Source organism: Caballeronia fortuita, from assembly GCF_001544835.2.
GTDB classification, from domain to species: Bacteria; Pseudomonadota; Gammaproteobacteria; order Burkholderiales; family Burkholderiaceae; genus Caballeronia; species Caballeronia fortuita.
Window position 1 is genome coordinate 1 of the sequence record NZ_FCNX02000017.1, and the last position, 57,671, is coordinate 57,671.

41 protein-coding genes and 1 pseudogene (1 of these 42 running past the window's edge) are annotated in these 57,671 nt (G+C 63.0%); 21 read left to right on the forward strand and 21 right to left on the reverse strand.

Annotation, left to right across the window (positions count from 1 at the left end; translation table 11 throughout):
* The 3 genes and pseudogenes from sdhB to gltA all read left to right on the forward strand — a co-directional run.
* A pseudogene (gene sdhB, locus AWB77_RS36155) lies at window positions 1–77 on the forward strand (succinate dehydrogenase iron-sulfur subunit); the annotation flags it as partial.
* Window positions 78–79: 2 nt separating this feature from the next.
* Window positions 80–349 carry an FAD assembly factor SdhE gene (locus AWB77_RS27295; RefSeq protein ID WP_061137591.1) on the forward strand — a complete coding sequence of 90 codons (270 nt, stop codon included), beginning with the start codon at window positions 80–82 and terminating at the stop codon, window positions 347–349.
* Between the two features lie 137 nt (window positions 350–486).
* Window positions 487–1,788 carry a citrate synthase gene (gene gltA, locus AWB77_RS27300; protein WP_008354054.1) on the forward strand — a complete coding sequence of 434 codons (1,302 nt, stop codon included), beginning with the start codon at window positions 487–489 and terminating at the stop codon, window positions 1,786–1,788.
* Window positions 1,789–1,873: 85 nt separating this feature from the next.
* Here the strand turns inward: gltA and AWB77_RS27305 are convergent, their stop codons facing one another.
* Together AWB77_RS27305 and AWB77_RS27310 are read right to left on the reverse strand one after the other, a co-directional pair.
* The gene (locus AWB77_RS27305; RefSeq protein ID WP_061137592.1) at window positions 1,874–2,194 is read right to left on the reverse strand and encodes a type II toxin-antitoxin system PemK/MazF family toxin; all 321 of its coding nucleotides are present in this window, start codon (window positions 2,192–2,194) and stop codon (window positions 1,874–1,876) included.
* Window positions 2,188–2,436 carry an AbrB/MazE/SpoVT family DNA-binding domain-containing protein gene (locus AWB77_RS27310; protein ID WP_061137593.1) on the reverse strand — a complete coding sequence of 83 codons (249 nt, stop codon included), beginning with the start codon at window positions 2,434–2,436 and terminating at the stop codon, window positions 2,188–2,190. Before AWB77_RS27310 ends, AWB77_RS27305 begins: the two co-directional genes overlap by 7 nt.
* A 336-nt stretch (window positions 2,437–2,772) precedes the next feature.
* Between AWB77_RS27310 and leuC the strand changes: the two genes are divergently transcribed.
* From leuC to purF, 15 genes are all read left to right on the forward strand, one after another.
* Window positions 2,773–4,182: a 3-isopropylmalate dehydratase large subunit gene (gene leuC / locus AWB77_RS27315; RefSeq protein WP_061137594.1), complete on the forward strand. Its 1,410-nt coding sequence runs from the start codon at window positions 2,773–2,775 to the stop codon at window positions 4,180–4,182.
* A gap of 23 nt (window positions 4,183–4,205) precedes the next feature.
* Window positions 4,206–4,856, forward strand: a complete 651-nt coding sequence (gene leuD / locus AWB77_RS27320) for a 3-isopropylmalate dehydratase small subunit (protein WP_061137595.1) — start codon at window positions 4,206–4,208, stop codon at window positions 4,854–4,856.
* Between the two features lie 26 nt (window positions 4,857–4,882).
* Window positions 4,883–5,950 carry a 3-isopropylmalate dehydrogenase gene (gene leuB, locus AWB77_RS27325; RefSeq protein ID WP_061137596.1) on the forward strand — a complete coding sequence of 356 codons (1,068 nt, stop codon included), beginning with the start codon at window positions 4,883–4,885 and terminating at the stop codon, window positions 5,948–5,950.
* A 386-nt stretch (window positions 5,951–6,336) separates the two neighbouring features.
* Window positions 6,337–7,458, forward strand: coding sequence for an aspartate-semialdehyde dehydrogenase (gene asd / locus AWB77_RS27330; protein ID WP_061137597.1), 1,122 nt, complete (start codon window positions 6,337–6,339; stop codon window positions 7,456–7,458).
* A gap of 149 nt (window positions 7,459–7,607) precedes the next feature.
* A complete protein-coding gene (locus AWB77_RS27335; protein ID WP_061137598.1) occupies window positions 7,608–9,596 on the forward strand; it encodes a FimV/HubP family polar landmark protein in 1,989 nt (662 codons plus the stop codon).
* Complete coding sequence (truA, locus tag AWB77_RS27340) at window positions 9,596–10,399, forward strand: tRNA pseudouridine(38-40) synthase TruA (protein ID WP_061137599.1); 804 nt, start codon at window positions 9,596–9,598, stop codon at window positions 10,397–10,399. The genes AWB77_RS27335 and truA overlap by 1 nt, the downstream gene beginning before the upstream one ends.
* Entirely contained in the window at window positions 10,396–11,064 is a 669-nt protein-coding gene (locus AWB77_RS27345; protein ID WP_061137600.1) for a phosphoribosylanthranilate isomerase, read from the forward strand. Before truA ends, AWB77_RS27345 begins: the two co-directional genes overlap by 4 nt.
* 47 nt (window positions 11,065–11,111) lie before the next feature.
* Window positions 11,112–12,305 carry a tryptophan synthase subunit beta gene (gene trpB / locus AWB77_RS27350; RefSeq protein WP_061137601.1) on the forward strand — a complete coding sequence of 398 codons (1,194 nt, stop codon included), beginning with the start codon at window positions 11,112–11,114 and terminating at the stop codon, window positions 12,303–12,305.
* 9 nt (window positions 12,306–12,314) lie between these two features.
* Window positions 12,315–13,190, forward strand: coding sequence for a DNA-methyltransferase (locus AWB77_RS27355; RefSeq protein ID WP_061137602.1), 876 nt, complete (start codon window positions 12,315–12,317; stop codon window positions 13,188–13,190).
* Window positions 13,191–13,268: 78 nt separating this feature from the next.
* The gene (trpA, locus tag AWB77_RS27360) at window positions 13,269–14,072 is read left to right on the forward strand and encodes a tryptophan synthase subunit alpha (protein WP_061137603.1); all 804 of its coding nucleotides are present in this window, start codon (window positions 13,269–13,271) and stop codon (window positions 14,070–14,072) included.
* 70 nt (window positions 14,073–14,142) lie between these two features.
* Complete coding sequence (gene accD / locus AWB77_RS27365) at window positions 14,143–15,015, forward strand: acetyl-CoA carboxylase, carboxyltransferase subunit beta (RefSeq protein ID WP_061137604.1); 873 nt, start codon at window positions 14,143–14,145, stop codon at window positions 15,013–15,015.
* Window positions 15,016–15,093: 78 nt separating this feature from the next.
* Window positions 15,094–16,404 carry a bifunctional tetrahydrofolate synthase/dihydrofolate synthase gene (gene folC, locus AWB77_RS27370; protein ID WP_061137605.1) on the forward strand — a complete coding sequence of 437 codons (1,311 nt, stop codon included), beginning with the start codon at window positions 15,094–15,096 and terminating at the stop codon, window positions 16,402–16,404.
* 41 nt (window positions 16,405–16,445) lie between these two features.
* The gene (locus tag AWB77_RS27375) at window positions 16,446–17,291 is read left to right on the forward strand and encodes an SPOR domain-containing protein (RefSeq protein ID WP_061137606.1); all 846 of its coding nucleotides are present in this window, start codon (window positions 16,446–16,448) and stop codon (window positions 17,289–17,291) included.
* Window positions 17,292–17,300: 9 nt separating this feature from the next.
* The gene (locus AWB77_RS27380) at window positions 17,301–17,834 is read left to right on the forward strand and encodes a CvpA family protein (protein ID WP_061137607.1); all 534 of its coding nucleotides are present in this window, start codon (window positions 17,301–17,303) and stop codon (window positions 17,832–17,834) included.
* A 142-nt stretch (window positions 17,835–17,976) separates the two neighbouring features.
* Entirely contained in the window at window positions 17,977–19,524 is a 1,548-nt protein-coding gene (purF, locus tag AWB77_RS27385; protein WP_061137608.1) for an amidophosphoribosyltransferase, read from the forward strand.
* A gap of 76 nt (window positions 19,525–19,600) precedes the next feature.
* On the opposite strand, the gene AWB77_RS27390 is transcribed toward purF, so the two are convergent.
* The 10 genes from AWB77_RS27390 to AWB77_RS27425 form a co-directional block, all read right to left on the reverse strand.
* Window positions 19,601–20,362 (reverse strand): helix-turn-helix domain-containing protein, encoded by a 762-nt coding sequence (locus tag AWB77_RS27390; protein ID WP_061137609.1) that lies wholly within the window; start codon window positions 20,360–20,362, stop codon window positions 19,601–19,603.
* A gap of 10 nt (window positions 20,363–20,372) precedes the next feature.
* Window positions 20,373–20,714 carry an FKBP-type peptidyl-prolyl cis-trans isomerase gene (locus AWB77_RS27395; RefSeq protein WP_061137610.1) on the reverse strand — a complete coding sequence of 114 codons (342 nt, stop codon included), beginning with the start codon at window positions 20,712–20,714 and terminating at the stop codon, window positions 20,373–20,375.
* Between the two features lie 120 nt (window positions 20,715–20,834).
* Window positions 20,835–22,250, reverse strand: coding sequence for a hypothetical protein (locus tag AWB77_RS27400; protein WP_061137611.1), 1,416 nt, complete (start codon window positions 22,248–22,250; stop codon window positions 20,835–20,837).
* A gap of 49 nt (window positions 22,251–22,299) precedes the next feature.
* Window positions 22,300–22,437, reverse strand: coding sequence for a hypothetical protein (locus AWB77_RS36160; RefSeq protein WP_157694929.1), 138 nt, complete (start codon window positions 22,435–22,437; stop codon window positions 22,300–22,302).
* 213 nt (window positions 22,438–22,650) lie between these two features.
* Entirely contained in the window at window positions 22,651–25,002 is a 2,352-nt protein-coding gene (locus AWB77_RS27405) for a polysaccharide biosynthesis tyrosine autokinase (RefSeq protein WP_061137612.1), read from the reverse strand.
* Window positions 25,003–25,475: 473 nt separating this feature from the next.
* On the reverse strand, window positions 25,476–26,573 hold the full coding sequence (locus tag AWB77_RS27410) for a glycosyl hydrolase (protein ID WP_061137730.1): 1,098 nt from the start codon (window positions 26,571–26,573) through the stop codon (window positions 25,476–25,478).
* A 75-nt stretch (window positions 26,574–26,648) separates the two neighbouring features.
* Complete coding sequence (locus AWB77_RS27415) at window positions 26,649–27,728, reverse strand: glycosyltransferase family 4 protein (protein WP_061137613.1); 1,080 nt, start codon at window positions 27,726–27,728, stop codon at window positions 26,649–26,651.
* A 10-nt stretch (window positions 27,729–27,738) separates the two neighbouring features.
* Window positions 27,739–28,893: a glycosyltransferase gene (locus AWB77_RS27420; RefSeq protein WP_061137614.1), complete on the reverse strand. Its 1,155-nt coding sequence runs from the start codon at window positions 28,891–28,893 to the stop codon at window positions 27,739–27,741.
* A 564-nt stretch (window positions 28,894–29,457) separates the two neighbouring features.
* Entirely contained in the window at window positions 29,458–29,619 is a 162-nt protein-coding gene (locus tag AWB77_RS36165; RefSeq protein WP_157694930.1) for a hypothetical protein, read from the reverse strand.
* Between the two features lie 297 nt (window positions 29,620–29,916).
* Window positions 29,917–31,197 carry a flippase gene (locus AWB77_RS27425; protein ID WP_061137615.1) on the reverse strand — a complete coding sequence of 427 codons (1,281 nt, stop codon included), beginning with the start codon at window positions 31,195–31,197 and terminating at the stop codon, window positions 29,917–29,919.
* 615 nt (window positions 31,198–31,812) lie between these two features.
* Here AWB77_RS27425 and AWB77_RS27430 point away from each other — a divergent pair.
* Both AWB77_RS27430 and AWB77_RS27435 read left to right on the forward strand, forming a co-directional pair.
* Complete coding sequence (locus AWB77_RS27430; RefSeq protein WP_244158667.1) at window positions 31,813–32,937, forward strand: sensor histidine kinase; 1,125 nt, start codon at window positions 31,813–31,815, stop codon at window positions 32,935–32,937.
* Window positions 32,938–32,999: 62 nt separating this feature from the next.
* Window positions 33,000–34,364: a hemolysin family protein gene (locus AWB77_RS27435; protein ID WP_061137616.1), complete on the forward strand. Its 1,365-nt coding sequence runs from the start codon at window positions 33,000–33,002 to the stop codon at window positions 34,362–34,364.
* 627 nt (window positions 34,365–34,991) lie between these two features.
* On the opposite strand, the gene treY is transcribed toward AWB77_RS27435, so the two are convergent.
* The 9 genes from treY to AWB77_RS27480 all read right to left on the reverse strand — a co-directional run bounded on the left by treY (window position 34,992) and on the right by AWB77_RS27480 (window position 57,039).
* On the reverse strand, window positions 34,992–37,910 hold the full coding sequence (gene treY, locus AWB77_RS27440) for a malto-oligosyltrehalose synthase (RefSeq protein ID WP_061137617.1): 2,919 nt from the start codon (window positions 37,908–37,910) through the stop codon (window positions 34,992–34,994).
* Window positions 37,907–40,102: a 4-alpha-glucanotransferase gene (gene malQ, locus AWB77_RS27445; RefSeq protein WP_061137618.1), complete on the reverse strand. Its 2,196-nt coding sequence runs from the start codon at window positions 40,100–40,102 to the stop codon at window positions 37,907–37,909. The genes treY and malQ overlap by 4 nt, the downstream gene beginning before the upstream one ends.
* Complete coding sequence (treZ, locus tag AWB77_RS27450) at window positions 40,099–41,997, reverse strand: malto-oligosyltrehalose trehalohydrolase (RefSeq protein ID WP_061137619.1); 1,899 nt, start codon at window positions 41,995–41,997, stop codon at window positions 40,099–40,101. The genes malQ and treZ overlap by 4 nt, the downstream gene beginning before the upstream one ends.
* A gap of 51 nt (window positions 41,998–42,048) precedes the next feature.
* Complete coding sequence (gene glgX, locus AWB77_RS27455; RefSeq protein ID WP_061137620.1) at window positions 42,049–44,274, reverse strand: glycogen debranching protein GlgX; 2,226 nt, start codon at window positions 44,272–44,274, stop codon at window positions 42,049–42,051.
* A gap of 728 nt (window positions 44,275–45,002) precedes the next feature.
* Complete coding sequence (glgB, locus tag AWB77_RS27460) at window positions 45,003–47,228, reverse strand: 1,4-alpha-glucan branching protein GlgB (protein WP_061137732.1); 2,226 nt, start codon at window positions 47,226–47,228, stop codon at window positions 45,003–45,005.
* The gene (treS, locus tag AWB77_RS27465; protein ID WP_341845003.1) at window positions 47,215–50,613 is read right to left on the reverse strand and encodes a maltose alpha-D-glucosyltransferase; all 3,399 of its coding nucleotides are present in this window, start codon (window positions 50,611–50,613) and stop codon (window positions 47,215–47,217) included. Before treS ends, glgB begins: the two co-directional genes overlap by 14 nt.
* 65 nt (window positions 50,614–50,678) lie before the next feature.
* On the reverse strand, window positions 50,679–54,074 hold the full coding sequence (locus AWB77_RS27470; protein ID WP_063936572.1) for a maltotransferase domain-containing protein: 3,396 nt from the start codon (window positions 54,072–54,074) through the stop codon (window positions 50,679–50,681).
* A gap of 342 nt (window positions 54,075–54,416) precedes the next feature.
* Window positions 54,417–56,087: a glycogen synthase GlgA gene (gene glgA, locus AWB77_RS27475; protein WP_061137622.1), complete on the reverse strand. Its 1,671-nt coding sequence runs from the start codon at window positions 56,085–56,087 to the stop codon at window positions 54,417–54,419.
* Window positions 56,088–56,382: 295 nt separating this feature from the next.
* Complete coding sequence (locus AWB77_RS27480; protein ID WP_061137623.1) at window positions 56,383–57,039, reverse strand: DUF1345 domain-containing protein; 657 nt, start codon at window positions 57,037–57,039, stop codon at window positions 56,383–56,385.
* Between the two features lie 246 nt (window positions 57,040–57,285).
* Here AWB77_RS27480 and AWB77_RS27485 point away from each other — a divergent pair, with 246 nt between their 5' ends.
* Window positions 57,286–57,671: the 5' portion of a metallophosphoesterase gene (locus tag AWB77_RS27485; protein WP_082852766.1), read on the forward strand. The gene runs 352 nt beyond the window's last position; the window shows 386 of its 738 coding nt (coding positions 1–386); the start codon lies at window positions 57,286–57,288; its stop codon lies off the right edge, out of view.

Sequence of the window (57,671 nt, forward strand, 5' to 3'; positions counted from 1 at the left end):
ACGTGTGCCCGAAGGGGCTCAACCCGACCAAGGCGATCGGCAAGATCAAGGAATTGATGGTGCGCCGGGCGGTTTGAAAATGGACGAATCTCACCAGTCCGATCCCCTTCGCCGCGCGCGCCTGCGTTGGCGCGCAAGGCGCGGCCTGCTGGAAAACGATCTGATCTTCGACCGTTTCTTCAGCCGATATGAGCATGACCTCAGTGACGCCGACGTGGCCGCATTGACCCGCCTGCTGGAGCTGAGCGACAACGAACTGATGGATTTGCTGCTGGCGCGCACGGAGCCGGAAGGCGACCTTGCAACGCCGGACGTGATCCGATTGCTGGACATGCTGCGCACCGTGTGATCTCAGCAGGAATCCGCGGAGTTTTGCAAAATAGGCCTGTTGCAGTGCACACAAGCCGATAAAAACAGTTTTGCCGCGCAGCTTCCGTCGTGCAAATTATCGAAAACCTGTACCCATACTTCGATTGAGGATGTGCTATGACCCCGTCAGATGTTAAAGCCACGCTATCGTTCAGCGACAACTCGCCGAGCGTCGAAATGCCGATCTATAAGGGCACGATGGGCCCGGACGTGATCGACATCCGCAAGCTGTACGGTCAGACCGGCAAGTTCACGTATGACCCGGGCTTCATGTCGACGGCGGCGTGCAACTCCGCGATTACCTACATCGACGGCGACAAGGGCGAGCTGCTGTACCGCGGCTACCCGATCGAGCAGTTGGCCGTGAACGCCGACTTCCTCGAAACCTGCTACCTGCTCCTGAAGGGCGAACTGCCGAACGAAGCGCAGAACAAGGAATTCGTGGACACGGTCACGCGTCACACGATGGTGCATGAGCAGATGCACTTCTTCTTCCGCGGCTTCCGTCGCGACGCGCATCCGATGGCCGTGCTGACGGCTGCGGTCGGCGCGCTGTCAGCGTTCTATCACGACTCGCTGAACATCAACGATCCGCGTCACCGCGAAGTCTCGGCAATCCGCATGATCGCGAAGCTGCCGACGCTGGTTGCGATGGCATACAAGTTCAGCATCGGTCAGCCGTTCGTGTATCCGAAGAACGAGCTGTCGTACAGCGCGAACTTCATGCACATGATGTTCTCGAACCCGTGCGAAGAGTACAAGGTCAACGACGTGCTCGTGCGCGCGCTCGACCGCATCCTGATCCTTCACGCGGACCACGAGCAGAATGCGTCGACGTCGACGGTGCGTCTCGCGGGTTCGTCGGGTGCGAATCCGTTCGCGTGTATCGCGGCCGGTATCGCGTGTCTCTGGGGCCCGGCGCACGGCGGCGCGAACGAAGCCGCGCTGAACATGCTCGAAGAGATCGGCTCGGTCGACAACATTCCCGAATTCATCAAGCAGGTGAAGGACAAGAACTCGGGCGTGAAGCTGATGGGCTTCGGACACCGTGTGTACAAGAACTACGACCCGCGCGCGAAGCTGATGCGCGAGACGTGCCACGAAGTGCTGAACGAACTCGGCCTGCACGACGACCCGCTCTTCAAGCTCGCGATGGAACTCGAAAAGATCGCGCTGGAAGACGAATACTTCGTGTCGCGCAAGCTGTACCCGAACGTCGATTTTTACTCGGGCATCGTGCAGCGCGCGCTGGGCATCCCGACGTCGATGTTCACGTGCATCTTCGCGATGGCGCGTACGGTCGGCTGGATCGCGCAGTGGAACGAGATGATTGCGGATCCGGAGCAGAAGATTGGCCGTCCGCGTCAGTTGTTCATCGGTCAGACGCCGCGCGAAGCGAAGCCGCTGGCAAAGCGCTAAACCGCGTCGCCAATGAGTTGGTATGCGAAGCCCCGGCGGGAAACCGCCGGGGCTTTTTTCTGTGCCGACGCCAACGTGCAAGAAATCACTCGGCGAACACTTCCTGCAAGACGCCGAGCGCGCTCAGAAGCGTGTCGTCAGCGACGGCGCCTTCTTTCCTGACCAGACGCACTTTATCGATCGTGCGAATCTGGTCCAGCAGAATCAGTCCGTGCTTCCTGTTGAAGGTTATCGGGACGCGAAAGGGTGCCGACTTGCCTCTGGACGTCATCGGCGCGACGATCACCGTGCGCAGATGATCGTGCAGCTCGCCCGGCGACACCACGACACACGGCCGGGTTTTCTGAATCTCGCTGCCCAAGGTTGGGTCGAGCGCGACCAGCCAGATATCGCCGCGGGCTACCATTCAAGCTCCGAATCATCGGCGTTGCCGAACTCGCCCATGACGAGGCGATCCTCTCCGCTCTTCGCAAGCGCTCTGCCGGCTTCGGCCCACCCTTCGCGAGCCTTGTTGCGTGGACGACGCAAAACGATCGCGTCATTTTCGACTTCCATCTCAACCTCCTTGTCCAGGCCGAGTTGAGCCAGGAACGGTTTGGGAATCAGGACGCCCTGGGAGTTGCCCATCTTCCGGATTGTGGTTTTCATGGAATCGATCGTGGCCGTACATGGAAGCACGATGTTATAACTCCATAACGTTGCTGGTCAATACAATGTTGTTACATAAGCATTCGAGGCGCTCGATGCAAGACTACGGCGCGCCGCGCGCGTGGACCATTCGTCCAAACGGGTTAAGCCGGGCGCATAGTAAGCTGGTAGTGCGGATCCGGGTACTCGCACCACTACGATAACTAACTGTTTTTATTGGATTTTTCCGCTGAGCCTAGTACCCACGGCGCACGCGATGGTGGCATAATCGTCGGACCCACCACCGGTTCGCCGGTGGCAGAACATTCCCCGCAGTCACACTCGAAAGCGCTCACCATGGCACAGACTCTCTACGACAAACTGTGGAACACACACGTGATCCACACGGAAGAGGACGGCACCTCAATCCTCTATATCGACCGTCACTTGCTGCATGAAGTGACGAGCCCGCAGGCATTCGAAGGGCTTAAGCTGGCCGAGCGTCCGGTGTGGCGCATCAGCGCGAATCTGGCCGTGTCCGACCACAACGTGCCGACGACCGACCGCTCGCACGGCATCGCCGATCCGGTTTCGAAGCTGCAAGTCGATACGCTCGATGCAAACTGCGATAGCTTCGGCATCACGCAGTTCAAGATGAACGATCTGCGTCAGGGCATCGTGCACATCATCGGGCCGGAGCAGGGCGCGACGCTGCCGGGCATGACCATCGTCTGCGGCGATTCGCACACCTCCACGCACGGCGCGTTCGGCGCGCTCGCGCACGGCATCGGCACGTCGGAAGTGGAGCACGTGCTCGCCACGCAAACGCTCCTGCAGAAGAAGAGCAAGAACATGCTCGTGAAGGTCGAAGGCCAGTTGCCGCGCGGCTGCACGGCGAAGGACATCGTGCTCGCGATCATCGGCAAGATCGGCACGGCGGGCGGTACGGGTTACGCGATGGAATTCGGCGGCTCGACCATTCGCGCGCTGACGATGGAAGGCCGCATGACCGTCTGCAACATGGCGATCGAAGCGGGCGCGCGCGCCGGCATGGTCGCCGTGGACGACACGACCATCAACTATCTGAAGGATCGCCCGTACTCGCCGCAGGGCGTCGAGTGGAATCAGGCGGTCGAATATTGGCGCCAGTTCAAGTCGGATGACGGCGCGCAGTTTGATCGCGTCGTCGAATTGAACGCCGCCGAGATCGTGCCGCAAGTGACGTGGGGCACGTCGCCGGAAATGGTGACGTCGATCGATGGCCGTGTGCCCGATCCCGACAAGGAAAAGGATCCAGTCAAGCGCGACGCAATGGAACGCGCGCTCACGTACATGGCGTTGCAGCCGAACACGCCGATCGAATCGATCAAGCCGGACAAGATTTTCATCGGCTCGTGCACGAATGCGCGCATCGAAGATTTGCGCGCGGCCGCGTATGTCGTGAAGTCGCTGGGCAAGCGCGTCGCGTCGAACATCCGCCTCGCGATGGTCGTGCCGGGCTCCGGTCTCGTGAAGGCGCAGGCCGAGCGCGAAGGCCTCGACAAGATCTTCACGAACGCCGGTTTCGAGTGGCGCGAGCCGGGCTGCTCGATGTGCCTCGCGATGAACGCCGACCGGCTGGACGCGGGCGAGCGCTGCGCATCCACGTCGAATCGCAATTTCGAAGGCCGTCAGGGCGCGGGCGGACGCACGCACCTCGTGAGCCCCGCGATGGCCGCCGCCGCCGCGATCGAAGGCCATTTCGTCGACGTGCGAAAGCTCGCGTAATCACACGGACATCGGGAAAGATCATGGAAAAATTCATCGTACATAGCGGACTTGTGGCGCCGCTGGATCGCGAGAACGTCGACACGGACGCGATCATTCCGAAGCAGTTTCTCAAGTCGATCAAGCGCACGGGCTTCGGCCCGAACGCGTTCGACGAATGGCGTTATCTCGATGTCGGCGAGCCCGGCCAGGACAACAGCAAGCGTCCGTTGAACCCGGATTTCGTGCTGAACCAGCCGCGTTATCAGGGCGCGTCGATTCTGCTCACGCGCAAGAACTTCGGCTGCGGCAGCTCGCGCGAACACGCGCCGTGGGCACTGGACCAGTACGGCTTTCGCGCGATCATCGCGCCGAGCTTCGCGGACATCTTCTACAACAACTGCTTCAAGAACGGCCTGTTGCCGGTCGTGCTGACGGAGCAGCAGGTCGACAAGCTCTTCAACGAGACCTATGCGTTCGTCGGCTTCCAGTTGACGATCGATCTCGAAGCGCAAGTCGTGCGCACCGGCGATGGCACCGAATACGCGTTCGACGTGCCAGGCTTTCGCAAGTACTGCCTGCTGAACGGCTTCGACGATATCGGCCTCACGCTGCGCCATGCGGACAAGATCAAGGCGTTCGAGGCGGAGCGTTTGACGAAGCAGCCGTGGCTGAATAATCGGCTCGTCGGATGAACACGCATAAATAAGGAAAGCGACACATGAAAATTGCAGTCCTCCCCGGCGACGGCATCGGCCCGGAAATCACCGCCGAAGCAGTGAAAATCCTGAACGCACTCGGCGAAAAGTTCGAGCTGGAAGAAGCGCCGGTCGGCGGCGCGGGCTACGAAGCGCAAGGCCATCCGCTGCCCGACTCCACGCTCGCGCTCGCGAGGCAAGCCGATGCGATCCTGTTCGGCGCCGTCGGCGACTGGAAGTACGACAAGCTCGAACGCGCGCTGCGTCCCGAGCAGGCGATTCTCGGACTGCGCAAGCACTTGCAACTCTTCGCCAATTTCCGTCCGGCGATTTGTTATCCGCAACTGACGGGCGCGTCGTCGTTGAAGCCGGAGATCGTGTCGGGGCTCGATATCCTGATCGTTCGCGAACTCAACGGCGACATCTACTTCGGCGCGCCGCGCGGCCTGCGAGAAGCGCCGGACGGCCCGTTCGCGGGCGCGAAGGAAGGCTTCGACACAATGCGTTATTCGGAGCCCGAAGTGCGCCGCATCGCGCACGTCGCGTTTCAGGCGGCGCAGAAGCGCCAGAAGAAGCTAACGAGCGTCGACAAGGCCAACGTGCTCGAAACGTCGCAGTTGTGGCGCGACACGATGATCGAGGTGGCGAAGGAATATCCGGATGTCGAGCTGTCGCACATGTACGTCGACAACGCCGCGATGCAGCTCGTCAAAGCGCCGAAGGCGTTCGACGTCGTCGTGACCGGCAACATGTTCGGCGACATCCTTTCCGACGAAGCGGCGATGCTCACCGGCTCCATCGGCATGTTGCCGTCGGCGTCGCTCGACAAGGACAACAAGGGCTTGTATGAGCCGTCGCACGGTTCCGCGCCGGATATCGCGGGCAAGGGCGTGGCGAATCCGCTCGCGACCATTCTGTCGGCGGCGATGATGCTGCGCTATTCGCTCGGCAAGGCGGAGCAGGCGGATCGCATCGAAAGCGCGGTGAAAAAGGTGCTGGAGCAGGGCTACCGCACCGGCGACATCGCCACGGCGGACGGCAAGGTCGTCGGTACGAAGGAAATGGGCGACGCGGTGCTGAAGGCGCTGTAAGCGCGCGAAAGACGATCGGCGCTTGCCAGCAAAAGGGCGGCCGATCGTCTCCTTTTACCGATGTTCGCGCACGATCCGTACGATTTTCACGCTCTTGCAGCACGACGCCGGCGAAAACACCGGGTTATCGTGTATATTGCTTTGCTATGGCGAAGAACTCTCAATTCTCTCTGGATTCCATCGGACGCGGCTCGAAGCCGCTCGCGACGGAACTCGCCATCAGCACGCGCATCGTGGCCATCAAAGCCACGACGAAAACGCGCATTACGAAAGTCTCCGTCAAAGCGATCACGATTCGCTGATCGTCCCTCGTGTCCGAGCGTCTTCCCCGCGCGGCCACGCCGGGTAAAGATGCGGGGAAGCGTCCACTTCAAAGGTAGTGAGTCATGAACGTAGGTCTCGTTGGTTGGCGTGGCATGGTCGGCAGCGTCCTGATGCAGCGCATGCAGCAGGAAGGCGATTTCGACTTGATCGAACCGGTGTTTTTCAGCACCAGCAATGCGGGCGGCAACGCGCCGTCGTTCGCCAAAAACGAGACAAAGCTCAAAGATGCGACAAGCATCGACGACCTGAAGAAGTGCGACGCCATCATCACCTGCCAGGGCGGCGACTACACCAACGAGGTGTATCCGAAGCTGCGCGCGGCGGGCTGGAAGGGCTACTGGATCGACGCGGCCTCCGCGCTGCGCATGAAGGACAACGCGGTCATCATTCTCGATCCGGTCAACCTGAACGTCATCAAGGATTCGCTCGTGAAGGGCGGGCGCGATTTCATCGGCGGCAATTGCACGGTCAGCCTGATGTTGATGGCGCTCGGCGGCCTGTTCCGCGAGAACCTCGTCGAATGGACGACGGCGATGACCTATCAGGCCGCCTCGGGCGCGGGCGCGCAGAACATGCGCGAACTGCTGCAGCAGATGGGCGTGCTCTACGGTGCAGCGAAGGAAGATCTGGCCGATCCGTCGTCGGCGATTCTCGATATCGACCGCCGCGTGCTCGCCGCGATGAACGGCGAACGCATGCCCGTCGACAACTTCGGCGTGCCGCTCGCCGGCTCGCTGATTCCGTGGATCGACAAGGATCTCGGCAACGGCATGTCGAAGGAAGAGTGGAAGGGCGGCGCCGAAACCAACAAGATCCTCGGCAAGCCGGCAATGGGCACACCGGGCTCGATTCCCGTCGATGGCCTTTGCGTGCGCATCGGCGCGATGCGCTGCCACTCGCAGGCGCTCACCATCAAGCTGACGAAGGACGTGCCGCTCGACGAAGTGCACGGCATTCTCGCATCGGCGAACGACTGGGTGAAGGTCGTGCCGAACGAGCGCGAAGCGTCGATCCGCGATCTGTCGCCCGCGGTCGTCACGGGCACGCTGACGGTGCCGGTCGGCCGTCTGCGCAAGCTGGCAATGGGCGGCGAGTATCTGTCGGCTTTCACTGTCGGCGATCAACTGTTGTGGGGCGCTGCGGAGCCGCTGCGCCGCATGCTGCGCATTCTGCTCGACAAGTAAAGTAAACTACGCGCCTGGAAGCGCGTGCCAGAACCGAAAGCGTCGCGTTTCCCGCGGCGCTTTTTGTTTTTGTGCAGCTTTTCGCAAAGCCGTGGTTATAAAGCGGTATTTCGCCGTATGTTCCAATTTCAGCCGTGCCCGGAGCCTCAATGATCCAACGACCTCGCCGGTCTCTCCTTTTGTCATCGCGTGCGGCGCTTGCCGCAACAAGTCTCGCCGTATGCGCGATGTTTTGGGCGAATCCCGGCGATGCGCTCGCCCAGGCGTCGGCCGCGACCGGGCAGACTTATGCGGTCAAGCCCGGCCAGTCGCTGAGCGATATAGCCGGTGAGCTCACCGGGTCGAAGGAACGCGACGTTCGCGCGAAAGCCGCACGCGCCCTGTTCGACGCCAATCCGAACGCCTTCGGCAACCACGACATCAATAAGCTCAAGCTAGGCGCGGTGCTCAACGTGCCTCCCGATCTGAGCGGTGCCGCGCCGGCAGCGGCTTCCACGCCGGAGCCGCAACAGAGCGCGCCTGCCGAAACACCCGCGCCTGCTGGTGCATCGGCATTGGCGGGGACATCGGCAGGCACATCGGAGAGTGCGGCGACGGCACCGGCTGCCGCGCCCGCATCGGCCGTCGAGCCGCAAGCGAGCGCGACGACAGCGCCGGAGCCGACGGCATCCGAGGCGGCATCCGTCACCGCCGCGCCAGCGAGCGTGCCCGCTGCGGCGCCAGCGGGCACGGCCAGCGGCAAAGGCGCGGGAGCGGCGACGATCGGACTGTCACCTTTTGTCATCGCCATTGTCATTGCGGTGGTCGGCGCGCTGCTGCTCAGAATGCGCCGCAAGAAGAAACCGAACGCCGTAGCCAGCGACGGTATCGATCGGCAAGCTCGAACCTTTGCGAGCCTTGAAGAATCGCAGGCCGATGCCGCCGCGCGCAACGCAGCGCTACGCAAGTCGGCGGCGGAAGCCGAGGACGAGACGTCCGCGCGCGGTCAGTCTGCCGTGGCGGCCCCTGCTGTGGCTAACGAGAAACCTGAAGTAGCACGGCCGCCGGTCGTTGCCGCGAGCGACGAATCGCCGCTGTCCGAGACATTTGCCCCGGTTGCGCCTGCTGCCCGGCATCCCGATTTCGTCCCACCGGCCGTCGAAGCCAACGCGCAAGACGAGCACGATCGGCACGCCCGCGAGATTGCGGCGCGAGAAGCGGCGCGTCTCGAGGCGGAGAAGTGGGAAGTCGAAGAGCGCGAAGCTGCTGCTCGTCAGGCTGCAGTTCGCGAGGCCGAAGAGCGTGAAATTCGCGCACGCGAGGCCGCCGCGCGCGAAGCGCTCACGCGTGAACTGGCCGAGCGCGAGGCCGAGTTGCGTCAGGAAACCGCGCACGAAGCGGAGGCGCGCGAGACCGCCGCACGCGAGATCATTGCGCGCGAGGCTGAATTGCGCGAGCTTCAGGCGCGCGCCGCCGAGGAGCAAGCCGCCGAGCAACGCGCCGCCGAACAGCGCGACATCGAGGAACAGGCGGCGCGCGAGGCCGAAGTTTCGGGTCTCGCGCCGGATGACGAACCAGTGCACACGCATCGATTCCCGATGCCGAAGTTTCCCCAGGACGCGATCAGCGCGCTCGGTTCGCTCGAAATGGAACTCCCGCCGCGCATGGACTTGACGATCAAGCCGCCCGCGACGTCCGAGCCGGTCAAGGTGACGCCGCCAGTGGAAGAGGCGCGCCACGCCGATCTCGGGGTGCCACCGAGCGACGTGCAGCCTATCGAACGCGTGCCGTTCGTTCCGCGGCCGGTGGCGCACGCCGAACCGGCGCCGCACTCGCAGGCGCCATCGGTGGCGTCCCAGATCGAAGCGGGTACCGCGGGCGCCGCATCGGTCGCGGGTCTCGGCGCGACGAAATTTGGGCCGCTCAGCCTCGACTTCGACGCCGGCGCAACCGCGAGCGCGACCGAGCCGCTGCCTGCGCTGACAGCCGCCCAATTGGCGACGATCGCGCGCAATAAGCTCGAGTTGGCTGCGGAATACATCGAATTGGGCGATCTGTCTGGCGCGCGGACATTGCTGCAGGAAGTGATCGAATCTAACGATTCTGCGACGCGCCAGCAGGCCGCCACGCTGCTCTCGACGCTGGCTCCGCATTCCTGATGCGCATCGCCTTGGGTGTTCAGTACGACGGCGCGGCGTTCTGCGGCTGGCAATCCCAGCCGCACGGCAAGACGGTGCAAAACGAACTGGAGCGCGCGCTTGCGCAGTTCGCGCAGACGCCGCTGCCGACCGTCGTCGCCGGTCGCACGGATACGGGCGTGCACGGTCTCGGCCAGGTCGTGCATTTCGACACCGGCCTCGACCGCACGGAATTCTCGTGGGTGCGCGGCACGAACGCGTTCCTCCCCGATACCGTCGCTGTGCAATGGGCGAAGCCGATGCCCGACGACTTCCACGCGCGTTTCGCGGCCTTCGAGCGCACTTATTTTTACGTTCTGTACATCAATCCGGTGCGTTCACCCATGTTGGCGAAACGCGCGGGCTGGGTGCACACGCCGTTGAACGTCGGCGCGATGCGCGAATCGATCACGTGTCTCCTCGGCGAACACGACTTTTCGTCGTTCCGCGCCGCCGATTGCCAGTCGAAAACGCCCGTGAAGCATCTTTATCAAATCGACGTGCGCGAGCAGGGCGATTTCATCCATTTCCGGTTTCGCGCCAATGCATTTCTGCATCACATGGTGCGCAATCTGATGGGATGTCTCGTTGCGATCGGACGTGGCCGCCATCCGGCTTCGTGGATGGCGGATGTCCTCGCCGCCCGCGACCGCCGCGCTGCCGCGCCGACTTTCATGCCCGACGGGCTCTATCTGGCAGAGGTCGGCTATCCTGAACACTTCGCGGTGCCGCCGCCGCGTATCGCCAGCATGCCCTGGAGCGCAATCTGGGCCGAGCCGAAATGAACGATCGAAACTTGCATCGCACCCGCATCAAACTGTGCGGACTTTCGCGCGTCGAGGACGTGCAACATGCCGTCGAACTGGGCGCCGACGCCGTTGGCTTCGTGTTCTACCCGCCGAGCCCGCGGTCGGTGAGCGTCGCGCAGGCGGTCGAACTGGCGCGCCAGGTGCCACCGCTCGTGTCGGCGGTCGGACTTTTCGTCAATGCGACGCCTGAATGGATTCGGGAAGTCACGTCCAACGTGCCGCTGTCGCTCCTGCAGTTTCATGGCGACGAAACGCCCGAGCAGTGCGACGAACTCGCCGCAATTGCGGGTTTATCCTATTGGCGCGCATTGCGGATTGGGGCTGATGCGTCCACAAGCCATTTGATAGAATCGTCTCTCAAGTTCAAAGTCGCTGGCGGCCTCTTGCTCGACGCTCTCGTCGAGGGCTTTGGCGGCGGTGGAAAGGTATTCGATTGGTCACTTATCCCAACAGATCTCGGGCATCGGGCCGTTTTGAGTGGTGGGTTGAACGCGCAAAACGTCAGTGACGCCATTCGGCGTGTGCGCCCGTACGCGGTCGATGTCTCGAGCGGCATCGAAGTGCCGGGCGCCAAGGGCGTGAAGGATCCCGCCCGAATGGCGGCATTCGTGCGCGCGGTGCGCGAAGCGGATGCCGGATGAATCGAACGTGGCCGCGCTGCCGGCCGCGTAACCGAGAGAGTGACGCAATGTACAATTTGCCAGACGAAAGAGGCCATTTCGGCCAATATGGAGGCGTGTTCGTCTCCGAAACCCTCATCCACGCGCTCGACGAACTGCGCGTCGCCTATGACGCGGCGCGGCAGGACCCCGCATTTATCGCCGAGTACGAGTACGAACTCAAGCATTACGTCGGACGTCCGTCGCCCATTTATCACGCAAGACGCTGGAGCGAAATGCTCGGCGGCGCACAGCTTTATCTGAAGCGCGAAGACCTGAATCACACCGGCGCGCACAAGGTCAACAACGTCATCGGTCAGGCACTGCTCGCCCGCAAGATGGGCAAGCCGCGCGTGATCGCGGAAACCGGCGCGGGCCAGCACGGCGTGGCGACGGCGACGATCGCGGCACGCTTCGGCATGGAATGCGTGGTGTACATGGGCTCGGAGGATGTGCGTCGCCAGGCGGCGAATGTCTATCGCATGAAACTGCTCGGCGCGACCGTCGTACCGGTGGAGTCCGGCTCGAAGACGCTGAAGGACGCGCTCAACGAAGCCATGCGTGACTGGGTGACGAACGTCGAAAACACGTTCTACATCATCGGCACGGTGGCGGGTCCGCATCCTTATCCGATGATGGTCCGCGACTTCCAGCGCGTTATCGGCGATGAATGCCGCGTGCAGATGCCCGAGATGACCGGACGCCAGCCGGATGCAGTGATCGCATGCGTTGGCGGCGGATCGAATGCGATGGGCATCTTTTATCCGTACATCGAGGATAAAGCGGTGAGACTGATTGGCGTCGAAGCCGCCGGCGATGGCATCGATACGGGACGTCACGCCGCATCGCTGATGGGTGGCAGTCCGGGCGTGCTGCACGGCAATCGCACCTACCTGCTGCAGGACGAAAACGGCCAGATCATCGAGACGCATTCGGTGTCGGCAGGTCTCGATTATCCGGGCGTCGGTCCAGAGCATGCGTGGCTGAAGGACGCGGGGCGCGCGGAATACGTGGGCATCACCGACGATGAAGCGCTCAAGGCCTTCCATGATTGCTGCCGGATCGAGGGCATCATCCCGGCGCTCGAGTCGAGTCACGCGCTCGCGTATGGCGCGAAGCTCGCCAGGACGTTGCCGCGCGACAAGGTGTTGCTCGTCAATCTGTCGGGCCGGGGCGACAAGGACATGCATACGGTCGCGGAGCGATCGGGCATCCAGTTCTGAGCTTCCGAGATGCGCACCGTCATCGACGAGCCGTTGTCCGCCGGCGCACTGCAGAGCGCCGGCAGCGACATTCGCAACCGTGATTTTCTGGCCGATGCCGAGAACATTCCCGACGCGTCGATCGATCTGATCGTCGCGGACCCGCCCTATGGTCTGGGCAAGGACTACGGGAACGACTCGGACATGTTGTCCGGCGAGGCTTTTCTCGAATGGACGTATCGCTGGCTCGATCTGGCGATTCCGAAACTCAAGCCAAGCGGCTCGCTGTACATCTTCTGCACCTGGCAATATTCGCCCGAACTCTTCGTGTTCCTGAAGCGACAGCTCTTGATGATCAACGAGATCGTCTGGGACCGGCGCGTGCCGAGCATGGGCGGAACGACGCGGAAATTCACGTCAGTGCACGACAACATCGGTTATTTCGCGGTATCGAAGGATTACTACTTCGATCTCGATCCGGTGCGCATTCCTTACGACGCAGAGACGAAAAAGGCGCGCTCGCGCAAGATCTTTGAAGGCAGCAAGTGGCTGGAGCTGGGCTACAACCCGAAAGATGTCTGGTCCGTTTCGCGTCTGCACAGGCAACACGCGGAACGGGTCGATCATCCGACGCAAAAGCCGCTGGAAATCGTCGAACGCATGGTGCTTGCAAGCTGTCCGCCCGGCGGCCGCGTGCTCGATCCCTTCATGGGGAGCGGCACGACGGCGGTCGCGTGCGCGCGTCATGACCGGCAGTTCACAGGCTACGAGATCAACGCGGACTACTGCGCGATCGCGAAGAGCCGTGTCGCCAATGCCCGCGCCGAAGCATCGAAGCCAGAAGCGTCCGTTCGCGTGCGCCGCAAGACGCTCGTCGCCTCCGACGCGGCTGCGCAAGCCGAATAGCGCCATTTTCGTCGCTGATCGCGTCGGATAAGCGCAGTAGCGCGTCCGACGCCAACGAATACGACCACGAGAATTTCCATGTCCCGTATCAAGAACACATTCGCGGCACTGGCCGCGCAGGGCAAGAAAGGGCTGATCCCGTTCATTACGGCGGGCGACCCCAATCCGGAGCAGACTGTCGAGTTCATGCACGCTTTGGCCAAAGGCGGCGCGGATGTCATCGAACTGGGCGTGCCGTTCTCCGATCCGATGGCCGATGGCCCCGTCATCCAGCGTTCCTCCGAACGCGCGCTTGCGCGTGGCGTGACGCTCAAGCGGGTACTCGCCGATGTCGCGCGCTTTCGCGAAACCGACGACAAAACGCCCGTCGTGCTGATGGGCTATGCGAATCCGATCGAGCGCATGGGCGCCGACGCCTTCGCGAAAGCCGCGCAAGAAGCGGGCGTCGATGGCGTGCTGGTGGTCGATTACCCGCCCGAGGAAGCCGAGAGCTTCGGCGCGTCGATGCGCGCGGCCGGCATCGATCCGATCTTCCTGCTCGCGCCGACATCGACGGACGAGCGCGTCGCGGCAGTGGGCAAGATCGCGAGCGGCTATGTCTATTACGTATCGCTGAAAGGCGTGACCGGCGCCGCAAATCTGGACGTTTCCAGCATCGCGAGTAAAATCCCGGCCATCAAGTCGCGCGTGCCCCTGCCAGTCGGCGTCGGATTCGGCATTCGCGATGCGCAAACCGCGCGCGCCGTCGCCGATGTCGCGGACGCCGTCGTCATCGGCAGCCGCCTCGTGCAACTACTCGAAGAGGCGAAGCCGGACACCGCGGCCGCGTCGCTGACGAGCTTCATCGCCGAAATTCGTCAGGCGCTCGACGCCGCACAGTAAAATACGCGCCGCCGCGCGCCGCCCGATCCGGGCGTGCGCCGCGCGGCGACCGATCAGTCAAGGAAAAACGATGAGCTGGCTCGACAAACTGCTGCCGCCGAAGATCAAACAAACCGATCCCAAAAGCCGAAAGGGCATTCCCGAGGGCCTTTGGGTGAAGTGTCCGTCGTGCGAGGCTGTGCTGTATCGCAATGACGTCGAGGCGAACCTGCACGTTTGCCCGAAGTGCAGCCATCACATGCGCATCGGCGCGCGCGAACGGCTCGATCGCCTGCTCGATCCGGAAGGCCGTTACGAAATCGGCCAGGAAGTCGTGCCGGTCGACGCGCTGAAGTTCAAGGACAGCCGCAAGTATCCGGATCGCATCAAGGAAGCGATGGAGGATACCGACGAGACCGACGCGATGGTCGTCATGGGCGGCGCGATCCACACGATTCCCTGCGTGGTCGCATGCTTCGAATTCTCGTTCATGGGCGGCTCGATGGGCTCGGTCGTCGGCGAGCGCTTCGTGCGCGGTGCGCGCAACGCCATTGAGCAGAACGTGCCGTTCATCTGCTTCACGGCATCGGGCGGCGCGCGCATGCAGGAAAGCCTGCTTTCGCTCATGCAGATGGCCAAAACCACTGCGCTGCTGACCAAACTGGCTGACGCCAAGCTGCCGTTCATCTCCGTGCTGACCGATCCGACGATGGGCGGTGTGTCCGCATCGTTCGCGTTTCTCGGCGACGTCGTGATCGCCGAGCCGAAGGCGCTGATCGGCTTTGCCGGCCCGCGCGTGATCGAGCAGACCGTGCGTGAAAAGCTGCCGGAAGGTTTCCAGCGCGCCGAGTTCCTGTTGACGAAGGGCGCGGTCGACATGATCGTGGACCGTCGCAAGATGCGTGAAGAAATCGCCCAGTTGATGGCGCTCATGACGCGGCAACTCGCCGATTCCGTCGCCTGAGCCGACTATACGTAGCGCCGCGCCGCGCGTGAACCCCGCGAGGTTCCGCGCGGCGCTTTTGTTTCCGCGATCTCGAAAATGAACACTTTCCCCACTCTCGACGCCTGGCTCGCCCATCTGGAAGCGGCGCATCCGGTCGGCATCGACATGGGTCTGACGCGCATCGGCAAGGTCCGGGATGCGCTTGGACTGAGCTTCGAATGCCCGGTTATCACCGTCGGCGGCACGAACGGCAAGGGCTCGACGTGCGCGATCATCGAAACGATTCTGCTGCGCGCGGGCTATCGCGTCGGCTGCCATACGTCGCCGCATCTGCTTTCGTTCAACGAGCGTGCGCGCATCGACGGCGCTGACGCCAGCGACGCCGAACTGCTCGAGCACTTCGCCGCCGTCGAAAAGGCGCGCGCGAGCCTCTCCGAACCGGTTTCGCTGACTTACTTCGAGTTCACGACGCTCGCGATCCTGCATCTGTTCGCGTCGCGCAAGCTCGATGCGGTGATTCTGGAAGTCGGGCTGGGCGGGCGTCTGGACGCGGTGAACATCGTCGATACGGATTGCGCGGTGATTACGAGCATCGACATCGACCATACGGATTTTCTCGGCGATACGCGCGAGAAGATAGGCTTCGAGAAAGCGGGCATTTTCCGCACGGGCAAGCCGGCGGTATGCGGCGATCCTTCGCCGCCGCAGACGCTGATCGATCATGCGGAGAAGATCGGCGCGGATCTGTGGCTTGTCGGGCGCGACTTCCGTTATGAAGCGCAGCCGGGCAACGAGCGCCAGCAGTGGAGTTACATCGGCCGCGAGCTACGGCGCTCGGCGCTGGCGTATCCGGCGCTGCGCGGCGCGAATCAGCTCATCAACACGTCGGCGGCGCTGGCCGCGCTCGAATCGCTGCGCGATCGGCTGCCGGTATCGGCGCAGGATATCCGGCTCGGGCTTGCCAATGTCGAGTTGCCGGGACGCTTCCAGGTGCTGCCGGGCAAGCCGCAGATCATTCTCGACGTCGCCCACAATCCGCACGCGGCCGCCGTGTTGTCGCAAAATCTCGGCAACATGGGGTACTTTCCGTACACCTACGCGGTGTTCGGCGCGATGGCCGACAAGGACATCGAGGGCGTCGTCATGCAGTTGAAGGGCGAGATCGATCACTGGAACGTCACCGCGCTGCCGACGCCGCGCGCCGCATCCACGGAGCAACTCGAGAAGAGTTTGCGCGATGCCGGTGTCAACGACAGCGCCGACAGCAGCGTTTCCCGATTCGAAACACCCGCCGCAGCTTTTCAAGATGCGTTAAGCCGGGCCTCCGAAAATGATAGAATTTTGGTTTTCGGCAGTTTCTACACGGTAGCCGGCGTCATGGCCTACCGTCGAATGCAGCATAACTAGCAGCATCATTCAGACGGACGGCCGTCGGCACCAAGCGATACATGGGACTCTTTTCGTTCGGCAAGAAAGACGACTCCGGTCGCGACGCATATTCCGAATCCTCGCGCGGCTCGCGTCACACCGTCCGCACGGAACGCCGCACGCGCAGGTCCGAGCGCACCGACGCCGACGCGATGATGCTCGATCCCACCTTGCCCGAGAAGCAGCGCGCGCGCCGCAGGCTCGTCGGCGCGATCGCGCTGGTTCTGGCCGCTGTCATCGTCCTGCCGATGGTGCTCGATTCGCGTCCGAAGCCCGTCACCAACGACATTTCCATCGATATCCCGAATCGTCCGGCGCCCGCCGCGAAACAGTCGCGCGAAGCGAACGACGCGGACACGCAAGCCGGCGTCGCGCATGAAGCACCGGCGGGCGCGTCGGGCAGCGTTTCGACCGGCGTGACGCAGCCGCCGGCCGCGACGGCGCAGGCGAAGCCGGAAGCGAAACTCGAACCGAAGGCGGAAGCCAAACCTGAAGCGAAGCCGTCGAAACCCGCCGCCGTGGCGAGCCAGAACGCGAAGCCGCCAGCCACCGAGCCGTCCGAGCAAGCCAATGCAAACGCCGCGGCGAACGCTGCAGCGGGCGCGGCCAACACGCCGTCGTCGCCGGCCGGAAGCCGCTTCGTGCTGCAAATCGGCCAATTCGACGATGAAACCGCCGCGCAGAATTGGGTCAACAAGTTGAAGTCCGCGGGTGTGCCCGCATATCTCGAACATCGCAAGCAGTCCGATGGCGCGACCAAGTCGCTGTTGCGCGCAGGTCCGTTCCCGGATCGCGCGTCGGCGCAGGCGGCGCTCGTGAAGGTGCGCCAGGCCGGTCTCGGCGGCGGCACCCGGGCATCGAACTAAGCAGGCTCGATGTTCACCGCTTTCGACTACGCCGTGATGGCCGTGATCGGTCTGTCCGCGTTGCGCGGCATGTGGCGTGGCCTATTGGCCGAGGCGTTCGGTCTGGTCGGCTGGGTCGCCGCCATTTTGATCGGCGGACGCTTCGTCGGGCTCGTCGTGCCCTATATTCCGTCGACGTGGCCGGGCGGCGCGCTCACGCAATGGCTCGTGGCATTCGTGGCGGTCGTCGCGTCGGTGCTGCTGATATCGAGCGTGTTGTCGGCGCTTCTCACGCGCATCACGGAAGTGACCGGCCTGCGCGGCGTCGACCGCTCGTTGGGCTTGCTGTTCGGCCTCGTGAGAGGGGCTATATTGGTGGTTATTCTGGTCGCGCTGGCTGGCCTGACCGAACTGCCGGAAAAGGATTTTTGGCGCAATGCGCTGCTGCGGCCGATGGCCGAGCAAGGCGTGCGCGAACTGAAACCGCTGCTCCCCGATACGCTCGCCGCGTATGTGCACGTCGCTCCTGAACCGAGCGGCCTGGCGCCAAACGCCGCACAATAGACGACCGGCCCGCTACACGAGGACCCGCGACGGCTCGAAGACGCTTCGACGCGGCCTCGTTACGGCCGAATTTCGAGAGAGGCGTCGAAGAGATCCGGGCAACGCCTTGTCTACCCGTTTCGACTCTTTGAAGGACCATGCCATGTGCGGCATCGTAGGTGTAGTTTCCCAAAGTCCCGTCAATCAGCTGATCTATGACAGCCTGCTTCTGCTCCAGCATCGCGGACAGGATGCGGCGGGCATCGCCACGGCGAACGGCAATAACTTCCACTTGCACAAAGCCAACGGCATGGTGCGCGACGTCTTTCGCACGCGCAACATGCGCAGCCTGCCGGGCAATGTCGGCATCGGGCAAGTGCGCTATCCGACCGCCGGTTCCGCGTCCAGCGAGGAAGAAGCGCAGCCGTTCTACGTGAACGCGCCGTTCGGCATCATCCTCGCCCACAACGGCAACCTCACGAACTGGATGCAGTTGAAGGACGAGATGTTCCGCATCGACCGCCGGCACATCAACACCGCATCCGATACCGAAGTGCTCCTCAACGTGTTCGCGCACGAACTGCAACTCGCGAGCTCGGGCCTGCAACTCGACGCCACCGCGCTGTTCAAGGCCGTGGCGGGTGTGCATCGCCGTGTGAAAGGCTCGTATGCGATCGTTTCGCTGATCGCGGGCTACGGCCTCGTCGCGTTTCGCGATCCGTTCGGCATTCGACCGCTCGTGCTCGGCAAGCTGGAAACGTCGACGGGCGTCGAATGGATGGTAGCGTCGGAGTCGGTGGCAATCGAAGGCATCGGCTTCGAATTCGTGCGCGATGTCGAACCGGGCGAAGCGATTTTCATCGACGCCGAAGGGAATCTGCATAGTCACCAATGCGCGGAAAAGCCGGAACTGAACCCGTGCATTTTCGAGCTTGTCTATCTTGCGCGTCCGGACTCGTGTCTCGACGGCGTGCCGGTGTACAACGCGCGCCTGCGCATGGGCGATTACCTCGCCGAGAAGATCAAGCGCGTGCTGCCCGACGTGCCGATCGACGTCGTGATGCCGATTCCCGATTCGTCGCGCCCCGCCGCGATGCAGGTCGCCGCGAAGCTCGGCGTCGAATATCGCGAAGGCTTTTTCAAGAACCGCTACGTGGGCCGCACCTTCATCATGCCTGGCCAGGCGGTGCGCAAGAAGTCGGTACGCCAGAAGCTCAACGCGATGGGCATCGAGTTCAAGGGCAAGAACGTGTTGATCGTCGACGATTCCATCGTGCGCGGCACGACCTCGCATGAAATCGTGCAGATGGCCCGCGATGCCGGCGCGAACAAGGTGATCTTCGCGTCCGCAGCGCCGCCGGTGAAGTTCCCGAACGTGTACGGCATCGACATGCCGACGCGCGGCGAACTGGTCGCGCATGGCCGCAGCGATGACGAAGTCGCGCGCATGATCGGCGCGGATTATCTCGTCTATCAGGACGTCGAAGATCTGAAGAACGCGATCCGCGACATCAACCCGGCGCTGAAGGAATTCGAGGCATCGTGCTTCGACGGCAACTACATTACCGGCGACGTGACCACCGATTATCTCGATCGCATCGAGTCCGCGCGCCTCGCGCCGCAGTCGCAATCGGATCGCGATGCGGCAAGCGACGCGCAAGAGGGCGGCATGACGCGCTCGCAGTTGCATCTGCAGCTATCGGTCGAGTAACGAGTAAACGCAAAACGAGCAGATACTCGCCGCTCGATCGAGGCCCGCTTCGTCTGCGCAGACCAAGCGGGTTTTTTTATGCAGCGCCGTTGCGCCATTGCCCCGGCGAAATGCCGAAGCGTTTTGAAAACGCATGCGTGAAGGCGCTCTGATCCGCAAAGCCGACATCGAGCGCGATAGCGGTGAGCGAGGCGCGAGGATCGGCGAGCAGCGTGAGCGCGGCATCGAGTCTCAGGCGATGCAGATAGCGGTGCGGCGTCTCGCCGAACGCTTCGTTGAAGAGCTGATGAAAGCGCCGCATGCCGAAGCCGCAATGGGCGGCGAGATCGGCGATACGCAACGGCTCGGCCAGATGCAGACGCATCCACCGGTCGATGCGCGCGAAGTCGAGGCCGCGCATGGCGTCGACAGAATCGTCCGTGTCGTGCATCAGCGCGCCGCACAGATGCGCCGCCGCTTGCCATGCGAAGCGGTCCGCCGCGCGAGGCGGGCCGATGAGCATCGCGCGACGGGCGACATCCGCGACGGCTTGCGTGACGCGTGGATCGATGACGATCGCGCGCGCCCGCTCGAAGTAACGTTCGGGCACGGCGACGGATGCAGCCGGCAGATCGATCACGAGCTGGCGGTTATCGCCCTCGGCCCAGTAATCGTGGCGCGCGCCCGCCGGGATGATCCACGCGCCGCTGCAATCGATGCGCGCGCCGTTACCGTCGACGGCCATTTCCATGGACCCGTCGAGACCGAGCACGATCTGATGGAAGTCGTGCACGTCCGATGCCTGGCGCCCGTCATAACGACGCAGCGACACGGCGGGACGCGAGAGCGGCGCGCTCATGCGGTGAAGCTCAAACGTCCAGCAGTTCCACTTCGAACACGAGCGTTGCGTTCGGCGGAATCACGCCGCCCGCGCCACGCGCGCCGTAGCCGAGTTGCGGCGGAATCGTGAGACGGCGCACGCCGCCCACTTTCATGCCCTGCACGCCTTCGTCCCAGCCCTTGATGACCATGCCGCCGCCCAGCACGAAGGCGAACGGGTCGTTGCGGTCCTTGCTCGAATCGAACTTCTGGCCGTCCGTGAGCCAGCCCGTATAGTGCACGCTGACGGTCTTGCCCGCGACGGCTTCAGCGCCTTCGCCAACGTTGACGTCTTCGTATTTGAGACCGGAATCGGTCGTGACAATCGACATGGTTGCTCCCTGGTTGCCCGGCCATCGACGATGGATGAGCCGGTGGTCGAAACCGCCATTGTAGAACGTCACAGGGAAGCGGGCCGGCGCGTGATTCGCGCCGGCATCATGCCGCACAGATCAGAGATGACGGCCGCGCGGGCCGAAGCGCGAGCCGATGCGCGTGCCGATTTCCGGCCGCACGTGCCTGCCGATCGTGGTGCCGATCGATGCGCCGTCTTGCGACTGCTGCATCGCGGCCGCGGCGGCGCTGTCGCCGACATGCTGCTTCGCGAGCTTCAACGCGCGCACGCGAACATAGGCCATCGCGACGAGCGTCCACGGCGCGAGATAGGCGAACTCGGGAACGGAAACCATCATCATCGTCCAGGTCGCGGCGCAGCACTGGCGCAGCGCCATGCCGCGCGGGTCCCAGTCGAGCTTGAACGCGGGGTAGAGCATCAGCGCGCTGATGAACACGGTGCCGACGATGCCGGTATTCACGAGCAGTGTCGAGAAAAGATCGGTCGATCGTATGTAGCCGAAGCCGATGCCGAAAAGCTGGTTGAGCGGCGCGGACGCGAGCCACAACTGCATCGACTGAAGGAAGAGCACGCTGCGATCGGAGCCTGACTCGGTTTTCGCTTCGAGCTTGTCGGTGACCATCTGCTTGAAGAGATCGGCGATGTAATCCTGCAGCAGATACGCGATCACGCAGAGTACGAAAAGCCCGATCAGCGCCTTTACCGGGTTGATGCCGAGCTTGCGCACGCGGATCAGCGAATACACCGCGTAGCCGATCAGTACCGTCGACGAGGTGGTCATCAAGAGCGACAGCCCGATGACCCACACCGGCCAGCGCACGCGCGAGGTTGCGTTGAAGTAGACCCACATCGGGAAGATGGACATCGCGTACATCGACGGCTCGCCGGTCAGCGCCTTCAGACGCTGGATCGGAATGCCCTTGATGTCGATCTGCTGGAACGAGCTGCCGTTCACCGTGCCGTCCGAGCGCACGATGCCCTTGCCGAACTGATCGCCGAAAGCGCGGTTCGAGATGAAATCGCCCGGTTGTCCCGTCACGATGTAGTAGGCCACTTCGAAGATGCCGTAGATCGCGAGCAGCGTGACGGCCGCAAGAATCCACTGGTCCCAGGTCGGCTTGTAGTAGTGATACACGTAGGCCGCATAGAGCATGACCGCCGCCACGTAGATGGACTGCGTGAACATGCTCTTGCGCATGATGAACGTGAAGGGATCGGTGTCGTCGACGAGAGCGATCTTGCTGAAGTCGGGATCGAAGGGCGCCATGACGTCGGCGAGTTGCGACGTGCACACCATCAGCAGCCACACGGCGAGGCCCGCGATCACGAAGTGCATCCAGCTTTTGCGCGCGCGTCCGCCGAACAGCAGCACGAGCGGCACGGAGAGAAAGCACATCAGATAGCCGATGGTCGTGCCTTGAATCGATGGCATGACGAGAAACGACGTCACCGGCATCGCGAAGGCCCAGATTCGGTAGTAGAGGTCGGTCAGCGCCGCTTTTTCTTTCATCATCTGAATTGGATGCGCCCGCTAGCCACGGGCTTTTGAATAGGGCGAAAGCTCAGCCGCGAGGCCGGAACGACGCCAGCAAGGCCACGACGATCACGAGCGCCGGGCGCAGCCAGAAGCGCGGTTCGTGCGACGTGCGCCTGACCGGCTGCGGCATGCGCTGAAAATCGCAATGCGGACACATGCTCATATAAGCGCCCACTTGCCTGCGGCAGCGAGGACAGTGTACGAGCCGATGCCTGAATGAAAAACGTCCGCTCATATACGTCTCTCTCGTCGACCCGGTTGGCGACGCGAGGGCGTCGCGAGCTTCGTGCAGACACCAGCATTACAACGTGAAGCGCCGCGTGACGGGCACGCGGCGCATTGCTTTCAACCGCTGCGCTTCATTATGCGCGCGCGGTCAACTCATCGACTTGAACGTGCTCGTATAAGCGGCCGCATAACCATAACTGCGGCGGTTGCTCGGACGGCGCGGGATTGCGTTAAACACAGAGCCGACGAGCCTGCCGCCCGAACGCTGCACCTTCTTCACGGTTTCCTCGATCTCTTCCTCGCTCTGGATGCCCGAACGCAGCACGAGCACGGTCGATCCCGCATCGCTCGCGACGATCGCCGCATCGGTCACGACGAGGAACGGCGGCGTATCGACGATCACGAGATCGAACTGCTCGCTCATATTCGCGAGCATGTTGCGGAAGCCCGGCATCATCAACAGTTCGGACGGATTCTCCGGATAGCCGCCGCACGACATGAACGACAGTCCCGGCACCCCGACATAACGGATCGCATCGCTGAGCGCGAGTTCGCCCTTCAGCACATCCGACAGACCGCCCGGATTCGACTGCTTGAAGAAAGACGCAATGTGGCCACGGCGCATGTCGCCGTCGATCAGCAGAACGCGCAGGCCGATTTCCGCAAGCAGCACGGAGAGATTCGCCGCGACGAAGCTCTTGCCCGCCGACGGAATCGGGCCCGTCAGCATGACGATATTGTTCGGCGCATTCGCGAGATCGCGATACAGCTCGGTACGCACCGCGCGCAGCGCTTCGACCGCCGGATCGTGCGGATAGCGCGTGGCGAGCACGCGGGCGTCGCGATCGGTGTCGGCGACGTGCGGCATCGCAAAAGCATCGTGCTCCGGCAGATGGATATGCGGCAGCGCCTTCGGCGCTCCGCCGGTCTGCGCGCCGGAGTAGGTGAGCGGCGCATGCTCCACCGGCGAGACCGCGATCTCGTGATCGAGCATCGCCTGTTGACGGCTGTACAGCACTTCGCCCAGCACGGGCACCGAGAGACGGCGCTCGACGAACATCGGATCGGTCACGCCGATCATCGCGTGGCGGCGCAGGAAGATGAAGAACGTGCCGATGAAGAAGCCGAGGCCCGTGCCCGCGGCGATCACGAGCGTCTTGTTCGGCTTCACCGGACGATACGGACGCAGCGCGTTATCGACGATATGCGCGCCGCCGCTCGTGCTCGCGCGCCGCACGGAAAGCTCTTGCGCCTTGTTCACCATGCCCATGTAGATGGTTTCGGCCACGCGCGCATCACGCGTGAGCGTTGCGTTCTGGCGTTCGGAAGAGGGCATGCTGTCGAAGCGCTGCTGAATCTGCTTGTTCGATGCTTCGAGTTCCGCGATCTGCTGATCGAGATTGACGACCTGCGGGCTGGTCGGCTGGAAGCGTTGCAGCAACTGCGTGCGTTGCAGCTTGAGCGTCGCGAGCTGCTGCATCGACGTGATGCTGCCTTGCAGATACGCCTGCGCTTCGTTGAGCGGCGTCACCGACTGCGACTTCGAGCGGAACGCGCTCAGGTTGCTTTCCGCGCGACGCAGATCGCTTTCGAGGCGCGGCAATTCTCCGCGAATGAATTCGAGCGTCTTGGTGTCGTTCGCCTGACGCGCCTGCACAGCGGCGTTCAGATACGCCTGGCCGAGCGCGTTGGCGACATCGGCAGTGAGCGCGGGATCGTCGGCGTTGAAGGTAATCTGCACGACGCCCGTGTCCTTCGCGGACTCGGCGACCTTCATCGACTTCTTCATCAGCGCGATGGCGTCGAGCGTGTTGAGACGCGTCACGTCGAAGTGCACGCCGGGATGGCCGAGCGCGCTGTTGACGAGAATCGACACACCATTAGCCGATGCCGGACGACCGATCGTGCCGCGCAGGAGCATCTCGCCGTCGGGGTCGCGCAACTCGTACTGATTGTTCTCGAGCAGCACGAGATCGAGCTTCTGGTCTTCGAGCGCCGGCGGCACGTCGAGACGGCCGATCTGCAGCGACTCGCCGCCCCACGCATACGAATGCATGCCGAACCACGCGGGCGCGAGATGTCCCTTCTTCGCAAAGACTTCCGCGATCTGGCCGAGCACGGGGAACGTATCCGGCTTGACCTTGATGTCGAAGTGGAACTGGTTCACGACGGGCTCGAGCACCGAGCGGCTCTGCATCACCGAAATTTCGGCGGGCGCGAGCTGCGTGGCCGTCGGCTGCGACTGCTGCATCTGCGCCGCGTTCTGCGGCGCGATGCCGAGCGCGTTTGGATCCGGCGGATCGACGCGCACGACGACATCCGACGAATAGATCGGCTTGGCTAGAAAGGCATAGGCGGTCGCAAGCGCCGCAGTGATCCCGATGAACAGGAAGAGCATGCCAAGGTGATCGCGCAGGAGCCTGAGCATGTCGCCCGCGGTAAATTCACCGTCGTCCTTGCCAGGGCGCGAGGATCCGGAATTGACATAGAGGGTGTTCAAAGGCGCGTCCTCAGTTCGATAAGTTGAGCGTTGTTTCCCGGGCCGAGAAAAAAACAGAAAGCCCGCGCGACAAGTCCGCGGTACGTCCTACGTGATGTGATCCGGCGCGTGGCCGTCGGAACTTCCAGACTAAAGACGCGAGAGGGCTCGCATGACGAAGCACAGCGGCTTGTCGGCGTGCAATCGCATTGAGAAGCACGTTTAGAAGCACGCTTCGTGCCTCGAAGCCGCGCCTCGTGATTCGGCGGATGAAGCTCGCGAATCCCTGCATGAATCGCTTGCGGTCAAACGATACGTCGAGTCCGGAAAAGATGGCGTCGAGCCTATCTTCCGGATGCAAACTGCACGCGTCTGTTAAGTACCGAACGTAACGCGCGCGGTAGGGTTGGGCATGCCACTTGCGCGAAAGCATTTTCACGCGATAATCGCCGGTTGCGCGCATGGTTCATTCGTAACATGAAAAGATGGAATTCTCATGGCATCGGGTTGGCCTTGATGAAGTCACGTACGGTATCGAAGCGTGATTTGCGCGTTTTACCGTCGTCGTGGATCACGCCGTAGTTGCCATCGCCGCCGAAGCGCTGATCGTCGTATAGCTCGTACAAGGTCACGTTCTGAATGTTGTAAGTCTTCGCGAGCGACACGAATCCCTTCAACGCATCCTTGCCGACGAGATAGCCGCCGGGGTCCGCGTGCGTCGGCCGGACGCCGTATTCGGTAATCCAGATCGGCTTGCCGTAACTGTCGCGCAGGCGCTCCAGCACGTTGACCTTCTTGTCGCCGGCCGCCGTGATCGAGCCCATGTTCGAGTACCAGTGCCACGCGGTGATGTCCCATTGGGGAATCGGATGGCCGCGCGTGCCGTCCGGCTGGGTGCCTGCATACAGCATGTCGGTGAAGCCGTAATGCAGCCAGCTGAACGACGTGAGCAGGATTTTCGCGTCAGGATTCGTCTCGCGGATGCCTTTGATGAGACCGAGGATCGACCCGCGCGCCTTCGTGAACATCGCGTTGTCATAGTCCTTTGGATGCTCGCCGCTGCGGTCCGATCCGAGGATGGTCCAGTTATCGTATTCGTTGCCGACCTGATAGTACGTAACGAGGCCTTTCAGAACACGCCCGGCGGTCTTGCCGAGCGCATAGCCGCGCTCGAAGGTTTCCTGTTCGTTTGCGCGCTTCTCCGGCTCGAAAGGTGTGACGAGCGCGAGCACGCCGATGCATTGCTTCGCCGCGGCGCGAGCGAAATCGGCGACCATGTGTGCGCTCGTTTCGCTCGATACATCTTGCGCGTACATCGTGACACCGAGATCGCGGAGTTGTGAAATCTGCAAGTCGTAGTCACTCGTGCCGTAAGCACCGTGGTGTTCCAGATGTCCGGCGATGCCGTAGAACACGCCTTTCGACTCGTTGCCGCACGCGATCTTCGGCGCGGCCGTGCTCACCGCATGTCCCTTACCGCTCGCCGACGGACTGCTGTGATAGGCATCGGACGAGCCGCTGCGCGCATAGATCAGCACCGACGCGCAGCATAGCGCACCAAAGAGGGTTACCGCGGCCAACAAAGTTCGCATCGACGTTCGGGCCTCATGAAAGTGCGCGCCGCACTTCGGCGCGCACATCGTAACGATTTGACGCCGCCGCTTGTCTCACGGCTTGTCGATGAACTGCTTCAGCAGTCGCGCGCTTTCGGTCCAGCGAAACCGTTCCGCATGCGCGAGACCGCGACGCTTGAGGTCTTCGCTCAGTTCAGGCGAATCGAGCAGCTCGCGCAGCTTGCCGGAGATATCTTCGACCGAGTACGGGTCGCAATAGATCGATGCATCGCCGCACGTTTCGGGCAATGCGGCAGCACGGCCGACGAGCGTCGGGCAGCCGTTGCGCATGGCTTCGAGCGGCGGAATGCCGAAGCCTTCGTAAATTGAAGGATAGAGGAAGCACGCCGCATTCTGGTAGAGCGCGCGCAGCTTTTCATCGCTCACGTAGCCCGCCTGCTTGATGTTCGGCGCGCTCGACAGATCATGCGCCTTGCCAAAGATCGCGGCATTCTTCATACCGACGATCACGAGATCGATTGACGGATCGTTCAGACGCATGAAGGCTTCGACGAGGCGCTTGAAGTTCTTCGTCGGATTCATGCTGCTTACCGCGAGCACGTAACGCCGGTTCGTCAGATCCAGTTCATCGATGACGGACACATCGGGCGTGATGTGATCGAGGTGATCCGCTGCGAGCGGCACCACGCCGATACGCTCGGCAGGCACGCCGACATGATGCGCGAGCCGGTCGCGCGAAAACTTCGAATTGGTCAGCACGCAGCTCGACGTGCGCGCGAGAATCCAGAACATCACGTGATACCAGGTGCGGAACTTCCACGAGAAGTGCGCGGGCGTATCGAACACGGCGGCATCGTGCATGTAGATGATCTGGTTCGCGCGAAAGATCGAACCAGAGTTCGAAAGATTCACGATGCGCGATCGTCCCGCAAAGAGCGGCAACACGATCTGCTCCCAGAAGACGCCCTTGCCGAAGCCGAGCTTGACGTTCTCGACGCCCTGCACGGGATCGAGCCCGGTTTGCGGCGGCACCGCGAGCGTCACATGCGCGCCTTGCGGCAACTGGCCGAGCGCGGCGACGAGTTCGCGCGCGACGCGCTGCACGCCGGTGGTCTTCTGGCTCGTAAAGCGGCCGTTATATACGAGCTTGGTCGTGGCGATTGATGTGTCCATGTGCGGGGCGTCAGAACTGGGAATCGGAGCTGGTTTCATACGAGGCGGCCTCTTTTGCACGGAGCGGTTCCCGCGTGTGCCTGTCGGAACCGAACTCGTACATCGAGAGCCATTGACGGAAGATCGCGTCCATCGAGAATCGCTTGCTTGCTGATGCCCGCGCCGCGGCGCCCATGCGTGCGCGCAGCGCCGGATCGTCGCGCAGGATCGCGATGTACTTCGCCATCTCTTCAACGCTCGATGCGACGAAGCCCGTCCCGCCGTGCTGCACGACATCGCGATTGCCGACGACATCGGTCACGACGGCCGGAATGCCCGCGACCTGCGCTTCGATCAACGCGATCGGCATGCCTTCCCATCGCGATGTCTGCACGTAAATATCGAGTCCCGATGTGAGTTCGAGCGCACGATCGCGCGTGACCCAGCCGCTGCACGATACCGCGCCGTTCGGCGTGCCCGCCGGCAACTCGCTCTCGTTGCCGCCGATCCAGAGGAAACGCACGGACGGATCGCGCAGGTCGGTCGCGAGCTTCACGAACGCTTCGTGATTCTTCTGGAACATCGCGCGGCCGCTCATGCCGATGAGCAAGCCATTGACGTCGGTATCGATGCGCGGCGGAATCTCCGTCACGTTGACGCCGTTCTCGATCATGCGAGCACGCCGCGCACGCATCTTCGTTTCGATCTCCGACAGCTCGCTTTTCGAGCACGCGACGATGGTGCCGCCCATCTTCGCGGCGATGCGCTCGAAGCTCAGATAAGCGAACTGCTTGGCGGACGATACGTCGCGCCGCAGGAACGCAAGGCCGTGCGGCGAATAGAACACGCGTGCACGCGGCGCGGCGATGCGCGCGGCCGCGCGGCCGAGCACGCCCGCCTTCGACGAATGCAGATGAATCACCGACGGATCGCACTCCTTCAACTTGCGCGCGAGGCTCCACAAACTCGTCAGGTCGTTCTTCACGCTCACTTCGCGGAACATGCTGACGTAGGTGAGCTTTACCGCCGGATGAAAGAGCTTTGCGAAGTTGTCGGGCGTTTCCTGCCGGATGGAATGAAGGATCGTTACGCCGACGCCTGCAGCCGCCGCCCGATTCGATAGCTGCGTCAGCATGGATAGCACACCGCCGCCGAAGGCTTCGGTGATATGGACGATCTCTTTCATGTTCAGCTCTTCAATTGGCGTCCCGCCGAGCACCCGCGGCGCAACGCAATGAGAAGGAATGGTCTGGTCGTATGAATTTGACGTGACACGTTCGCGCAAGGCAAACGCATCCGCGGCGGCATGCGTGGCCACCTTCAGGAACGCGTCAAAAACCGGGATTTGCGTGCTGCGGTACTAAACGCGCGGTCAAACGAGCGCGAGAAATACACACGAGATCCGGCGTAGCATTACTCGTTCCTTGAGAACAGGGATGCAAGCGATCCCTCGCAGGCTCGAACACGAACCTTGATTTATCTGCCGCGAGTTCCCGGACCAGGTCAACCTGGCCGGACGGGCGCCCCGATGTCGGTCTTTGCGAAGGTCATTCCGCGTCACGCCTCGGTATGCAGATCAGCCCGTAAAGCAGCATTTTCCGCAGCGGACGTAAAGCCGATAGGTCGTAGATCAAAGATCAGCGCTTCTCAAGGCCGGAAGTGCAGAGCGGCTTGAGCACGCCTCCCGGTCCTTACCGTAGACGTCATCGACGTCAGCCATGTTGCGCTGACCAATAAGGACGGGTGAAGATTATTTCGTAGCGGCGGCATTCTGCTGAGCAATCGCCCATTCACAGATCTGCAGGAGAATTTGCAGATCCTTGAGCGGTACCGCAACCGACTGCATGCGCAGGCTCGCGGCCTGATCGGCCAGCTTTTGCACATGCTCGATCGACATTTCTTCTGTTTCCATTCGGCAGGCTCTCTAAATTGAACACTGTTCGTACCAATAAGATATCGGTTCGAACTGCGGAGGTCGGTTCGTTGACTCACATACTTAAATGCAACTTTAGGGTATTGCGCCAGTCGAACGCGCCCATTGCGCATTTTAAAGGCAGACAAAAAGTTTGCTTGAAGAAAGTAAATCGATAACTGCGTTACCAAATAGAATCACTTGTTACTTTTTATAACACGCCAATTTCACATTAATGTGTAAGCGCGCATAAGTGATGCTCGAAACCTCATAAGCCAAAGCGTATTTCGCATAAGGTCAGGTGGTTTCCGATCCCGCACTGCCGGTGATCGGACGCGCACGCCTGAGCAACGGCACGCCTTGCAGATGCAACGTGAACGCCATCGCCGCGGCCACGAGCGTCTCGACGACCAGCACCGTGGCGGCTGCGCCTTGTTCGCCGAACAGCTTCGCCAGCACGGCAAGCAGGCTGAAGTTCAGCACCGCGGACGCCATCAGCACACGGCTGAACTGCGCCTTCATGCCGAGCGGAAGCATGGTCTGAACCCCGAAGAGATCCGTGAGTCCGACCATCAACGGCACGAACGCCATCCAGCGCAACACCTCTACGGTAGGCAAGAACTTCGGTCCATACAAGAGTTTTACCGCAAGAGGCGCGCCGAAAAAAATACAAACCGAGATCAGCGATACGATCAGACCTTGCACGACGAACATCTTGCGTAGAAAAGCGAAGGCATCGTCCTTGGCATGATGCATGAGAAAGCTCACGCGCGGATACGCTGCGGTCTTTAGTGGCTGAAGCATGTTCAAGGCCGCGCGGATGAGCTTGTCGCCCGCGGCGAAATAGCCTGCCGCCACATTGCCCGAGATGAACGTCAGCAGCACGATGTTGCTCGATGCATAGATATCGACGATCGACGTCGCGATGAACACGCTCCATCCATCCTTCAGACGCGCGCCGATGGTCTTCAGCGACACGCGCACGAAGTCGATCTCGCGCCGGAAATAAAGGTACGTGCAAATAGCGATGCCGGAGACGAGCGGCACGAGCGCATTGACGGCCATGGCGATATAGACATCGTCATGCTCGCGCACGAAGAGATACATCGCGGGAATGCTGAGCGCACGTCCGATGAATACGAACAGGCTCAACATGCCGAGATCTTCGATGCCCTGAAAGTACCACGTCGGAATGAGCATCGCACCGACGGCCTGACCATAGCCGATGATGAGCAGTTCGCGATTCTCTTCAAGATAAGGTATGAAGGACGTCAGCACGATCACGACAAAAAACCCTGCTACAGCGAGAGCGGCTTGCGTGAGGATGGTTTCCCAGAAGATCTTCGAGCGCATCTCGCGGCTCTCGCGGTTGATCGAGATCTTCGGTGTTGCGGTCAGCGAGAAGCTGTAATTCGTGATCGAAATGAAATAAGCGATGAAAGCCAGACCGAATGACAGGCGTCCATATCCGCTCGGACCGAGGACGCGCGCGAGCCACGGCAGCGTCAGAAGCGGCGCGAGATACGTGGACATCTGCAACGTCATCAGGATCGTGAAGTTCTTTCGAAATGAAGCCATTGAACGGTTTTTCCCCGGCTGGAGCGCAGCGTGATTTTATGACTATGACGCAACGGATACGAACCCTGCAGGCTCGCTCGCTACGAGTGAGCCATTGCGTGACAACGCCGTGTGCGAATAGTTTCGCTCGTGCGTCTTGCCGTCGAAGCGGCGCGGGCCAAAGAGGTGCGCGCGCTCGAGTCCTGGCCTGACATCGACGCGCGGATAATGAAGGCAACGCGCCGGTTCCGGACCGTGAAGAGATCCGGAGAAAGCGCAAAGTGTATGCCAAAAAATATTTAACGATGTAAACCCGAATTCGTCAGTGGGATGGCACACGCAAATTCGCTGTGAACACGCGATCGTTCGGTTGAAATTTGCGGCGGGTGCTGGTAGACGCACATACGCGCGCGGCACATACGCGCGCGATGATGCCCCCGCGTTCCGCCGTGCACGTGGATTGCTGGAAGCGGCGCAGCGAGGCGCAGATAAAAGCGAAGTGCGCCGCTACCGTATGCGTCTTAGGCGCTCACATATAATGATCTGCACGGCTTTGCCCGCGCATCCGTTTGGTTTGCGCGCACCGGGCTCCCGCGACCTCCACCTCAACACCGACACACGCAAGGATCCATAACCGTGACAACGTCTTTTTCCAGTGCGGTCGAACCTGAAGGCGACGAGTCCTTCGATGCGGCCGTCGCGGGAAACGACGGCGTGCTGGTGCTCGACGCCGCCCAGCGATGCCTTTCCGCAGACGCCGTCCTCGCTCATCTCTTCGATCTCGATCCCGCCGCGCTCAGCGGCCGCGCACTCGCCGATACGTCCTTGCCCCGTCCGCTGGTCGCCGTGCTCGCCGAAGCGGCCGATGCCGCGCTGGCCGGCAACGGGACGCGCCGCGCGCACGTAACGTTGAGCGAGGCCGACGCGCCGCGCGCCTTCTCGATCATCGCGCTGCCGGGCCCCGATTGCGTGACGCTGATCGTGTCCCCGGCAGCGGGCGCGTCGGATGCGGGGCAGGGCGTTGCGGACCGCATCGCCCATCTGCGTGCCGAAGCTGCGCTCTTCATGCGCGACCATGTGCTCTCGGTCGTGTCGCACGATCTGCGCGGGCCGCTCAACGCGATTCATAGCTGGGGTTACGTGCTCGAACGCAAGGTAGACGCCAACGATCCCGCCGCGCAGCGCGCGCTCGCGGGCATTCGCTCGGGCGTCGAACAGCAGGTGAAGCTGATCGAACAATCGGTCGATACGACGCGCGCGGAAACCAAGGCGCTGCAGGTCGCGCTCGCGCCCGTCGCGGTGCGTCCGCTTCTGGAGAAGAGCGCGTCGCTCGCGCGTGCCGGCGTCGCGCGCGCGCGAAACGTGACCATCGAAATCGAATCGCCGCTCGCGGAAGAGCAACTCGAAGGCGATGCCGAGCGCCTCTTGCAGACACTCTGGCTCATGCTCGCGTTCGCATCGGAGGCGAGTCCGGCGGGCGCGACGGTGCGCGCGTCGAGCAATATCGAAGGCAGCATGTGGCGCACGGATGTGCGTTTCACGGTATCGGCGCAGGCATTGGGCGATACCTCATCGCCGCATGTGCTCGAAGCATTCGCGCGCCGTCAGGCCCTGGAGCCGCGCGAGGGCGGACGCATCGCGTGGGGGCTTGCGCTGTGCAAGCGCGTGTCGGAGGCGCATGGCGGCGCGTTCGAGCATGGCGATATCGTCGATAACGCGGACGTGACGCTGTCGGTGCGCGTTCCGGTCGCAGGGATGTGAATTTGACTTTCGATCAGCTGTCACCCATATACTGACGCTTTCCACTTTCGAAGAGAGTTGCTTTGGCTCAGGTTGTCGCGCTGATCGGCGCATTGTTGCTCGTCGCGTTGAATGGCTTCTTCGTCGCGGCGGAGTTCGGGCTCGTCAAGCTGCGGCCCACGCGTGTGAAGGCGATCGCGCGCACCAACGGCTTGCCCGGCCGCCTGCTCGCGAAGGTGCACGGGCAACTCGACGCCTATCTGTCCGCGTGCCAGCTCGGCATCACGCTCGCATCTCTCGGGCTTGGCTGGATCGGCGAACCGGCGTTCGCGACGCTTTTGCATCCGCTCTTTGCGCTGCTCGGCGTCGAGTCGGAGAAGCTGATCGATTCCATTTCGCTCTTCTTCGCGTTCACGGTCATATCGTTCCTGCATATCGTCGTCGGCGAGCTTGCGCCTAAGTCGTGGGCCATCCGTCGCGCGGAGCAGGTCGGCCTGTGGCTCGCGACGCCGCTCTACGGCTTTTACTGGCTGATGTATCCGTTCATCTGGGTGTTGAACACGAGCGCGAATTTCGTGCTGCGTTTGTTCGGCATCTCGGGCGAGCATGGTCACGACGCGCATTACTCCACCGACGAACTCAAGCTGATCCTGCGCGGCCGGCGTCATGGCGGCGGTTCGTCGTATAACGAGGACGAGTGGAACACGATCGCGCATTCGCTCGACTTCAGTCGCATGACGGTATCGGACCTGATGCGTCCGGCACATGAACTCGTCGGACTACGTAATGATTTGCCGATGCGCGATAACCTCGCTGTCATTGCGCGGCATCGCTTTTCGCGTTATCCGCTTTTTGCCGATGCGTCGGGCGAGCGCGTGATCGGCATGATCCATTTGAAGGATTTGCTGCTGGCGGGCGATGGCGGCGCGCGCGGTTTCGACTTCAGCTTTTCGAAGGATGCCGCCGGGAAGATCGACAAACTGTCGCGCCATGTCCGGCCGGTGCAGTATGTCGCGCCGAATTTGTCCGCGCTCGAATTGTTCCGGCGCTTTCGCAAGGGCGCGCCGCATCTCGCGATCGTGGGGCGCAAGGGGGCGAAGCCGATCGGCTTCATCACGCTCGATAACTTGCTTGGCGCGCTCGTCGGGCAGATTCACGACGAGTTCCGTCAGGGCGATGCGGATTGGTCGCGGATGGATGACGGCACGTTGATGGGCAAGGGGAGCCTGCCGGTGGTGTCGCTCGAGCGCGCGCTCGGGATCGATATCGATGAAGGCCGCGCGGAGTCGGTGGGCGGGCTTGTTATCAATGCTCTGGGCGATTTGCCCACCGAAGGGCAACGGGTCGAGTTCGATGCTTTCGATATCGTGGTCAAGAAGATGAAGGGGCCGAGGATTGTTTTGGTGCGGGTTTATCCAAGGGAGGAGGCGCTGGAGGAGGCTGAGTGATTTTTTTATCGCCGGATCCCGTTTTGTTGTTGGTTTATTAGCGCTGCCCCTGTGCGGGGCGGCAGTCACTTTCTTTGCTGCTGCAAAGAAAGTAACCAAAGAAAGCAGCTTTTCAAGCCCGCGGTCACACGCACGTTGGGTAGTTCTCTCGTCCCAAGCGGCACTCGCCTAAAGAGTGCCACCAAAGGACTAACGGGGCTTGGATCGCGCACGGTCTGACTAGCCGCAACGTCAAGGGTGCTGGTTCAGCACGAAAGAGCATCGGCACAGCGCTGCGCGCTGCCGTTGGGTATGCGACGGAAACCATCGAAGAAGAAGCACGCGCAAACCCGACTGACCCATCGGCCGCGAAGCCGGCAGGAGCTATCTGGTGCTGAGCCAACGGGCCACGCGGCGCGATGTGTCAGACCGTGCGCGAGCCAAGCCCGGTGATTGTGATGAGGGCACTCGTTAGGCGAGTGCCACCAGGGTCGAGAGAACTACTCAACGTGCGTATGACCGCGGGCGTGACAGAAGCTGCTTTCTTTGGTTACTTTCTTTGCAGCAGCAAAGAAAGTGACTGCCGCCCCGCACAGGGGCAGTGCTAATAAACCACAAAGAAACCGGGATCCTGCGATAAAAAGAACCTCAAGACCGCGGCACGCCCTCTTCGACAAGCAAAGCCACCGGCATAACCCCCAGCGCATCGCGCAGGAACAGCCTATCCCCATCGGCCTTAGGCGCATTGGGGCTCAACCAATCGAACAGCGCCCGCGAATGAAGCGCCTCGGGCAACACGATCGACGTATCTCCCCATCGATCGGCGTCAACAAGCGGCACATCGCGCCCGACGTTTAACAACGGCGCCGCAAGCCGCGTCGCGATCACGATGGCAAACGCGCTCCCCGCATGTCGCGCATAGGCAACCACCCGCCCCGCATGCTCGCCGTGCACTTCGAGCGGCAAATACTCGCCCTGCGCGAACAGCGACTCGCAATGCTTGCGCAACGCCAAAGCGCGCCGCACGATAGCAAGCTTCACACGGCCGTCGCGCCAGTTCGCCAACTGCTCCGAAGGCGGGCCTTGCTCTTCGATCTCGGCAAGCCACTTGCGACGCAATTCGTAGTCGACAGGCCGGCGATTGTCGGGATCGACGAGACTGAAATCCCACAACTCCGTGCCCTGATAAAGATCCGGCACACCCGGCGACGTCAGCCGCAGAAGCGTCTGCTGAAAACTGTTGATCGCGCCGAGCGGCCCGATGCGCCTAACGAAGGCCGATAACTCCCGCAAGAAACCATCGCGCCGCTGCGGTGCGACGATATCGAACAGGAAGTCCTTGCACGCGTTCTCATACGCCTCGTCGGGCGCAAACCAGCTCGTGCGCAGCTTCGCCTCGCGCAACGCCTTCAACTGCCATCCCGCGACACGCTCGGCAAGCGCATGCACGCCCGCTTCGTCGCCGGGATCGAGCGTGGTCGGCCAGCAGCCGACGAGCGTCTGATACAGCATCGCTTCCGCCGCCGGCCCCGGCGCCCAGTCGTCGGCTTGTCCGTTACTCGATCCGCGTCGCAACGGCGTATTCAACGTCGACCATTGCCTGAGCGTCGCGGCCCATTCGTCGGGAATTTCGCTCAGCGCCGCGATGCGCGCGCGCACGTCCTCGCCGCGCTTGTGGTCGTGCGTGGCCGTGCAGAGCATCGCGTGCGGGAACGCATTGAGACGCTCGCGATTGCACGCGTGAAACGTATCGACGGACAACGCGAACTCGCCCGGATCCGCGCCGACTTCGTTGCGCGAAATCAGGCGTCCGTACCGATAGCACGCCGTATCCTCGACGGCCTTCGCCGCCACCGGCGACGTCAGTTGCGAGAACAGCGTCTGCGCCGCGCGACGCTGTGACCCGCTCGACGGCGGCGGGGTCTGCCCCGTCTGCGCCTGATTGCGATCACGCTCGCGATTGCCGCGCTCCGCCGCGCGATCCCGTCCGCGATCCGGACGTTCGCCACGCTCCGGCTGAGGCGCTTCGTCCGGCAGCTTGCCGCCAAGCCATTGCGCGACCTGATCGAGCACGACATGATCCGCCCGCGCGAGCACGCGACGCGCGGCTTCGAGCGCCTGCGCGAAGAAATGTTCGTCCTCGGAACTGCGCACGCCGCTCACCGGATAGATGCGATACACCGGAAACTGCACGACGAGTTCCGCGACCGCGCGCCTGATCGACGTAAAGGTGAAATCGCGCGTGGCCTGTGCATCGCGTGCGATGCGATGCAATGCGCGCGTCACGCGATCCAGCTCCGCCGACAGATTTTCCGCGAGAATCTTGCGCCGCGCGGCTAGGGCTTCGTCGGCGAAGCGTGCGCTTCTGCCGGTGATTTCGGCCCACAACGCCGCAAGCGGCTCCGCGCCCGCCGGATCGTGCAGCAGCGCGCCGACGTCGTTCATGAAGTCGTAGCCCGTCGTGCCGTCCACTTGCCAGTCGCGTCGCAACGGCTCGCCGCGCGCGAGAATTTTTTCGACGACGAAATACGTGCGCCCATTGTCATGCCGCAATGCCTCGGGCCGTTCCGTCGACAACTCTTCGAGCCGCGCGCGCAGGCGTTGACAGTACTCGCGCGGTTCGGCGAGACCATCGACGTGATCGACGCGCACGCCATCGATCAGCCCTTCGGTGAAGAGCCTGAAAATGAGCGCATGCGATGCCTCGAACACCTCCGGCCGCTCGACGCGCACGCCGCCGAGCGTGCTCACGTCGAAGAAGCGCCGCCAGTTCACTTCGTCGGCGGCGGTGCGCCACCATGCGAGCCGGTAATGCTGGCGTTCCAGCAGCCGATGCAGGCGCTCGCGTCTAGCCAATGTCTCCGGCGAATGCGCCGCGAGAATCGCCGCGATCGCGGCCCGTCCGCCCTCGGTCTGCGCGATGGTGACGAGCGCCGTGCGCGCATCGGCGGCGCGCGGCTGATCGGCAGGCTGCGTCGTCAGGCCGACGAAGCGCTGCGCGAGCTCGGGCGCTTCCTGGAACACGGCGGGATAATCGACCGGGCAGACCGGAAACACGTTCGAGTAATACTCGATGACGAAGCGCCCCTCGTCCGCGCGATACCCGAGCTTGATCTTGCCGCCCTGCAACTCCTCGCCGTAGGACGCACCGAGAAACGGCGCGAGCACTTTGCCGCGCAGCGCGGGATCGGGCGAGTGCCAGTCGACATCGAAGAAGCGCGCATGGGCGGCATGGCGGCCCCATTCGAGGATGTCCTGCCACCACGCGTTCTCCGAGCCGCCGACGCCCATGTGATTCGGCACGATGTCGACGATGAGCCCCATCTCGTGCGCGCGCAGCTTTTCGACGAAGCGCCGCAAGCCGTCTTCGCCGCCCAGTTCCGGATTGACCCGGGTATGGTCGACGACGTCGTAACCGTGCGTGGAGCCGGACGTCGCGGTCGTGATCGGCGAAACGTAGGCATGACTCACCCCGAGACGCGCGAAGTAATCCACGAGCGCGGCGGCATCGTCGAAAGTGAAGCCCTTGTGAAGCTGAAGCCTGAGCGTGGAACGCGGTACGGTCATGGTGATTCGGATTTCGATGTGGGTTCGTTCGGTTGCACGGAGCGCTTGCGCGCGGCATCGACAGCGAGCAGGCGGTCGGCGAAGGCATCGTCGAGAAACAGTTCGTCGACGGGCCGCGTCATGCGCCTTCTCCAGTTCGGATGCTCGTCGATGGAGCCGGGCAGATTCGGCTGCTCCGCGAGCCCGAGCAAGTCTTCGAGTGGATACGTGACGAGCGGCGCGGGCGTCGCGGCGACGAAGGCGAGGGCTTCATCGACGGGCGCATTGTCGATGTCGGGCGCATCCACGTCGTCCGGGGCGATGCCGGCGTCCTGGAACGCGCGCCACAAGTGCGCGCGATCGTCGCCGCGTTCCTCCATCGCCACTTCGACGGCGTCGCGGCCATCGTCACGCGCCATCGTCTGGCCGATCTTCGAGCGCCACACGATGTCCTCGCCGCGCCACCATCCAGTGACGGTCGGCAAGTCGTGCGTAGTCGTGGTCGCGGTCACGCCGCTATCCCATTCGCGCGGCGGCTTGAAGCCGGGGCCGTCTACTTCGCGCTCGAACCACAGCACACGAATGCCAAGCAAGCCGTGCTCCTGCAAGCGCTCCGTGAAGCCAGGCGGCACGGTGCCGAGATCCTCGCCGACCACGATCGCGCGATGCCGCCACGATTCGAGTGCGATCAGCCGCAGCAGGTCTTCGAGCGGATAGCGCAGATACGCGCCGTCCTTCGCGCTTTCGCCTTCGGGCACGAGCCAGAGCCGGCGCAAGCCGAGTATGTGATCGATGCGGATGCCGCCTGCGCACTTGAATGCGCAACGCAGCATGTCGATGAACGCAGAAAAGCCCTGCGTGCGCATCGCGCGCGGCGAGAACGTCGTGAGTCCCCACGACTGCCCGGCCTGATTGAAGAGATCGGGCGGCGCGCCGACCGACACGCCCGTCAGCATTTCATCGCGATACGACCATGCGTGGCTGCCCGCGCTGTCGCAACCGACGGCGAGGTCGGCGACCAGCCCGACGGCCATGCCCGCGTCTCGCGCGGCGTGCTGCGCGTGCATGAGTCCCTTCGCGGCAAGCCATTGCGTGAAGAGAAAGAAGTCGACTTCGCGGCGATTGGCATTCGCGAATTCTGTCACGGCTTCGCTGCGCGGATCGCGCAATGCTTCGGGCCAGTTGCGCCAGTGGCCTTCACCGTTTTGCGCGACCTGCGCGGCCTGCAGCGCTTCGAAGCGCGCATGATCTTCGAGCGGCCGGCCGCCTTCTTCGACGAATGCGGCGAAGTCCTTCGCGAAGGGCGAGTCGTGGTCTTCGGAAAAGCTGTCGAAGAGGGCGCGTAGTATCGCAAGACGCGCTTTCGATGCGCGCGGCCAGTCGATCAGCGTGAGACTTTCGAGTTCGACGAGTTCCTTCGCAAGGCCCGCTTTCTCGATCGCCGCGCGGGCCGCGGGCGCGCCGAGCACGGCCGCCGGATCGACGTGCGCGACATTGAAGAAGAGCCGCGACGACGGCGAATACGGGCTGAATTTGTTCGGCTCGGCGCTGAACATCGCGTGCATCGGGCTGATCGCGACCGCATGTCCGCCGCGCTTCGCCGTTTGCGTCGCCAGCGATGCAAGCGCCGTGAAATCGCCGATGCCGCCGTCGCCGTTGCGCCGCAAGCCATACACCTGCGCCGCGACGCCCCAGAGCGGCGGCGCGTTCGACGCGTCTTCATCGATGGTGCGCCACGCGTCGTCGACCGTGTAGCAGCGCGCGGGCGCAACCGCTAGCGTCGTCCGATGATCGTTGATGACGAGCGTGTGATAGCCCGGCTCCGCGATCGGCGAGAGCAGCGCGGTCTCGCCTTTGGGCGACGTGAAGCGCCCGTCGATCACTTCGCCGCTTTCAAGTTCGATGCGATAGCGCGCGCCCTGCTTCGCCGCCGACACGGGCAGCGCGATGCCGCGATCCACTTCGGCCGTGATGAGCGGCGGCAGCTTGCGCCCGCTCATCTCAGCGTCGACGGCAGCCAAGCTCTGCTTGAGCTGCGTGGCGTTGCCGCATGGCAGGCCGAGCTTTTCGAGCAGGATGCGCAGCGTCGTTTCCGGCACGCGCCGCGTGTTCTTGTGCGCGTCCTGCCATTCGATCTCGAAGCCCGCGCGCTCCGCGAGCGTTTCGATGCTGCTCACCGGACCCGTGCCCGTTTTTTTGACGGCGGCGCTCACGAGACTTTTCCTTCGGCGGACGCCGGTTCGAAGCGGCGCGCATCGTGCGCGATCGCGTATTCGTTGACTTCGCCCGATAGCCACGCGACGAACGTGCGTCCGGTCACTTCGCCGTCGCGCGCGCGATCCTGCGCGCGCGCGGGCGTCTCGAAGATGACCTTGCCCGGCGGCTGTTCTTTCAGCGCGACGGCCGTATCGCCGAGATTGAGCGCCACCGAAAGCGTTTCCCCGTCGCCGAGTTTCCAGCGCGCAACGAGCGCCTTGTCGCCGAGCACATCGGCGCCGAGCGATTTCGCGCCCTTCAGACGCGGTGTGACGAGCTTCGCGCGCACCGTCAGCGCCGAGCGATAGAAGTGCAGCCATTCGAGCCGGTCGATCTCGTCCTGCTTGTCGCTGATCTTCGGCGAGGACATGTCGAACGTCTTCTTGTCGTTCGGATCGGGAATCTGCGCGCGGCGCTTTTCGTCGCTGAACGCGGAGAACTTCGCGAATTCCTTGCGACGGCCTTCGCGCACGGCATCGGCGAGTTGATCGTGATAGTCGGTGAAGAAGAGGAACGGCTGCTTCGAGCCGTACTGCTCTTCCATGAAGAGCAACGGAATCTGCGGCGATAGCAGCAGAAGCGCGGTCGCGGCATAGAGCGATTCGTCGTCGGTCAGGGCGCGCAGGCGGTCGCCCATCGCGCGATTGCCGATCTGATCGTGGTTCTGCAGGAACATCACGAAGCGCGTGGGCGGCAGATGCGCGCTCGGTTCGCCGCGCGGCTTGCCATCGTGTATCGGCGACGGATCGCCTTGATAAGCGAAGCCTTCACTCAGAATGCGCGCGAGCTTGTCGATCGGCTTGTCGCAATACGCGCCGTAGTAGCTCTCGTCCTCGCCGGTCAGAAGAACGTGCAGCGTGTTGTGCGCGTCGTCGTTCCATTGGGCGTCGAAATGCGTTTCGAGCAGATTCGCCGTGTTGTGCTCATTCTCCAGCACGAGATGCACGTGACGGCCCGCTTCGACCGATGTGCGGATACGGTGCGCGAGTTCGCGCAGCCATTCGTCGTCGTTGATGGCGTGCACCGCGTCGAGGCGCAAGCCATCGAAACGATATTCGTTGAGCCAGTACAGCGCGTTGTCGAAGAAAAAATCGCGCACTTGCGGGCGCTCGAAGTCGATCGCCGGACCCCACGGCGTATCCACGCCTTCGCGAAAGAAGGTTTTCGCATACGCGTGCAGATAGTTGCCGTCCGGGCCGAAGTGGTTATAGACGACATCGAGAAAGACCATGAGGCCGAGACCGTGAGCGGTATCGACGAGCTGCTTGAGTTCCTCGGGCCGGCCATACGCCGAGTCGGGCGCGTAGGGCAGCACGCCGTCGTAGCCCCAGTTGCGCGTGCCGGAGAAATCGTTGAGCGGCATCAGTTCGATGGCCGTCACGCCGAGTTGCGCGAGTTCGGGCAGACGCGCGGTGACGCCCGCATAGCCGCCCATCGCGCCGACGTGCAGTTCGTAAAGCACGGTCTCTTCCCACGGCCGGCCGTGCCAGTTCGTGTGCGTCCAGCGGTACGCGCGCGGATCGACGACTTCGCTCGGGCCGTGCACGTCCTGCGGCTGAAAACGCGATGCGGGATCCGGCACCGCGAGGTCCTGGTCGAGCCGATATCGATACAGCGTGCCCGCGCCGCCATCGGCTTCGGCTTCGTACCAGCCGTCGCCGGTCGGCTGCATGTCGACGAGTTCGGGCGTGCCGCCCGCGCGCTGGATTTCCACTTGCACGGCATCGCGCGATGGCGCCCAGAAACGGAAACGCGTGCGCGGATTCTCGCGCCCGGCGCCCGTCAGATGAGCACCGAAGGGAAGGCAGTATGCATGTTGATGTTTGTGCGGATCGATCGGACGTTCGGACATGGTTTCGTGCCTGTAATGCTGCGCTGGACTGCGTATGTGTCAGTGAGGCTGTCAGTGAGGCGAGTCGACTTCGGGATCGCGATGCGAGGTCATCGTGCCGGGATCGGGCGGCAATGCCGTCAGAAGCCGCGGTCCCTGATGCGCGCCCGCCATCCAGACCGCCTGCCAGTCGGCGTCGCCGGTCGGCTCGGCCAGCATGACGACGATGCTGTGCGCCGCCACCTCGATTTCACTGCCGACGAGCGGCCGCGTCACGGAGTCGGGCTCTGCGCTATCCAAGAGCACGTTCCATTCCAAGTGTGGCGCGGGCGGCGTGAATACGAGCGCCTGCGACGATGCGTTGAACATGAGCAGCAGCACGTCGATCTCGCCATCGACGCCCGGTCCCGCGCGCCGCAGCGTGAGCGCGCGGCCTTCCGGGTCCTGCCAAGCTTCGATCGCGAGCGCGTTGCCGCGTTCGTCGAACCAGCTCACGTCGTAAAGCCCCGGCAGCACTTCGCGATCGCCGTACAGGAAGCGCGTTTCGCGCAACACCGGGTAGTTTTTGCGCAGTGCAATAACGCGCGCGACGAATTCCGTCATCTCGACGCCCGCGGGGCTTTGCGCCGCGTCCCAGTCCATCCACGAAATCTCGTTATCCTGGCAATAGGCGTTGTTGTTGCCTCGTTGCGTGCGGCCGAATTCGTCGCCGCCGAGGAGCATTGGCGTGCCGAGCGAGAGCAGCGTCGTCGCGATCATCGAGCGGGCGAGGCGCGCGCGGACATCGAGGATCGCGGGATCGTCGGTCGGGCCTTCGATGCCCCAGTTCGCGCTGCAATTCTCGTTGTGGCCGTCGTTATTGCCTTCCTGATTCGCTTCGTTGTGCTTGTGCGAGTACGCGGTGACATCGGCGAGCGTGAAGCCGTCGTGCGACGCGACGAAGTTCACTGACGCCCACGGCTTTCTGAAGCGGCGATTGAAGAGTTCGGCGGAACCGGTGAGACGCGCGGCGAGATCGGGACGCATGCCGGAATCGCCGCGCCAGAAGCGGCGCACGCCATCGCGATACTTGTCGTTCCATTCCGCGAATCCCGGCGGATGATTCCCGACCTGATAGCCATCCGGCCCGATATCCCAAGGCTCCGAGATGAGCTTGCGGGTCGAGAGAATCGGGTCCTGGCGGATCGCATCGAAGAAGCCCGAGCCCGGATCGAAGCCGTGACCTTCGCGGCCGAGCGTGACACCGAGATCGAAGCGAAAGCCGTCGATATTGAACGCTGTGCTCCAGTAGCGCAGCGAATCCATGACCATTTGCAGCACGCGCGGATGCGACAGGTTCACCGTATTGCCGCAGCCGGTTTCGTTGATGTAATGGCGCTCGTCGCCCGGAATCAGGCGGTAATAGCTGGCGTTGTCGAGCCCGCGCCAAGAGACGGTCGGCCCGAGTTCGTTGCCTTCGCACGTGTGGTTGTAGACGACATCGAGAAACACTTCGATGCCGGCTGCGTGCAACTGGCGCACGGCGATGCGCATTTCGTTGAGCCGATGTGTCGACAGATAAGAAGGCTCCGGCGCGAAGAATGCGGCGGTGTTGTAGCCCCAGTAATTCCTGAGACTGCGCTCGACGAGAAAGCGGTCGTTGAGAAACGCGTGGACCGGCAGGAATTCGACGGCGGTGATGCCGAGCTTCTGCAGATGTTCGATGAACCACGGCGACGATAGCGCGGCAAACGTGCCGCGTTCGTGCTGACGGATGTCGTGGCGCTGCATCGATGTGCCGCGCACGTGCGTTTCGTAGACGATGGTTTCGCCCCACGGCGTGTCGGGGCGCACGTCGCGCGACCAGTCGAAGGCGTCGTCGGTGACGATGCACTTGGGCATCGCGGGTGCGGAGTCGCGGCGATCCATCGACATGTCGAGCCGGTTCGAATGCACGCGATAGCCGAAGAGGGCATCGGACCATCTCCACGGGCCGACGAGTTTCTTCGCGTAGGGATCGAGCAGCAGCTTATGCGGATTGAAGCGATGACCTTGCTGCGGCTGATACGGACCATGCGCGCGAAAACCGTAGACGGTGCCGGGGTGCGCGCCGGGCAGATAGCCGTGCCAGACTTCGTCGGTGCACTCGGGCAGATCGAAGCGCATGAGCTCCTTGCGGCCGGTGCTGTCGAAGAGGCACACCTCGATGCGGTGAGCATTTGACGAGAACACCGCGAAGTTGACGCCTAGTCCGTCCCAGTTGGCTCCGAGCGGGTAGGGGGCGCCCGGGAGTAACTTGTCGGGGAGTGCATTTGCCATTGCCTTTCGCCTCTTGCTTTTGACTTTGCTTCTGCCGGTTGTCCTCGGTTTTGTCTTTCTTCTTTTTTGTCGCCGGATCCCGTTTTCTTTATGGTCTATTAGCACTGCCCCTGTGCGGGGCGGCAGTCACTTTCTTTGCTGCTGCAAAGAAAGTAACCAAAGAAAGCAGCTTCTGTTACGCCCGCGGTCATACGCACGTTGGGTAGTTCTCTCGTCCTCCGTGGCACTCGCCTAAAGAGTGCCCTCGTCGGACTCGCCGGGCTTGGCTCGCGCACGGTCTGACGAGCTAGTCCTTCTCACGCGCGGGTTTAGCACCAGATAGCTCCGGCCCGCTTCGCGGCCGACCGGTCAATCAGGTCTGCGGGTGCTTCTCTACTAAAGAATCCATCTCACCGCGTGCGTTTCACCTTGGTTTCCCTTGCATACCCGGCGGCAGCGCGTAGCGCTGTGCCGAAGTATTTGGTGCTGAGCCAGCGTGTTCAAACGACTAGCTCGTCAGACCGTGCGCGATCCAAGCCCGCTTCGTCCTTTGGGGGCACTCTTTAGGCGAGTGCCGCCTCGAACGAGAGAACTACCCAACGTGCGTGTGACTGCGGGCGTGAAAAGCTGCTTTCTTTGCTTACTTTCTTTGCAGCAGCAAAGAAAGTAAGTGCCGCCCCGCACAGGGGCAGTGCCAATAGACCACAAAGAAAACGGGATCCGGCGAAATAAAAAGCCGAACCCCACCATCAATCGGCCCGCAACACGATGGTCGCCAACGGCGGCAACGTCAACGCCGCCGACTGCTCCCTCCCATGACTAGGATAGTCATCCGTATGAATCAAACCGCCGTTCCCCATATTCGATCCGCCATAAATGGAAGCATCGGAATTGAAGATCTCGCTCCAGCGCCCGCGCCGCGGCAATCCAATGCGATAAGCCAGCCGAGGCACCGGCGTCATATTGCACAACACGACGACATCGCGCCCCTCGGCATCCGTACGCCGATACGCATACACGCTATTCGCGTTGTCATCGCCGACGATCCACTCGAAGCCGCGCGCATCGCTATCGAGCTTGTGCAACGCAGGCTCGCTCGCATAGAGATGGTTCAGATCGCGCACGAGCTTCTGCAAGCCGCCATGCAGCGCGTCGTCGAGCAAATGCCAGTGCGGTGATTCATCGTGATTGAATTCGGCAAACTGCCCGAACTCGCCGCCCATGAACAACAGCTTCTTGCCCGGATGCGTCCACATGAAGCCGAAGTACGCGCGCAGATTGGCGAACTTCTGCCATCGATCGCCCGGCATCTTGTTGACCAGCGATCCCTTGCCATGCACCACCTCGTCATGCGACAAAGGCAGCACGAAGCGCTCGGAGTACGCATACACCATCCCGAACGTATAGAGATGATGGTGATACTGCCGATACACCGGATCTTCCTGCATGTAATGCAGCGTGTCGTGCATCCAGCCCATGTTCCACTTGAAGTCGAAACCGAGGCCGCCGCTCTCGACATCCGCCGTCACGCCCGGCCACGCAGTCGATTCTTCAGCGACCGTGATCGCTCCTGGAATCTGCCGCACTTCGTGATTCAGCCGCTTCAGGAACGCGATCGATTCGAGATTCTCACGCCCGCCGTAAATGTTCGGCACCCATTCGCCCGCCTTGCGCGAATAGTCGCGGTACAGCATCGACGCGACCGCATCGACCCGCAAGCCATCGACGTGATACCGCTTCAGCCACGCCAGCCCCGATGCGATCAGGAACGCGCTCACCTCGTTGCGGCCGAGGTTGTAGATCATCGTGTTCCAGTCCTGGTGATAGCCTTCGCGCGGGTCCGCGTGCTCGTATAAAGGCGTGCCGTCGAACTGGATGAGGCCGTGCGCGTCGTTCGGAAAATGCGCCGGCACCCAGTCGATGATGACGCCGAGCCCCGCTTCATGCGCGCGGTTCACGAACTCCGCGAACTGCTCCGGCGTGCCGAAGCGTGCGGACGGCGCGAACTGTCCGAGCGGTTGATAACCCCACGAACCGCCGAACGGATGCTCCGCGATCGGCATGAATTCGAGGTGCGTGAAGCCCATGCCCTTCGCGTACGGAATCAGGCGCTCCGCAAGCTCGTGCCAGTTCATGCCGCGATTGTCTTCCTCAGGCACGCGCAGCCACGATTCGGCATGCGCCTCGTAGATGGCGATCGGCGCTTGCGGCGTCTGCTTGCCGCCGCGCGTGTTCATCCATTCGGCATCGGTCCATGCGTAGTGGTCGATCGCATCGGCATCCGCGACGACCGATGCCGTCGACGGCGGCTTCTCGCTCTGCATCGCGCAGGGATCGGCCTTGAGCGGCAGCGTATGGCCGTCGCGCGTGACGATCTCGTACTTGTAGCGCGTGCCCGCGCCGATGCCCGGAATGAACAGCTCCCACACGCCCGAGCCGTGCCGCAGACGCATCGGATGGCGCCGCCCGTCCCACGTGTTGAAGTCGCCGACGACCGACACGCGCCGGGCATTCGGCGCCCACACCGCGAAGCGCACGCCCGCGACGCCGCCATGCGTGATTAGACGCGAGCCGAGGCATTCGAGCACCGCATACGGATCGGCTTGCGACAGACGGTTGAGCCATTCATCGCCGAGCACGGGGCCGAACGAATACGTGTCGTGCGTTTCCTGCGGCGTGCCGTGCCAGTCGATCCGCAGACGATACGCCGCCGGCCTCGACACGAAGCCCGCGTACAGTCCCGCGTCGTGGATGCGAGCGAGCGAGCCGAGATGCTCGCCGTTGCCCGCATCGGCGACGCTCACCGACGACGCGCCCGGCAGAAACACGCGCACGACATGGCCGAGATCGGTTTCATGCAGGCCGAGCATCGAGAACGGATCGGGATGCCGGGCTTCGACGAGCGCGTCGATGTCGAGCGGATTGAGGCCGTGCGCCGGATTCCTGGTATCCGCCGGATCGCTACGAGTGTTCATGGTGAGTTCCATCCGGATTGTCCTTGGTTGCTCCGATCACGGGCCGCGTGCCGGGCGCGGGCGGCTCGCCCGTGTCTCCGAGCAAGCGGCTCGCGAGCGACGCGAGACCCCGCAACGGAAGGCCGATCCAGGTCGGCCGGTTCGCTGCTTCGTAGCGGATTTCGTAAGCGGCCTTCTCGATCAGGAAGAGATCGAGCAACGGTTGAAACACGTCTTCGGCCGCGATCGTTTCGGGCGACGCGGCGATCGCCTCGGTGTACTGCCGCAAGAAACTCTCCTCGGCCGACGCGCGCAGCCGTTCGAAGAGCGCGCGCTTGCGATCCGCCGTCTGCGCGGGCGCATTCTCCGTCGTCGATTGCGCAGCCGCGCTCGCATACGACAGCGACCGCAAGAGGCCCGCGACATCGCGCAGCGGACTCGTCTTTTTGCGGCGCTCGTCGAGCGCGCGTGCCGGCTCGCCTTCGAAGTCGATGAGATACGCATCGCCCTGCGCCATCAGCACCTGGCCGAGATGGAAGTCGCCGTGGATGCGGATGCAGAGCGCATCGGCGTCGGACGCGACGAGCTTCTTCACCGTATCGACGAGCATGTCGCGGCGATCGAGCAGGCTCTGCGCGAGGAAACGATCGTGCTCGCTGAAATCGCCGATTTTCTGCGCGAGGATGTCGAGCGCCGATTCGAGCAGCTTCAGCGTGCCGTCGACCCAGCCCTTCACGTCTTCTGCGGTCGCGCGTTGCGGCGCGAACGCTTCGTCGTCGGTCGGCGATGCGAGCGCGACGTGCAATTCGCCCAGCCGCTTGCCGATGATGCCCGCGATGCTCGCGTAACCCGCGAAGCCTTCGGCTTGCGCATCGCGTTCCTGCGTGTGCTCGTCGGACTCGACGACGACCGCAAGTTCATCGACGGTGCGGCGCAGATAATCGAGCGCGTAATTCCACGCATCGCCCTGATTGTCGATGAAACCCTGCAGGATGATGAGCGTATGCGGCACGCCTTGCGGATCGACCCGCACGACTTCGCCATACAGCGGGCCGGTGTTCGCATAGCCGAGCTTCGTCAGATAGCGGCTCATTTCCGCTTCCGGATGGATTCCGCCGACCACGCGCCGCACGAGCTTCAGCACGACCTTCTCGCCGATCACGAGCGAGCTGTTGCTCTGCTCCGCCGCGAGCCAGCGAATTTCCGGCGGATCGGCGGGATAGTAGTTCAGTTCGTCCAGGCGTTCGGTCGGAAGGAAGCGGATCTCGCTTTTTTGCACCGTCGGCACGACCGCGCGTTCCTTCAGCTTGCGCATCACGCCATACGTGAATTGCGGCACGGCGAAGGCGTCGGTCAGATGACCGATGTTGCGGTTGCGGCGCACGCGGGCGAGCGCGAGCTGCATGTAGAGCGGCGACGTCGTCTCCGTGCCCCACGCGATGGAAAGCGGCAGCACGTAGCGCTCGCAGTGATCGCCGACATCGGCTTCGATCTCGGTGAACGCGAAGCCTGCGCCTTCGATCGTCGTCAGCGCGGCGAGGCGCACCGCATGCAGCTTCTGATCCTTCGATGCAAACCAGCGCCGCTTGCTCAGATAGTTCGGCAGCACTTCCGATTCGAGCAGGCGCACGTTTTCCGGCGTCGGACCGGTCTGCCCCGCGCGAATCACCATCGTCACGAATTCGGGCAACTGTTCGGACGGCGCCTGCGCCCATGCCGGGCGCATGTTGCCCGGGCAAAGCTGGAACCACAGGAAGCCGTAAGGCGGGAACGTCAGCAGATAAGTCAGCTTGCCGATAGCCGGGAACGGCGAATCGGCGGTCATTTCGAGCGGCACGGAGCCGTCGAATTCCGACAGATCGAGTTCGACCGCCTGCGGCGCGCGCGACAGGTTCGCGACGCAGAGAATCGGCGGCTCGCCTTCCAGTTCGCGCAGATACGCGAGGATCTTGCGATTCGCAGGCCGCAGAAAGCGGATCGTGCCGCGTCCGAACGCGTGCTTCGAGCGGCGCACCGCGAGCATCTTGCGCGTCCAGTTCAAGAGCGAATGCGGATCGCGGCTTTGCGATTCGACGTTGACCGCGTCATAGCCGTACAGCGAGCCCATCACCGGCGGCAACACGAGTTGCTCGGGATCGGCGCGCGAGAAACCGCCGTTGCGGTCGGAGGACCATTGCATCGGCGTGCGTACGCCGTCGCGGTCGCCCAGGTGAATGTTGTCGCCCATGCCGAGCTCGTCGCCGTAATAGATGACGGGCGTGCCCGGCATCGACAGCAGCAGCGAATTGATCAGCTCGATGCGGCGCCGGTCGCGTTCCATCAGCGGCGCGAGACGGCGGCGAATGCCGAGATTCAGGCGCGCGCGGCGATCGCTCGCATAGGTGTTCCACAAATAATCGCGCTCGGAGTCGGTGACCATTTCGAGCGTGAGTTCGTCGTGATTGCGCAGGAAGATCGCCCATTGATTCGTTTCGGCGAGGTCCGGCGTCTGCCGCATGATGTCGGTGATCGGAAAGCGGTCCTCGCTCGCGATCGACATGTAGATGCGCGGCATCAGCGGGAAGTGGAACGCCATGTGGCATTCGTCTTCGTCGCCGAAATATTCCTTCACGTCTTCCGGCCACTGGTTCGCTTCGGCGAGCAGCATGCGGTTCGGATATTCCGCGTCGATGGTCGCGCGAATCTTCTTCAGGATTTCGTGCGTCTCGGGCAGGTTCTCGTTGTTCGTGCCTTCGCGTTCGACGAGATACGGCACCGCATCCAGCCGCAGCCCGTCGATGCCCATGTCGAGCCAGAAGCGCATCACCGACAGCACTTCCTTGATGACGGCCGGGTTATCGAAGTTCAGGTCGGGCTGATGCGCGTAGAAGCGATGCCAGTAGTACTGACCCGCAACCGGATCGTGCGTCCAGTTCGAAGGCTCGGTATCGATGAAGATGATGCGCGTCTCTTCGTACTTCTTGTCCGTGTCGGACCACACGTAGTAGTTGCGATGATTCGAACCCGGCTTCGCATGACGCGCGCGCTGAAACCACGGGTGCTGATCCGACGTGTGATTGATGACGAGTTCGGTGATGACGCGTATGCCGCGCGCGTGCGCTTCCTGGATGAAGCGCTTCACGTCCGCGATGGTGCCGTAGTCCGGATGCACGTTGCGGTAATCGGCGATGTCGTAGCCGTCGTCGCGGCGCGGCGACGGATAGAACGGCAGCAGCCAGATCGCATCGACGCCCAGCTCCGCGATGTAATCGAGCTTTGCGAGCAGGCCGGGGAAATCGCCGATGCCGTCGTTGTTCGCATCGAAGAAGGACTTGATGTGAACCTGATAGATGATCGCGTCTTTGTACCAGAGCGGGTCATCGCTGAGAATCGAGGCTTTCTTGTTGCGCTTCACCCTTGTATCCACGTTTCGCTCCAATATGCATGGGCTGGCTGCGGCCCTTGTTATGGGTGTGCTTGCTTGTCAGGCGATCATGCTTCGTCCGGCTGAGGCTTCGGCAAGCCCCACGTCGGTGCGATGCGCCAGATCGCGAACGGCAGCGAATGCGGATCGAGCCGCACGTGCTGGCGCCGTCCGCGCCATTCGAATTTGTCGCCAGTGACCTGATCCTCGACCGCCACTGCATCCCATTCGCGCACGCCCCAGCGTTCGAGCGTCTGCCACGGCAGCTCGATATCCGCGCCCTGCTCGTTGAACGGATCGAGGTTGATCGCGACGAGCACGACGTTATCGCGTGATGCGTTCGCCTTCTCGAAGAACAGGATGTGATCGTTATGCGCGGGCAGGAAATTGATGCCCAAATGCGTCTGCAACGCGGGATTCGCGCGGCGGATGCGATTGAGCGCCGTGATCTCCGTGACGATGTTGCCGGGCCGGTTCCAGTCCCACGCCTTCAGTTCGTACTTCTCGGAGTCCAGATACTCTTCGCTGTTCGGCAGCGCCGCCGACTCACACAACTCGAAGCCGCTATACACGCCCCACAAGCCGGACAAGGTCGCCGCCAGCGCCGCGCGAATCACGAAGCCCGGCCGCCCCGAGCTTTGCAGAAAGCGCGGGTTGATGTCGGGCGTGTTCACGAAGAAGTTCGGGCGGAAATAGTCCTTGGCATCCGTCTGCGTGAGATCGTGCATGTACTCGAGAAAATCGCGCTTGCTCTCGCGCCATGTGAAGTACGTGTACGACTGCGAGAAGCCGAGCTTCGCGAGACGGTTCATCACGCGCGGCCGCGTGAACGCTTCGGCGAGGAAGATCACATCGGGATGGCGCGCGCGCACGTCGCCAATGACCCATTCCCAGAACGGAAAAGGCTTCGTATGCGGATTGTCGATGCGGAAGATGCGCACTCCCGCCGCGATCCAGTGCAGGAACACGTCGCGCAATGCGGTCCACAGTTCGGGCTTCGCGTCCTGCGCGTAGAAGTCCGGATTCACGATGTCCTGATACTTTTTCGGCGGATTCTCCGCGTAGCGCAGCGTGCCGTCGGGACGCCACGCGAACCATGTCGGATGCTCCTTCAGCCACGGATGATCCGGCGAGCATTGCACCGCGAAGTCGAGCGCGATCTCGAGCCCGTGTTCGTGCGCGGCTTCGAGCATGCGCTTGAAGTCGTCGAGATTGCCGAGCTCCGGATGCACCGCCGTATGGCCGCCTTCCTTGCCGCCGATCGCATACGGGCTGCCGACATCGCCCGGCTGCGCGGTCAGCGTGTTGTTCTTGCCCTTGCGGTTCGCGACGCCGATCGGATGGATCGGCGGAAAGTACAGCACGTCGAAACCCATCTCGCGGATGCGCGGCATCTTGCCGATCACGTCGATGAACGTGCCGTGACGGTTCACGTCGTCGCTCATCGAGCGCGGGAAGATCTCGTACCAGCTCGCGAAGCGCGCGGCGGCGCGTTCCGAATCGATGCGATAGACGACCGGATCGCGCGACAGGAACGGGCGATGCCGCGCCGCCGCCACCGCTTTCGCGGTCGCGCCCGCGAGGACGAGTTCGAGCTTGCGCGCATCGCTCGCTTTCGTGAACTCCTTGACGATCGCTTCGAGCGGCGCGCTGTCGGCGTCGTCGGCGGTCTTCACTTCGGCGAGGATAAGTGCGAAGAGATGCTTCGCTTCCTCGACTTCGAGTTCGACGGTCTGCCCGGCCTTCAGCTTCTTCTGCATGTGATCGACGAGCGACGCGTAATCGTCGCGCCACGCCATTACTACGAATTCGTGGCGGCCCACGCGTTCGAGCGGAATGCGTGCGCTCCACAGATCGAGGCCGGCGGGCTGCACGGCACGCATCGGCACTTCATGCCATTCGGTTTCGTCGGCGGCACGCCATTGCACAGCGGCGGCAATCTTGTCGTGTCCTTCGGCGAAAATCGCGGCCTGAATCTCGACCGCCTCGCCGACGATGCGCTTCGCCGGGAACCGTCCATGATCGACCGAAGGCGTCACGCTTTCGATCGACACGCGCGGTGCGGCGATCGCCTCGGCCACCGATTTCTTGTCGGCGGCTTTCGCGCCGCGCTTCACTTGCGGCTGCGCAAGCAGGATGAACGGCTCGGCTTCCGCGCGATAGAGACGTACTTCGCCCGCCTTCAGCGTAAAAGGCTCGAGGCGCTCGGGCTTGCCCATCGCGTCGTCGATGAGCGCGAAACGCGTGTAGTTGCCCGGCACCGATTCGAGCAGATGCAGCGTATCGACGTGTACGGGCGTGACGAGATCGGGATTGATGACGGCGAGCACGGCGTCGTCGCTGCGGCGCAGATCGCCGCCGTCCGCGCGAATGAGCGCCGCGTAGGGCGTGCCCGCGCCGGTCAGCGCGCGCATCTCGCCGACGCTCGACAAGGTGCCGACGTTGCGCTGCAGATCGTTCGCGCGCCGCACGCGCGCCGTGAGGTCGATGCGCTTCTCGTTCTTCGCGCGCTCGTACTCGGCGGCGATGCCGTATTGCGGCGACATCGGCAGGGCGACGCCGTATTCGAAGCCCATCGGCACCATGATGCCGGTGCCGAGCGCGGCTGCGGAATCCAGTGCGCGCATGTAGGCGCGCTCGACGAGCGCGGTGTCGCTCGTGTCGGAGAGGTCGCTGATGAGCCGCGCGCCGAACGGCTCCTCGGGAAACGTGATCGGCGATGCGATGCGCGAAAGCGCCGCGTGCTCGTCGAAGAGCCACGCGCTTCGGAAGTCCCACCAGCGCGTCGATGCGAATACGGCGTCGAACGCGGCATCGGCGAGACCATGCAGATCATGGCGCGTGACGCCGACGGTCCAGGCGAGCCAGCGCGTGTCCGGATGCTTTTCGCGGACGGCCGCGCCGAGCCTGCGCCATACGTGTGCAGGCACCGCGTGCGGGGAATCGAAGCGAAAGCCGCCGATGCCGGCATCGGCGAGCAGATTCAGCTCGCGCGCCCACCATTCGGTCAACTGATGCGCGGCCTCGCCATCGGCAAAATTGGCCCACGCTACGTCGCGCTGACGCGGCGGCTTGCGCGGATCGAGACGCGCATCGGCGCTCTCGAACGGCTGGAACCAGTGCTTGTTGTCCTGATAGAGACCGCCTTCGGCGCTCACGCGGTCGATCACGATATCGACGAGCAAAGTGAGCTTGTGCGTTTTCGCGGCATCGGCGAGCTGGCGCAGAACATCGGACGCGCTCGCATCGGATTCGAAGACCGGGTGCAGCCGATGATGATCCGCGACCGCCTCGCGATGCCCGTTGCTGCCGGGCGCGAACGGCGAGCCGATCAGGACGTGATCGAAGCCGAGTCCGGCGGCGTGCTCGAATTGGGCGGGCCAGTTCGCGAGCGGGCCGACGAGCAGGGGATCGATGAAGTAGATACGCGGCGCGTACGCATGATGAGCTTGATGGTTTTCCATCGTTCGTCTTTTCCAGAGTCGTCCTGCGGTGGCGGGGATGCGGGCATCAATCGCGATCACGCTCACGGGCCAAACTGGCTGAAGAGCTGGTCCGCGCGTCACGAATCGCGCGGACAATCAGGCGGAACTCAGATTACACCCTGGCGCCGCGTGAATCGACGCCTGCCTGGCCGCGTTATCGCGATGCACCGTGCATCGAGCGCGCTTCGCGCTCACGGTGGGCGCCACGGTCCCCAAGTGAATTTCCCATCGGACCGCACGGGGCGAGGCAGCACGTTGCGTGCCGCGCCCGGCGTCGGTCTACATCGAGGCACTACTATGGAGCAACTGCGGCCGGCATGCTCACGCGGTGCGCGCCAGAGACTGCGCGCCCTGTGCCTGCGCGGCTGCCGGCGCGACATCGGCGGGACGGCGCGCACGCAAAGCGGTGCGGCTCGGACGCGCGTCGCTCAGGCCGACGTACAGTGCGACCATCTTCCCGACGGCTTCGTTCCATCCGAAATCGCAGGACATCGCGTTGCGCTGCAACGCCCGCCACACTTGCGGACGCATGTAGGCATCGAGTGCGCGGCTCGCGGCGTTGACGATATCGTCGGCGTGTTCGCCATCGAAGAGAAAGCCGGTGGGTGCGTGCGCGGCGCGCGGCGTTGAAATCGCGGGGATCGCGGCAACCGGCATGTCATGCGTGCCGTCGCGCAGGTAGATCGATGGACGCAGCACGTCGGGCATACCATGCGCGGCGTCCTGTGCAGCATCTCGCGCCGCGTCGACGATCGTATCGGCCAAGCCGCCCACGCGTGATGCGACCGGCAGCGTGCCGTAACGCATCGCGTACATCTGCGTGAGGCCGCACGGCTCGAAGCGGCTGCCATGCAGCAGGATGTCCGCGCCCGCATGCAGCGCATGCGCGCGCCGCTCGTCATATCCGATATACACGCCCACGCGATCCGGCCACTCTTGCGCGAGCTTTCTGAAGCCCGCTTCGATATACGCCTCGCCCTTGCCGATCACCGCTAGCTGCAAGCGCGGATGCTTCGCAAGCAGACGCGGCAGCGCTTCGAGCGCGACGTCCGCGAGCTTCTGACCGGTCATACGGCTGCCGATCGCCATGAGCGGCGCAAAAGGATCGACGGGCAGGCCGAACCTGCGTTGCAGCGCGCGCTTGCAGGCGTGCTTGCCGCGCATGTCGTCGAACGAATAGTTGCGTTCGATGAGCGGATCGCTGGCGGGATCCCACGTTTCTTCGTCGATGCCGTTCACGACGCCCGAGAGCTTGTCGGCACAGCTTTGCAGCACGCCTTCCATCAGATGACCGAAGCGCGGCGTGAGAATTTCGCGCGCGTAGGTTTCGGAGACGGTCGTCACGCGATCGGCGTGCACGATGCCCGCTTTCATCAGACTCAACGCGCCATAGAACTCGATGCTCTTCGGATCGCTCAACGCATGAACGAGCCACTTTTCGGGCACGCCGAGCGACGCACCAAGCGAGAGCGCGTAGTTGCCCTGGAATGCGAGGTTGTGGATCGTGAAAACGCTCTTTGCGTGCACGTCCGCGTGCTTCATCAAAAGCGGCGTGAGGCCGGTATGCCAGTCGTGTGCATGAACGATGTCGGGCTTTCTCACGCGGCGCACGCCCTGCGCGATTCTGACCGCCGCCGCCGAAAGCGTTGCGAAGCGGATCGCGTTGTCCTGATAGTCGCGGCCCTGCGCATCCTGATAGAGGCCGGTGCGCGCATAGAGCGCGTCGCAGCGCAGCAGCAGCACGGGGACTCCGGTGCCGGGCATGCGGCCCCGCAGCAATGCGGCGTCGCCGCCGGGCAGGCCGGTGAGCATGCCGACCTTGCTCAGGCCTTGCGCCTGGGCGATGGCATTCGGGTAAGCGGGAAGCAGGATAGTGGCATCGACGCCGGCTTCGCGAAGCGCGGCGGCATAGGCGCTGACCATGTCGCCGAGTCCGCCGGTCTTGGCGAGCGGGACGGCTTCAGATGCGACCAGCAGAACGTTCAAAGGCAAAATGGGCTCCTGTGCAAGAGGAACGCGCGAGCGAGAGGCCGCGCATGCAAAGCGCTGATCGGGAATGCTTCTGGATGGGCTGGCGCAATGCAGCAATCGCTGTGCCACGGCCGGGGGTCATGCGTGCGGCGCGACACGTTCGATTCCGCCTATGAGACGACAAGAACCGCCGCCGCGCGCCAGGCGCTGCGAGGAGGTGGCACGAGCGTGCCGCGTGTAAAACTGACTGCGGCGCGCGCCGCGTTTTTACACGGCGCGTCCAGTGAGCTTATGGTGGGCGCGTGACAGCGTCGTTTCAGCCGCCGACCATGCTTGCCGCGATGTTGATCGACAGCCCGAGCACGGCGAGGTTGAAGAAGAACGACAGCACCGATTGCGCGAGCGCCGTGCGGCGTGCCGACGTCGAGGCGAGCGCGATGTCGGCGGTCTGCGACGCGACCGCTATCGTGAAGGAGAAGTAGAGGAAGTCCCAGTAACCCGGTCTGAGATGACGGTCGGGAAATCTGAGCGCGACATCGTTGTCCGGGGACTGGTAATAGTGCCGCGCGTAGTGGAGCGTGAACATCGTCGGGATGAGGAACCAGGCGCCGAGCATCGTCGCGCCTGTTAGCACGTAGTGCAGCACAGCGCCCGAGCCCATGTTCTTCGCCGTCGCCAGTTCGACGACGATCGCCACGATGCTCGCGATCGCCGCAACGCTCACGATCATCAGCACGGTCGCGGCGTTTTCGTCCTCGCGTTCGGCGAGCTCCTGCACGTCGCTCTGGCGCGCGGACGCCATCTTCAGCCACAGCAACACGAGATAGAGCCATACGGCCGTGTCCCAGCCGATCAATGCCCGCGCGGTCGCGCGCACGTGCGCCGGAACCAGAGCGGCGACGACGCAGCCGACCGCGAGACCGATCAGCGCGCGCGGCCGGTTGCGCAGGACTGGCGGGAACATGAGCTTCATTTCGTTGGTGTCCGCATGAGAGGCAGGTACGCCCGACGCCGCGATTATTGCCCGCGCGCCTTTCAACAAGCTGAGTTCCAGAACGCTGCAATACTGCCATCCCGTCCGGGCGTGCACGGCAGCTTTTACGCGCTGCTTCGCTGCGCCGGTAACGCCGTTGTAACGAGTGTGCAAGCGCCTTCCAAACTGCTTGCAAAAGCGATTTAGGCCGCACACGACGTCATTGACGCGCGCTATCATCGGTGCATGAATGGTCCTACCTATCCTATCGTCGTCAGGCATCCCGCCAATGATCTCGGCCGCGATTTCGTGGTCGGCGATCTGCATGGCTGCGTCGATGCGCTGCGCTTTCTTCTGCACGAAATCGGTTTCGATGGCGCGCGCGACCGGCTGTTCTCGGTCGGCGATCTCGTCGATCGCGGCACGGACTCGCTCGCCGCGATCGATCTCATCGACAAGCCGTGGTTCTATCCGGTGCTCGGCAATCACGAGGATGCGCTGATCGCGGTCGCGGCGGGCGCGATGCGCCGTCAGTCGTGGTACGCGATCGGCGGCGCGTGGGCCGAAACGATCCCCGACGACGAACTCGCCACGCTCGCCACGCGCCTGTCGACGCTGCCGCTCGTGCGCAT

Excerpts from the sequence above, each read along its gene's own strand:
- AWB77_RS27420 (WP_061137614.1), bottom strand. The coding sequence starts at position 28,893 with ATGAAAGAGATCGTCCATATCACCGAAGCCTTCGGCGGCGGTGTGCTA.
- leuB (WP_061137596.1), top strand. The coding sequence starts at position 4,883 with ATGAAAATTGCAGTCCTCCCCGGCGACGGCATCGGCCCGGAAATCACC.
- asd (WP_061137597.1), top strand. The coding sequence starts at position 6,337 with ATGAACGTAGGTCTCGTTGGTTGGCGTGGCATGGTCGGCAGCGTCCTG.
- AWB77_RS27425 (WP_061137615.1), bottom strand. The coding sequence starts at position 31,197 with ATGGCTTCATTTCGAAAGAACTTCACGATCCTGATGACGTTGCAGATG.
- accD (WP_061137604.1), top strand. The coding sequence starts at position 14,143 with ATGAGCTGGCTCGACAAACTGCTGCCGCCGAAGATCAAACAAACCGAT.
- AWB77_RS36160 (WP_157694929.1), bottom strand. The coding sequence starts at position 22,437 with ATGAGCATGTGTCCGCATTGCGATTTTCAGCGCATGCCGCAGCCGGTC.
- AWB77_RS27310 (WP_061137593.1), bottom strand. The coding sequence starts at position 2,436 with ATGAAAACCACAATCCGGAAGATGGGCAACTCCCAGGGCGTCCTGATT.
- AWB77_RS27390 (WP_061137609.1), bottom strand. The coding sequence starts at position 20,362 with ATGAGCGCGCCGCTCTCGCGTCCCGCCGTGTCGCTGCGTCGTTATGAC.
- AWB77_RS27375 (WP_061137606.1), top strand. The coding sequence starts at position 16,446 with ATGGGACTCTTTTCGTTCGGCAAGAAAGACGACTCCGGTCGCGACGCA.
- AWB77_RS27295 (WP_061137591.1), top strand. The coding sequence starts at position 80 with ATGGACGAATCTCACCAGTCCGATCCCCTTCGCCGCGCGCGCCTGCGT.
- glgB (WP_061137732.1), bottom strand. The coding sequence starts at position 47,228 with ATGAACACTCGTAGCGATCCGGCGGATACCAGGAATCCGGCGCACGGC.
- AWB77_RS27355 (WP_061137602.1), top strand. The coding sequence starts at position 12,315 with ATGCGCACCGTCATCGACGAGCCGTTGTCCGCCGGCGCACTGCAGAGC.
- gltA (WP_008354054.1), top strand. The coding sequence starts at position 487 with ATGACCCCGTCAGATGTTAAAGCCACGCTATCGTTCAGCGACAACTCG.
- treY (WP_061137617.1), bottom strand. The coding sequence starts at position 37,910 with ATGACCGTACCGCGTTCCACGCTCAGGCTTCAGCTTCACAAGGGCTTC.
- leuD (WP_061137595.1), top strand. The coding sequence starts at position 4,206 with ATGGAAAAATTCATCGTACATAGCGGACTTGTGGCGCCGCTGGATCGC.
- trpB (WP_061137601.1), top strand. The coding sequence starts at position 11,112 with ATGTACAATTTGCCAGACGAAAGAGGCCATTTCGGCCAATATGGAGGC.
- trpA (WP_061137603.1), top strand. The coding sequence starts at position 13,269 with ATGTCCCGTATCAAGAACACATTCGCGGCACTGGCCGCGCAGGGCAAG.
- AWB77_RS27400 (WP_061137611.1), bottom strand. The coding sequence starts at position 22,250 with ATGATGAAAGAAAAAGCGGCGCTGACCGACCTCTACTACCGAATCTGG.
- folC (WP_061137605.1), top strand. The coding sequence starts at position 15,094 with ATGAACACTTTCCCCACTCTCGACGCCTGGCTCGCCCATCTGGAAGCG.
- AWB77_RS27480 (WP_061137623.1), bottom strand. The coding sequence starts at position 57,039 with ATGAAGCTCATGTTCCCGCCAGTCCTGCGCAACCGGCCGCGCGCGCTG.
- AWB77_RS36165 (WP_157694930.1), bottom strand. The coding sequence starts at position 29,619 with ATGGAAACAGAAGAAATGTCGATCGAGCATGTGCAAAAGCTGGCCGAT.
- purF (WP_061137608.1), top strand. The coding sequence starts at position 17,977 with ATGTGCGGCATCGTAGGTGTAGTTTCCCAAAGTCCCGTCAATCAGCTG.
- AWB77_RS27380 (WP_061137607.1), top strand. The coding sequence starts at position 17,301 with ATGTTCACCGCTTTCGACTACGCCGTGATGGCCGTGATCGGTCTGTCC.
- glgX (WP_061137620.1), bottom strand. The coding sequence starts at position 44,274 with ATGGCAAATGCACTCCCCGACAAGTTACTCCCGGGCGCCCCCTACCCG.
- truA (WP_061137599.1), top strand. The coding sequence starts at position 9,596 with ATGCGCATCGCCTTGGGTGTTCAGTACGACGGCGCGGCGTTCTGCGGC.
- leuC (WP_061137594.1), top strand. The coding sequence starts at position 2,773 with ATGGCACAGACTCTCTACGACAAACTGTGGAACACACACGTGATCCAC.
- AWB77_RS27415 (WP_061137613.1), bottom strand. The coding sequence starts at position 27,728 with ATGGACACATCAATCGCCACGACCAAGCTCGTATATAACGGCCGCTTT.
- AWB77_RS27470 (WP_063936572.1), bottom strand. The coding sequence starts at position 54,074 with ATGGAAAACCATCAAGCTCATCATGCGTACGCGCCGCGTATCTACTTC.
- AWB77_RS27335 (WP_061137598.1), top strand. The coding sequence starts at position 7,608 with ATGATCCAACGACCTCGCCGGTCTCTCCTTTTGTCATCGCGTGCGGCG.
- AWB77_RS27395 (WP_061137610.1), bottom strand. The coding sequence starts at position 20,714 with ATGTCGATTGTCACGACCGATTCCGGTCTCAAATACGAAGACGTCAAC.
- AWB77_RS27305 (WP_061137592.1), bottom strand. The coding sequence starts at position 2,194 with ATGGTAGCCCGCGGCGATATCTGGCTGGTCGCGCTCGACCCAACCTTG.
- AWB77_RS27345 (WP_061137600.1), top strand. The coding sequence starts at position 10,396 with ATGAACGATCGAAACTTGCATCGCACCCGCATCAAACTGTGCGGACTT.
- AWB77_RS27410 (WP_061137730.1), bottom strand. The coding sequence starts at position 26,573 with ATGCGAACTTTGTTGGCCGCGGTAACCCTCTTTGGTGCGCTATGCTGC.
- treZ (WP_061137619.1), bottom strand. The coding sequence starts at position 41,997 with ATGTCCGAACGTCCGATCGATCCGCACAAACATCAACATGCATACTGC.